We start from the raw sequence: 57,671 nt of genomic DNA on the forward strand, positions 1-57,671 counted from the left end.
AAGGAACCGATCCAGATAAACGTCGAGATGCTCCCTACTTATCCAGAAAAAGAACAACTTCTGTCCCTTCAGATAGAAACGCTCCTCTTGATTCCTATGTACGGAAAAAATGAAGAAATCGGGATTTTAACCTTCGGCAGGAAGAATAACACAGCATGGCTCAAAGAGGAGTTAGATTTTCTAAAGCAACTATCCAATCAGCTAGCGCTAACTTTCGAAAATGCTCTGCTCTATATGGAAGTACTTCATTCTAAGCAGGAATGGGAGGATACCTTTAAGGCGGTAGAAGATATGATTGTCGTCTTTGACCGGGAGGGTGGGGTCTACAAATCCAATGATGCAGCCAAGGATTTTTTTGAATTAGAACCTTTGAAAAAGGCATCTCAAGCTCTCATTCAAGAAACCTTCTCACTTGATAAGCCAGGGTTTCAGGAACTCCTTCTTCAGCAAGGAGCCATAATGGAAATGCACGCCTACCCCATTCAAAACAAGGAACAGCAAGTATACGGGGTTATCGCTTATTATAAAAATGTTACCGAAAGAAGAAAAATGGAAGCTCAATTACTTCATGCCGACAAGCTAGGGGCCATCGGTGAAATGGCAGCGGGAATAGCCCATGAATTGAATAGTCCATTAACCGCCATCATTGGTAACTCTCAGCTTTTATTGAGAAGCACACTTCCGGAACACCATGATTACAACCTGCTAACCGATATCCAAAATTGCGGCGACCGATGCAGGCAAATCGTAAAAAGCCTGCTTACCTTTTCACGGCAGGATGAATACAAGTTCCACTATTATTCTATGAACGAAGCCATCCACCAAGTTTTGAACTTGCTGAAGTTCCAACTCGAGAAGAAACAAATATTCATTCACCTTTCCCTACAGGAAGACCTGCCGTACATCAAGGGCAGCCAACAGCAGATTGAACAGATTATCATCAACTTGTTATTGAATGCCAAGGATGCCTTGAGTGATCTTGATGAATCAGCCCCAAGAACAATCACCATCCAGACCTTTTTAGAAGAGGAATATATGATCGTCCAGGTGGCTGATAATGGGACAGGAATTGAAGCCGAGCGCCTCCCTCTTATTTTCCACCCTTTTCATACGACAAAAGACCGCGACAAGGGGACTGGACTGGGGTTGTCTGTTAGTCTTGGCATCGCGAAAGATCATGGCGGCAAAATTGACGTATGGAGTACGCCAGGCCAAGGAAGTATATTTTCACTGAAGATCCCCCTACCGACAGAAGATGAGAGGAGTGAATAACATGATTCATTTACTTGTAGTGGACGATGAAAAAGAGGTGGGTACCTTTTTATCCCGGCTTTTTACGATGAAAGGATACAACGTACACGTCATACATAGTGGAAAGGACTTTTATGCAATCGATTTTAATCAGGAGCATTATGATGCTGCGATGATTGATTTGAAGCTTCCCGATTGTGACGGCCTTTCCCTTTTACAACATCTCAAACAAAAACAACCTCGTTGCAAGGCACTCATCATGACTGGTTACAGCACAGTCAAGACCGCCGTCCGCGCAATGAAACTTGGCGCAAGTGATTATATGGAAAAACCCTTTGCCGATATTGAGATATTAGAAAAGCAGATTGAAAACCTCCTGAATGAAAACACGGATGTGAATCAGCATTTCTTTCAGAAACTGGCCAGGGACTCCGGTCTCATCGTCGGTGAAAGTGTCATAATGAAAGAACTGACAGAAATGGCGTTCAAAGTCGCTCAAAAATCGGTTAATGTCTTAATAGAAGGGGAAACGGGAACGGGTAAAGAGGTGCTCTCCCGCTTCATTCACTCAGCAAGCCCGCGTAACCACGAGCCCTTTATCGCGATTAATTGTGGAGCCATTTCAGAATCCCTGCTTGAAAGTGAATTATTCGGCCATGAAAAAGGCGCATTCACCGGTGCAACCCAACAACGAAAAGGCTTTTTTGAAATAGCCGGAAATGGAACCCTTTTCCTTGATGAAATTGCTGATGCCAGTCCAGCCATCCAAGTCAAGCTTCTGCGGGTCTTGGAAACTAGGGAATTTATGCGGGTCGGAAGCAGTGGGACATTACGGACCAACGCACGATTGGTAGCTGCCACTAATGAAAATCTTCAGCAAGCAGTAGAAAACAATAAGTTTCGGGAGGATCTATTTTACCGCCTGAATGTTGTCACTCTTGAAGTACCAGCATTACGTCATAGAAAAGAGGATATCCCTCTCCTTGTCGAGCATCTGGTCGAAAGGAATGGTCAGGCAGATGTATCCTTTTCACAAGAGGCTATCGAAAAATTACAGCTATACGACTGGCCCGGAAATATACGTGAGCTATCTAATACCGTGATGAGAACCTTAACCCTCGCAGATCATGGACAGGATATCACTGCGGACGATATCGTTCTCCCTACCCATCAGGTCATTTCACCCAAGAAACAAGCTACAATGGATCTTCACTCTCCTGAAAACCCTCTCGAAGAATGGCGGAAGAAACTTGTAGCCGATTTTAATGAAAAAGATGAGCTGACGCTTGAAAACATACTCTTGGAAATCAAACAGTTCGAATCTACCATCGAAAAAGAGCTCGTCCTGCAAACCCTTCAAAAAACGTATGGAAACCGGAATGAAGCCGCCAAGCGCCTACAGATTTCAATGAGGAAATTACGTTATATACTAAATGAAAAAAAACATACCTGACTCGTATATGAACAAGGGTGCCCCCATTAATAGGACACCCTTTCATTTGTTTCTATTCCAATGTTAAAACGATACGACCGTTAATTTCACCCTTTTCCATCATTTTAAACACATCATTGATTTCATCAAGCGGTCTTGTTTCAATATTCGTCCGTACTTTTCCATCTGCCGCAAATTGAAGAGATTCTTGTAAATCTTTTCTTGTACCAACGATTGAACCTCGCACCGTTACCCCATTTAATACCGTATCAAAAATAGGGATAGGAAGTTCATCATTCGGCAATCCGACCACGACGAGTGTTCCGCCTCTTTTGACTGAACTGTAAGCCTGTTCAAATGCTTTTTTCGTTACGGCAACAGAAATAGCTGCTTGTACGCCACCAACTTTATCCTTAATTGCTTGAACGGGATCATTCTTCAACCCATTCACTGTATAATCCGCTCCTAGTTCTTTTGCCAGCTCAAGCTTATCATCTTGAATATCGACGGCAATGACATTGAATCCCATCGCCTTCGCATATTGAAGCGCAACATGCCCAAGTCCGCCAATACCATAGATTGCGACCCAGTCCCCTGGTTTTGCTTCTGAAACCTTAAGCGCTTTATACGTCGTCACACCTGCACAGAAAATTGGGGAGACCTCGGCAAAATCTAGCCCTTCCGGAACCTTGACAACATATTTTGCCGGTGCCTTACAATATTCCGCATATCCTCCGTCCACCGAATATCCTGCATTCAGTTGATCCAAGCAGAGCGTTTCACGGCCCGTCAAACAGTATTCACAGTCGCCACATGCCGAATAAAGCCATGGAATCCCTACTCGGTCACCGACTTTCAATGTTGTGACGCCCTCTGCTACCCTCTCGATAATCCCTACTCCTTCATGTCCAGGAATAAGCGGGAGCTTTGGCTTCACCGGCCAGTCGCCATGTGCTGCATGTAAATCCGTGTGACATACGCCACATGCCTTAATTTTAACTAAAATCTCACCATACTCTAAATCCGGAATCGGTACATCCTTTATTTCAAGCTCTTGTTTAAATTCATTGACGACCGCTGCCTTCATTGTTTTAACATCCTTCAATGTTTTCGATTCCACCGTACTTGTCCCCTGATTTACATTCATGATTCTATTCCTCCCTTAGGTCCGTGTTTTTCTCACTTCCACTTATTTATAATGCAAGTGCCATGCCAAACAGAAAAGTGCAATCAAGTTAGGTTCAAACATAAATCCTAGCCGAAAATTCGGCCCATTATGACAGAAATCCGGCTCAATGATGACGAAAACCAGTTCGTATATTGCTGGAAAAATGGTTCACCCTATAAAGAGGAGGTGTACAATGGACACATTTGAAGAAGCCTATGAATCCTACAAACAACAAGGAACGCCACAAGCGAACCAACAAGGTGGGAACGACAAAGAAGAAATTGTCGCCGTACGGAAGAATGAAGAGGATAATATCATCGCCATCAAGACAAATACCGGAAGGGAACTGGACTATCCCACCGCTCTTTCAGAAGCCAAGGCTGGTGCACTCGCAAACGTAGATGTCTTTCATAAATATGGTCGGGACATTTTGCGAAGTGAGCCTGATGGCATTAAAGAAAATAATCTGGATGAACTGCCTGAATTTTAAAGACCGAGAAAAGCTGCCTTCCATTCAGGCAGCTTTTTTCCGCAACAAAAAAAGAACCGCATACTAACAGGTTCTCCTAACGACTTCCTCAAGGTTTTCCGGGATATTGAAAATGGAGCAACCAGCACTCTCCCTTTTTCTCCAATCCTTCTATCTGTTTACCATTCATAATGATAGGACTCAGATATTTCCAGCAAGCGGCCACAGATTTCGACCACTTCTATGATTTCAATCCAAGACATATCCATCCCAAGTTCATTAGCATGCGAAATCTTATCCCGTAACTTCCTGATGGCATTGGCATCTTTCTTCCCTTTACTTTTGGATGGGATTTGAAAAAATGTTCTCAACTCTTTATCTTTATGAATAATGTCGAATTTATCGCTAATTTGTAGACATTCAATTAAATTAATCTCCTCATTTTTCTCCATTCTCCTTTCATATAATTCACTTGCCTTATGTAGACGATCCTCACTAATCATCGGATACCAGCTTTCACCCCCGAATCGATGCATGATAATATCACTAAGTCTCATTTCCAATAAAGTGATATAGCCAAAAATCAGCATCCTGATTGGTGGTTTTTGGAGGTCGGCATGCGTGATTAACTTTTTGATTGAATTATTCTCTAACACGAATACCCTCGTTTTCTTCTTAAAAATGCCTAACAATTGGATCAAGGGCGTTGAATCCGATACAAGTTCCCTTGGGGAAAAGAGCTTCATATAATCCGAAATGTTCCCTTCGCCAAGTTCATGTCTATCGATATAACCAACGATTTCCCCCTGGTCTTTCACGGCCAATGTATCAAAGTGTTTTTCCTCCATTACATTTTTGATATCAATGGCCGATTCATCTTTTCCACAAAACTCAAACTCTTGGGCTATGCTTCTGACCGTGATATTTTCCTCATATAGATTTTTAAGACTGTGATAACTACTATTATTGTTTTTGTACTCTACATTGGACATCCATGACCCTCCATCATTAGCATTCTATCCTAATTCATTAGAACCTAATAACTCCCCACTATCAGAAATAAGTCCACATGAAGTGGACTTTATTCCTTCATTCAAATGATATGTTTCTGCATATCTTCATTCACTTCTTGTTCCCAGTCCTTGCAAACATCTACCCAGTCCTTTGCTTTTGAGAATTGAAATAAATCCCCGAGTGAAAGTTCAATGGCTGAGTTCGCGCTCCCGCAAGCCGGGAAAACTGTCTCAAACCGTTTCATCGAAACATCCAAGTAAACATCCAGTTCATTTGCCAATCCAAATGGGCAGACACCCCCGATTGCATGTCCGGTCTGTTCAAGAACTTCTTCTGGAGATAACATCCTTGCCTTGAACCCAAACATTTTCCGGAATTTCTTATTATCGACTTTCGCATCTCCAGCGGCCACGACCAAAATTGCTTGGTCTCCTTCTCCCCTAAATGACAACGTTTTGGCAATGCGCGCGGGTATAACCCCGATTGTCTCCGCAGCTTGGTTTACTGTGGCACTAGATGTTTTGAATTCCATCACATCATGTTCCCTGTTCCATTGTTTAAAGTGGGCCCTAACACTCTCGATTGACATTTACTTTCATCCCTTTCCTTTAACTCTTTTTATGAATCGTACCATTCTTCACTATAGTAAAGCAAAATCTCTTTCCTTTATTCTAAATATTCAATATTTCGCATAAAATCTTGAAATTGACGAAAGAGGCCAAAATACGATACTATTAAACTTCGGGCAAAAGCCTAACGTGGTTCGTAACCATCCCACGATAAAAAACTAGGGAGAGAAAAATATGAATATTCGTACGCTCGCGATAAATGGTCTATTGGCTGCCATCTATATCGCTGTCTCATTCGTGCTTCAGCCGATTATGTTTGGGGTGCTTCAATTCCGCATTCCCGAAATGTTGAATCATCTTATTGTATTTAATAAGAAATATATATCCGGCATAGTCGTCGGTGTGTTCATATCGAACCTTTTCTTTTCACAGTTAGGGGCATATGACTTGATTTTTGGGGTCGGGCAATCTCTGATAGCCTTATTGCTTGTCATCTTTTCTTCCCGTTTCATAACGGGCATTAAGGGTCGAATGGCCATGACCATCATCATATTCACGGTTACGATGTTCCTAATAGCCATAGAATTGAATCTAGTCTTAGGATTGCCATTCTTAATAAGTTGGGCAACAACAGCAGCCGGGGAATTCCTCGTCCTACTGATCGGGGCACCCATCATTTATATGATGAATAAAAGAATTCAATTTGGAAAGTTGCTTTGAACTCACTGTGCATAAAGTAAAAGAACATTCTATATTCAAAGAGCTGTCTGCTACATGCAGCGGCTCTTTTTTTCAACCATACTCAAAAAAATTGATAAATGGTGGTGACTTTTTGCAGAAAAAAATACTGATGTTACTCGTCCTTCTGATTGTAGTAACATTCATCGGGCTAAATTCAGAATTATTCACGATGATTTGGAATAGCGACTTGGAATCCGTGATAGCCATATTGACAGAAAATCTCCTTCTTACCTTTGTAGTGACGTTCGTTTTGATGATCATTCAGAACTCCTTTACTGTCATCCCCCTGATTTTACTTTTAACAATTAATGTAACGATCTTTGGCTTTGCATTCGGGTATCTATGGAGTTGGTTAACAAGCGTGGTCGCGTCAGGAACCATTTTCTATGCTGCCAGGCACTGGTTCCAGTCATTGATTTTAAGAAAGATGGGTACCGACTCGCAGGATTCCGTCAAGGATCATGGGTTTATGTATGTCTTTACCGGTAGAATTTTCCCTTTCATACCGACAAGTTTAATAAACCTTGCAGCTGGAGTTAGTTCCGTCACCTTCAAAGATTTCTTAATGGCAACAGCATTAGGCAATCTCATCTACTTCTTCTTTCTCTCTTTAATTCCATATGGAATTCTTTCCGTAGAGATGAATCAATATACATTGATTGTACTCGGTTTCCTGCTCTTAACCTTTTTCCTTATCTACAAGCGCTTCAAGAAAAAAAAGAACCTATCACTCTTTAAGAAAAACAGGTAACCTTGCTGCCTGTTTTTTTGTGTGGAATCGTATATTTTCAGCCAATAGTTTGTTAAAATGTGTATGTATTTCAGCTTTGAAATGTCGGAGAATTCAGGGAGACCCATATGCCGAGACGTATCATATTAGTAATCTACATTCTTTCTGGAATGACCACATTACTTGTTTTCAATTACTATTTAATGAATTCCTTGAATACTAAAGAGGCGTTCCTTCAACTCCAGCGAGCAGAAGGGTTCATCTTTGTCCTATTAATCGGTTTGATTTTATTTCTCTACTTATCTAAAAGAGAAGAGTTCAAACAACTAAAAGAAGAAGAACAACTTCGAAGTACCCTTATTAACTCAATGGTAGACTTTGTGAATTTTAAGGATGGAGAAGGTAGATGGCTAGAATCGAATACGTTTGGACTTCAGTTATTCCAATTGGAGAATGTGGACTATAAAGGAAAAAAAGATAGCGAGCTTGCCGAGTACTCCCAATTCTACAGAGATTCATTGATTTACTGTGAAGATTCCGATCAAGAAACATGGGCAATGAAGAAGATTACGCGTTGTGAGGAGAATATTCCACTGCCAAACGGTCATTTTAAGACCTTCGATACCATCAAAGTCCCATTATTTCATGAAGATGGTTCACGAAAAGGGTTAGTAGTCATAGGTAGGGATATTTCAGAAAGAATTGCCGCGGAAAGTCAATTGCTTGCTAGTGAACAGCGTTATAAGTCTTTGTTTGATCACAACCCTTCCCCCATGTTAATGCTTGATTTGAAAGGAACCATCACAAACGTCAATCCAAGATTTGAAACCGTCACTGGATTCCGTAAAGGTGAAGTTCAAGGGGACCCTTTTATTGATTTGGATTTTTCCGCAGAAGCTAAAGAGCTCATCCAATCATCCTGTCAATATGTCGTGGAAAATCAGAAGGGGATTAAAAAAGGAAAAGATATAGCGCTTGTTACCAAATACGGGAATTCCATTTTACTTTCTTGTACTTTTGTTCCCATGTTAGTGGGCAAAGAATTAGCCGGTATCATTACGTATGCAAAAGACGTAACACAAATTCGTGAAACAGAAAGACGCTTACGAAAATCCGAGAAACTTTCGATCATCGGTGAACTTGCAGCAAGTGTTGCTCATGAAGTGCGCAACCCTTTAACGTCCTTAAAAGGGTTCGTTCAACTCCTGAAAAAAAACGACCAACCCCATGATCAATATTACACCATCATGCTTAGCGAATTAGACCGAATCAACTTAATCGTTAGCGAATTGCTTGTCCTAGCAAAGCCTCAGGAAATCATGTTCAGTCAAAATCAGATCGTAGAATTGATCGATGAAGTCAGAGCCTTGCTTCTTGTAGAAGCCGATTCTTCTTCCGCTCAAATTTCTATCGAGGTAAAAAACGATATACCGCTTATTTTATGCGAAGCAAACCAGCTGAAACAAGTATTCATCAACATGGTCAAAAATGCTCTGGAAGCAACAGCATCCCATATTTCGATAGAAATTGAGCATATTAACCATTCCATTTCCGTTACAATCAAGGATAATGGCTGTGGAATCGAGAAAGATCGCATGAAACATCTCGGGGAGCCCTTTTTTTCATCTAAAGAAAAAGGGACTGGGCTTGGACTGACCGTAAGTTGCCGAATTATCGAAGCGCACCAAGGAAAAGTACACTTTAGTAGCAAACTAAACCATGGTACCGAAGTTAAAATTGAATTGCCGATATATAAATAGGATAAGTACTTGTTTACTTGTCCTATTTTGTTGTGTTCGGGATATAAGTAAACGTCCCCATACACACGATTGAACCGGCCAAAATCACCTTCTCGCCTTTTTTATCTTTTTCAACGTACTCCCCCCTACATTTCCTGTAATATGGTAAGGTCAGAGTACCATGGTAAGCTTAATTATTTCTTAATGATGCATAATAGGAAATAGAATAATTAGCTTATAGATCAAGAAAATGTAGAGAGATTCTCTTCATTTTTTCACTGTTATTTCACATTTTCATTTTATACTAGTTCATAGAAGTACTAAGAAAGGTTGCTGGCACAACAAAATGAAGAATTACATATGGCTGTTCGTCAGTCTACTTGCCTTGTTTATCTTACCGGTAACGGCCTTTGGCCATGCATCCATTTTGAGCTCGAATCCTAGCCCAAATGAGAGCTTGGATACTATACCTGAAAAGATCAGCATTCAATTCAGTGAAACTATACAATCTTCCTTTCACTCACTTGCCATGTACAGCAAAGAGGGGAAGGAGATCCCACTTCAAGATATCCAAGTTTCAGGGAATACTCTTGAAGCTACATGGTCAAGCTCTTTCGATGAAGGGGTTTATATCATTAAATGGAGAGTGGTTTCTAGTGATGGTCACCCCATCAAAGGTACAATTCCCTTTCAATATGGGGAATCCAACATCCCATCCGATCAACTGATCGGCGAAGAACATGCAGGCTTTCCAAGTACAACACAAATAGTCCTGCAAAGCCTTCAATATCTTTGTTTTGCCGCTCTTACTGGTGCACTCTTTTTTTATTTATCATTGGTGAAACGCCCTACTCCTGATCAAATCAGCAATAGGGCCCGACGCTATATCTGGCTATCTTATACCGGACTGGCGATTTCCATTCTATTGAGTCTACCTTTAAAAGTTACGATTGACGCTGATGTAGGTTGGTGGCATGCTTTCAATGGCATCTACCTAAAAGAAGTATTACAGTCCACCCAATTCAGAAATATTTGGATGATAGAAATAGTGTTGCTAATTGCCTTACTTGTGGCAATTTTGGCTATATGGAGAAATTACTTCAACAAGGTTTCTCTCCTAACATCCTTTATCCTTATATCTGCCTTGATGGTTTGCAAGGCCTTAATCGGACATACCATGGATACAACTCATCAATACCTGGCTGTATCTATGGATTTTCTCCATGTAATGTCCATGGCATTATGGCTAGGCGGTTTATTGGCTATACTGATAATTCTTCCAAAGTCCTATAATCCGAAGCTGACTGATGTTGATAAAAAAACGTTTTATTGGTCAATCATACAGAAGTTTTCCTCATGGGCCGTTCTTTTTGTGATTGTCCTGATCGTCAGCGGACTTTACAGTAGTTTTCAACATGTCCCAACTCTTCATTCATTGCTAAATACGACATATGGACAATTATTACTCGGGAAAATCGGACTTATGTCCATCATGTTAGGGTTTGGGGCATTTCATTTACTCCGTGGGAAAAGAAAAACGAAGAAGCTGGGCCTCAGTACTGGAATAGAATTCAGCCTGGGAATCATCATTCTCCTTATTGCTGCTCTTTTAACAAATGTTCAGACAGCCAAGTCTTCTCCAGGTCCTGTAGAGAAAACGGAAATGACTGAAAATAATGATCAAGTAACTTTATCGGTGACCCCCAATGAAATCGGTGAGAACCTCATTCAAGTGGAATTAATAAATAATGAGGGCATCCCTTATACAGATATCGAACAGCTTACAGTGGTCATGGAGCCTTTAGATGAAGACACAGGGGAAGTAAAATTGCACCTTCAGGAAGAAGCAAAGGGTATATTCAAAACCAAGTCGCTTATAACCATGTCAGGAAAATGGAAGATTCAAGTTCATGGTTTAACGAAGGAACTCCACTCTATTGATGCGGATTTTGTAATAGTAGTAGGAAACTCATAATGAGAAGGGAAGAAATAAACATGAAAAATGGTACAAAGCTAATTATCGGTGCATTGGCATCTCTATTCCTCTTTGCTGGATCTGCAAATGCCCATGTCACGGTCAACCCAAGCTCTTCAGCACCTGAAGCTTGGGAAACCTATACACTGAAAGTTCCGGTTGAAAAAGAATCATCTACCACGAAGGTTGCCTTAAAGGTTCCTGAAGGCATCACCTTTTCAAGTTACCAACCAGTCCCCGATTGGAAAGTGACAACGGAAAAGGATAAAAAAGGACATGTAAAAACAGTAACCTGGGAAGCGACTGGTGATGGCATTGCTGCAGGCCAGTTCCAACAATTCACGTTCGTTGCCCAAAATCCAAAGGATGAGGCCGATATCGCTTGGGATGCATTTCAATACTATGCCGATGGGGAGATTGTCGAATGGAGTGGAGAGGAAGGTTCTGACCTACCACACTCCATAACAGAAATTACGGCAGCTTCCAAGAGCAATGAAGATTCATCAGTCCATGAACATGCCGAAGAAGGTGATCACTCTCATTCCGATTCTGTAGACAAATCGAAGTCCACAGACAAAGAAGAGAATAACGATCAAACACTGATCATCATACTTGGCCTTTTATCTTTGATCATCTCGATTATTGCCCTTACGATAGCCGCACGTAAAAATAAGAAGTAATTATTTAAGAAGATGCCCCAAAATCACTTGGGGCATCTTTTACTTATTATTCTACAACCATGGACTTGCTTGCCTCAATGGTTCTTCTCATTTCATTCTGTGCACTATGCGTGACCATCGATAAATTCAACATTCCATTTCCTTGTGCCTTCTTGCTTATCCCCAAATCTTCCGTATTTTTTACCAGTTGGGCATATAGTTCCGCCTCTGTTAATTTACGACCGAATTCTTTTTCTGAGATGATTTTCAAGAGGGCTGCAGCTCCGCTCACATGTGGTGTAGCCATTGATGTCCCACTGAGCTTAGCATACTTGCTTCCTGGATATGTGGAGAGAATATCGACACCCGGTGCCACTAAGTCAATTTCATCATTCGTATTCGAAAAATCTGCCAAGTTCCGGCTTAAGTCCACCGCCCCCACTTCCACCACTTCTGAATAAGCTCCTGGATAATCTAACTCATCCGTATCATGGCGGCCATCTCCACCGTTCCCTGCTGCACAAACGACAAGAATATCATTCTGTATCGCTTTTTGTATGAGCTGATGTTCCTTATCATCCGGGGGCCCTCCCAGTGAAAGTGAAATGACAGAGACCTTTTCACCCTGCGGCCCTTTCCAATTGATTGCATACTCCAATGCCCCATTGATCCAGTTGATATCTCCCTGGCCCTTTCCATTTAAAGCCTTCAAAGCTAGAATACTCGCTTTCGGTGCCACACCTACTACACCTACATCATTCAGGGTCGCTAAAATCGTACCACTGACATGGGTTCCATGCCCATTATCATCATGGTAATCCCCGGTTTCAGTAAAATCCCTTCCGTCAATGATTCTCTCTTTTAAATCGGGATGTTCCTTATCTATACCAGTGTCAATGACCGCAATGACCACACCTTCACCATAATTGCCTTGTTCCCATATTTCCGGTGCCTTTATAAGCTCCACACCTTCAGGAACTTTCTCATTGGCCTTTTCCATTATTTCTAACACTTTGTAAGGAATTAATCTTTTTTCTTTCGACATTTGATTACCCCTTCCTTCGTCAATAATTTGACTATCCTCGGCGAGGGAGACCTATCCCATCTGGTTGTCGTTAACCATTAAAGAGATAAAAAAGAATCTCTTCAACTTATATATACCAGATTTTTGAAAATAAAAAATAGTTTTACATAAAATTCCAACTATTTAACTACCTTTATTTCTCACTGGCCATTTACTTACTTTTTCATTATAGAACATACGTTCTTTAAATACCACTTAAATTTCCCATTTTTTTCAATAAAAAAGGCAACTTCCATTGAAGTCACCTTTTCGATATAGTTAAGCCCTGCCACAGCACTTTTTGTATTTTTTCCCGCTACCACAAGGACAAGGATCATTCCGACCTATGACAGGTTCTGTATGGACATGAGGCATTTTCGCCGCTTTTGCACTCTCCATAATGATCTGGGTACCCTTTTGCTTCATTTTTTCGTAGCGTTGTTTAAACAGTTCCATTATATCTTTGCTATATTTCAATGTATCTTCGGCGATATCCATTGCCTTTTGTTTGGAAGTATTATAATCCTCTAGAACAAATTGATTATCATGGAAAGAAACACGTATTCCAAAATGTTGCCCCGCTTGCTTATTATCTTTCTTTTCCTCAACGAACTCTAGATAGACTTCCTGGCAATCGCAAGTCTGATGCATGCAATAGTAATCATAAATCCAATACGTTTTATCTTCATACTTACTTTTTAATGCAATGCCGTTTTCAACGCCAAAGACATCCAAATATTTAATCGCTTTTCCATCAATAATTTCAAATGGATCAATCGTTCTCATCTATTAGACACATCCTAATTCATCAAAATTTATTAACCTCATTTATTGTACAACCTAAATCCTAAACCGTCACTTGAAACGAAGCCGACAAAGGCGTATCCCTATTCTTCAACTACAAAAGCTATATATATAAAAGAGGAGCAGTACCTCCGTTTATGGCAAACGGAGATACTGCTCCATGAGTTATGCTGCTATAGCTTTTGTTTTTTCTTTTTTCTTGTAAAATAATAAATAACCCAGATACCCGATGTAGATAATAGATACAACCAATACAATGGCCCAAGCTTTGTAAATGGTTTGGTTATCAAAGACACCTGTAAGGGTCAATAATGATGGAATAGTCAGTGTAACCCATGATAGTACAAGCGAAATTTTCCCGACGAATTCGGAAATGGGCAACTTCTTACAGTTGGTCAAATAGAACATTCCCCAAAGGAACGACCATAATACCCAGTTCAACCCCTTCACCATGTCACCATATTGAGCAAACTCTACGGTTGCGTACACAACGGACAAAATGGACACCCATAGTGAAAAGTACCCGAGACCGCTTCCATCCATCCCTTTTAGAATGGTTATTCCCAAGTACAAGTAGGTAAAACCAAACAAGAATATCGATGCATGTCCTAAAGACATTGCATTGCTAGGTTCTGAAACAATAATTAAATAAAACGCACCGAGCACCTGAAACGAGCCAACAAATAAATTAAATACCGCAACATTTCTTGCATCGGCTTTTCCTAACGTCATTTTTCCATTTAGGAATAAAGTCGCTCCTGCAAGAAGTAATATAATATTTCCCATATTTAAAAGAATGAACGTGTGTTCACTCTCTATGTCCCTCCTCTTTATTAACTCTGCACAAACAAAAAAGCATCACTTCATTCAACATGCTATTTTACAAACTTTTAGTTTTCTAATATAGTAATTGACCACTACTTTGATAATACCATATGTTTGTGTTTTAAATCTAATTGAAAAAAAAAAAGAAGCGTTTCCGCTTCTTGTTCATACGATCCAAGTCGTCAATTGGTCGATTGGCGTTTTTTTTGCTGGTTTGGGCTCCATATCCGGATACCCCAGATAGATAAAAGCCAGGATTTCCCCTTTGGCCGATAAACCGAAAAATTCCCTCACCTTATCATGATAGGCAATTTTACCGGTTCTCCATACCGCACCCAGCCCCAGCGAATGTGCCGTTAATAGCATGTTCTGAACAGCACTGTTGACCGCACCATACTCTTCAGTTAGCATGACATTTTTCTTATCGCTAGGTTCCATGCCTACCGCAATGATGACAGGCGCCCTCAGTGGGTTTTTCTTTGCTTTTTCCATTTTGCTTATTAGGCTCTCTGGTGTGTCATCCACATTTTCAAGTTTAGTGATTTCCTCAAAAACCTGACCAAGCTTGTTTCTTCCTTCACCCATCAGCACGAAAAACCGCCAAGGCTCCGTTCTAAAGTGATTAGGTGCATAAGTTCCGGATTCGATAATTTGTTCGATGATTTCTTTGGGCACAGGATCTTGTTTGACCAGCCCAATACTTCTTCTCGTTTTAATGGCTTCAAAAGCATCCATCGTAGATTCCCCCTTATCCTTTTATCTCCAGAAGCTTCTGCTTCAATTCATTTTCCATCACGGCAAGTTCCTGCTCAGCATGACGTCGTTTATGTCTTCCTTCTTCTTGAATTCTAAGCGTTTCTTCAAGAGTGGAAATTAAATTGGCCTGTGTATTCTTAAGCGTTTCAATGTCTACCAGCCCCCGCTCATTTTCCTTGGCGGTTTCGATCGTATTGACTTTCAACATCTCCGAATTCTTCAATAACAGGTCATTCGTCGTTTTGGATACCTGTTTTTGTGCCTCCACGGCATGACGCTGTCTGATTAAAGTCAATGCAATGGCGACCTGGTTCTTCCAAAGTGGGATGGCCGTCATGATGGAGGATTGTATCTTCTCGACAAGTGCCTGATTCGTATTTTGAATCAACCTGATCTGCGGAGCGCTTTGAATTGTGATTTCGCGGCTCAATTTCAGATCATACAGCCTTTTATCGAGTCGTTCAGCAAATTGGCGCATATCGTTGACTTCCTGGAACTTCATCTGGTCATTGCTCATCTCAGCAGATTTCTTAAGCGCAGGAATGGTTTGCTCATATAACTCTTCAAGCTTGATTTCCCCTGCTGCGATATAGACATTCAACGCTTGGAAGTACTCCTTATTCGTTTCATAGAGCTTTTCCAAGATTACAATATCCGATAGGAGTACATTCTTGCTACGATCAAGCTTGACGCTGATTCGGTCGATTTGAGCGCCTGTTTTTTGGTACTTCGAAAGGGCTTCCTGTACCGAGCCTGACAGTTTGCCGAACATTCTAGCGAAGAACGAGGGTTTTTCGGCCTTCAGTTCATCCGGGCTCAATTCGTTTAATTTCTTCATTAGATCACTGATGATGTCGCCTACCTCACCAACATCCTTCTTTTGCACATGCTCAAGCATCGAATTGGAAAAGGACAGTAGCTTTGATTGGGCCGGTGTTCCATACGATATCATGGCCTGATGATTCGTCGGGTCGATCTGTTTCGCAAGCTGATAGGCCTTCTCCCGATTCTCCTCCGGAATCACATCGATGAGTTTGACCGGCTTTGCTTCCTGTTTGGACAATGTTTCTTGCTCCTTCACCTCAGCAAAAGGATTGGCTAAAAGGTCATCCATTAAATTAGAGCTACTGGCATTATTCAACAAATCAGAATCCTTATTATTCATTTTAGCCTCCTGCTTTCCTCTATTTGTGACTCTTTGCGTGTTTTAATGGTTTGTTTTGCAACATCCAATTCAAAATTGAGGGTATCAATATCATCGGAAAGGACTTTATATAAATCTTTTTCTATCGTTTTAGTAAGATCCTTCAACGTCTTTCTAGTTTCGGTCAATGACAGTTCAAGCTCCTTGTTCTTTCTCGGTTGCTGGGCCAGAAAAACATATTTCTCTGCCAATTCCGTTGCGGAATCCAAATGAGAATAATAAAACAATTCAGCTTTATAGAACCTTTTCGGCTCTTTTTTAGTCAGACTATATATTTTCCTGATCATTTTAATCATATCCTTCCTCTGTTTGAAGGAAGAAAGGTGACGCACTGAAATAAGTGCCTTTTGAACCCGCCAGATTTTTGGCTTTGCTTCATCTATATTTTTCTTTATATATTGATATTCTTTCCTTGTAAGTTGATGTTTTTTTAAAAATCGTGAAGTGAAATAAAGTGAACCCAACCAGTAAGTGAGCCCCCCTCCGACCAGTGAAAAGACCACCGAAATCATGAAGGATTGATCTAAGGCAAATACGCTGATCAATCCCACCAACAAAGCTATCGGGGCTGCAACCAGCATAGGAACAACATCAGCAAGAAATCGATTCATTAGTATTATCCTCCTGACTTACATTCTTTTCTATATATACGGATGATCGCTACTTTAGTTTCATAACGGAAGAAAGATTTCTTCCTTACCTAAACGATATAGGAACTGGCGGATTTCTGCAAATTTATTGAAATGATTTCTTTTCCTCAAATCAGAAACCTTTCATATGAACATTCCCTAGGCAGCCATCTTTGTCACTTTCTTAACTCCCACATAGACTATTGATATCTGTCTATCCAGATTTTAAAGGAGAGTGAAGTAATGAAGCATCACGGTTTCTATCCGTTGCCCCAACAAAACGGAAATCACCAGTTCCAAGAGCTGGATATCGAGGCCAAGCTCCCCCAAACGCAATCGATTGAAGGAAGAATTCTGGAACTTGAACGTCAAAATGAACGCCAACAGCTGAAGAGAATCAGTCAGGTTCATCACGATGTCTCACGCATAAACGCTGCCGTGGACCATGTAAACCAGATTGTGAATAGGCTAACTGAAAATAATCAGCAACGAAAAAACAATATCACTAAACATCCATGGGACGACGAAATTATCCCATTTAACTATACTGTTGGAGACTAATGCCTAAAAACAGCAGGGCTTTGCACCTGCTGTTTACATTTTTTCTAATTGCTCTTTCATTAAATTTATCGGATAACCTGATAGTTTTAGATGGATGAATCGATTATAGTAATGGTTAATTTCTTGAGTGTCCACTCCCACTATGTCCCTTCCCAACGGATAATCATACTGTATGTTTAGAATAACCTCTTTCAAGCAACCTAATGTACTACGATTATTAGTATTAGTTATGATCATTTCGTTGCCATTTTTCAAATAGGAATCAATTAACTCAGGGTTGATCTCTTCTGCGAGTAAACTTTCCCGTACATGTTGTACCAATAATTCCTTGAAGTTCAGAAAGTCTTTCTTCTTTACTCCCACGATGGTCACACTATAAAGGGTCAGATCATTTATCATCGTAAGACAAGTATATCTGCCAACCTTAAATGAATTGACATGCCATCTATAGAATCCCTCCTCCACGCCTTCCTTAAAATTGACTGCTTTTATATCTATATTTTTGAGAACCTTTTGGGTTGCTCCCACTAGGAACATGCTTCCCTCACCTACCTTAATTGATTTCCGAATCTATTAATCAAACGTTTGATTAATAGATGAAAAGCTGACTATTAGCGCAGGGTACAGCTTTTATGAAACCGTGTCAAACGTCTTCCTTAATAATCGATACACCACTTCTTCTATCCCTATATTGTAATACCCCATTTCCCGGAAGCTCTCGGCCGCTTGCTTCAGAGTCCCGGTAAATTTCATGACCCCTTTTTGCAACACACCAATACGGTCACATAACTTCACGATTTCACTCATATCATGGGTAATGTATACAATTGTCTTCCCTTGCTCTGCCAATCTCTTTACATATTGATTAATTTCAAGCTTGGATTGAAGGTCAATCCCGACAGTTGGTTCGTCCATCAAGAGAATATCCGGATCGTGAATCAGAGAAACGGCAATGTTCAGTTTCCTCTTCATTCCTCCAGAGAGGCTCGATACCCTTTCATCCCACTTATCCTCAAGCTGTACGGCATCACATAGCTCCAGTAGACGTTCTTCCGTTACTTTTCCATTTACAAACTTACTCCAAAAACGAAGATTTTCTTTGACGGTAAACTCATCCCATAATGCGATATCCTGTGGGACAAAACCAATGAGTTGACGAACTTGCTTCGTTTGCTTTTTTAAATCCAGCCCATTAATCCTGATGTTGCCACTAGAAGGCTGTAATACGGTTGCAAGGATGGAAATGAGTGTTGACTTCCCTGCCCCGTTGGATCCCAAAAGTCCAAAGATTTCTCCTTTTCCTATTTGCAATGACACATCATCAAGTAGCAAGTTATCTCCGTATCTCTTTACGATATTATTAATGATAATCATCTGACGTTCAGCCCCCAATTTGTCGTTCTCCAAAGCAACGCTATGCAAACTCCCGAAAATAATACGGTCCATCCAATCTCGCTAAATGACGTATACCACGGGTAGGCCGTTACCCATAGAATTTTCTGAGGAAGCCAAAGGGATATAAATTCAAACGTTGGGGAAATATCACCAATCGGAAAAAAACTCCCCCCCGCAATTGCCAGAATGAATGCCATTAATGAACCGGCCACATAATAGCTTCCGAGATGATGCATCCGACTCGCCGTCCACATGCTGATGGAAGTTGTATAAACGATGAACAGAACCATTCCAAGATATAGAAAAAGTGTAGTTTCCATAAGTTGAAAATACCTTAAAACCATTAAACTGCAAGCAGCTTGAAGAACATGAAAAAGAATATAGGCTCCCGACGTCTGTCTTAAATAAGAGGCGAGTCCTATATTCGTCGTCATTATTCTCGGAAATAAAACGGAGCGTTCCTTCACGACCCAATCCGATGTAATGAAACAAGACAGCATGGTGAAGAAACTCCAAACACCTAGGTAGGAAGTAAATAGAACATCTTTATTTTGTGTTCCCGCTATACTATTTTCACTGCTATAGTTTATGGTCATCAACGGTTTTGGCTCCAACTGATCTTTCGTATATTCGAATGCCTCATTCCACACATCCGCCTTTATGCCTTTTTCTTGTTGATAGAGCTTTTCCACTCGATTGGCAGCTTTGACGGAGCTTGTCACCTTCGTAACCTCACTCGCTACCACTTCACGAACAATACCCGAAGCTATGGAAGTTGGTGAAGTCCACAGCTCGATGCTCTCTTTTCTTTTGTCATCTAATATATGCGCCTGAAACCCTTTCTTTAAGACGAATATACTGTCTACCTCATTACGGGAAAGAAGGGTATCGGCCTCATCGAATGAGGTCTCTTTCACGACGATGCGTTGCTGTAGCTCCATTTGTTTGATGAGGTTTCCCGAAAAATCCGTTTGGTCTTCATCTACGATAGCAATCGGGATGACCAATTCCTTTTGTTGCTTCTCCAGTAACGAACCCACCCCAACAGCGGCCACGATCGGTAGCAGAAACAATAGGAGGGTAATAGGCTTGAACATATGCTTTAGTTTCTCTATCATGACTCCCATTACCTACTCCTCCTTATTTGTAAAATCCCCTTTATGATGAAGACACTGCACAGAGATGAAATGATGAGCCAAGAACCAATTTCGACAGGGGCATAGGCTGCTTCCTCCTGCACCATTGCGAACATGAACTTGAGGACCCATCCATTTAATGAAAATAAATTCAAGATTTGTAACCAATCCGGGAAATATACGACGGGTATGAAATGCTCACCAATGACAGCCCCTAAAAGAATAAGGCCGATACCGGCAAATTGATAAAATCTTTCATTCCGTATCATTGCCTCCATCCAGCTAAAAAAGGTTATAAATACGAAAGCAGCCACGAGTGTACTGCCGATCCATATACTTATCTCCGTCGGTTTAGAGATCCCATTCCATAATAAGTAGAAAAGGGCAATCAGGATGGAACTGACCGAAACCATGATATATGCCGCAAACATTCTAGATAGGGTGGATTGAAAATGAGAAAAACCCAATCCCAAAAGACGGTTTTCTATGGCTGCACTTTCATTTCTTTTCAGTAATAGAAGCCCTAAAAAGCTCCATATCATGATAAGCAGTATATAAAAAGAGATAGCATAATAATGTAATAGACTTTCCTGAAAAAGATTCTTCTGCTTTTTTTCATCAAAGATTTCCCCACGACTTAGTACATGGAGGGAGAAGGAAAGAACATCCCTTTTGAACTGTTTCTTCTGCATGCCCTCGGAAAACTCCGCCTCTTCCATGAAGTAATCGATTGTATTGATCCCGCCTTGTGCAGCTGAAGTAAAATCAGCCGCACTTTCCATCACATGACGGACAAGCTGGGATTGAAGCGGTCTTTGGCTGTTTCCCGTAACTTTGACGGGTGTATTGATGCCTCGTGCCACGTCACGGCTAAATCCCTTAGGAATGTAAATAACTGCCGCTACCTTATTATTATGGAGGAGTTCATATGCCTTTTGTTGACTGGTATCAACGGTGGTCATGACCCCATTCAAATGCGGGCTATCCGTAAGCTGCTGGATGACCATCTTCGTTTCTACCGTAGGGTCTTCATTTATTACAGCTACCTGAAATGCTTGAACTCGGCTCTCCTCTTTTAAAAAGTGATTCCCAATCACACCCGCACCCAATAAAAAGAAAATAGGAGTCAGCCACAATGCTGCGGCCGATTTCCTATTTTTCAACAGTACCTTTAGATAAAAGGAAGTAAACACAAACATGTTCCTCATATAAAACTCACCCTACTTAAAATGCATCATCAGAATCTTCATCTTCAAAATCATAATAACCATCATAACTCGCTTCATCGCCATAATCGTAATCGAACATATCTTCAGAAATGAGCCCGTATTTCATACCGAGCTCCATAAGATTCGTCCCTACTTCTTGCTGGATTTCATACATCTCATCAGGAGAAATGTCGACAACACTTAATCCCTGACCAGAATCAAGCTTAAAGTCCTGCATATCCACTTTATCTTTCAGCTTCGTCTTGGAATCCAGGTTGATTGTGACGCTTCCCGATTCCGAAGCATCCTCTAGTCCGACTGTCATCTTGAATTTTGAATTAGAATACTCATCCTTTATGTTCAGGTCATTCTTCTGTTCAACCGTTCCCTTCCATGCAGACGGCATATCCGAGAAATCCGCACCATCAAAGTCCAGGTTGAATGTCCTGGTGATATCCTGTTTCCCAGCTTTTTCTTCTTTGATGTCACTCTTCATCGTAAACTTGATTTCATTGGTATCACCAAACTCTTTAAACATAAAGGCTGCCTTGAGATCTTCAGTCCGCTTCTCTTTTTTTGCGGCAGCATCATTCGTGACACTGAACATTACCTCTGTATCCTGATCATGATCAGGTGCTAAATTGATACTGAATTCTTTGAATGCCTGATCATCCCCGTAAGGAATGTTTTTACCTTTCATGACCACATTAACTTGATCAGAGCTATCCCCTATTGATGTCGTTACTTTACGGTCGATGATTCGCTCTTTCTTGTCTATTAATAAAGTGGAGGTAAATCCTTCAGCAAAACGGATATCCTTCAATTCACCCTTAACGTCTTTCAAGCCGTCAACCAATTGGCGTTTCATTGCCTTTGTATCTTGCATCTCTTCATCTACCTGTTCGGTTAAGGCAGCAGCACCCGCCACCTTTTGAGCCCGTTTCACTAGAATATTATGAAGCTCTGTATCTTTAATCATTTCATCCATTAAGTCGTCTATGAATGTTTTAGTTTCAGAAGCGGAAAGTTTCAGAGTGACTTTCCTTACCTTCATGGCATCGCCTTCGTGCTTATATTCCACACCTTTTTCAACCTTGAATTGATCATCATCCAAATTATCCATCAGGAAAGATCCATAGCGTTTTTGTATATGTTTCTGTTCCTTCTCTGTCAGTTTCAAATCCTGCCATTCAAGGTCTGATATTTCCAATGTTTCCGGTCCATCATATAACGGATCCATCATCCGCATGAACTCCCCATATTCATCAAAGTTCAGGAAAAAGAACTTATCATATAACATGGGCACCTTTAGTCCGGCTTGGTCCTTGGATTGGACCATTTCCACATCCATTGCTTTTTCCTTATCAATATTTAATGCGACGGTGTAATGACCCTGATTCGTTTTGGGATCCTGATCCATTTTGGCGGAAATCGATGCCTGGCCCAATAGTTCCTTGACCATCTCGAAGTCTGGATCGCTCCCTAAGGAATCCATGTCGACATCCCCACTTAGTGTCATCTCCGAACGGGAAGGTTGCTGCATCGTTTTCTCTTGGAATTCCAATGAATCACCATGCTGATCCACCCATTGCTCTTTTGCATATTGATACGATTTATATTCAGAAAGTAGATATAATTCTTTTGGGGATTTATGAAGAATAATGGCTGCAGCTGCACTGGAAATAAGGATGATTGTTAAGATTGCCGCAATGATTAGCGTTCTTTTGTTAAATCGCTTCTTAGAGGGCTTTTCCTCAGCTTGCTCCTGCCTCATTTCTGCAGCGGCTATTTCTTTTTCCGTGAGCTGTTCTTCCCCCGGAAGTACCGCACCGCATGAAGGACAAAATTTTGCATCCGCATCCACCGGCTTACCACATGTTTTACAATTTTTCATTTTTCATTTCTCTCTCCCTTATCCTGCTTATGACTCCATAAACTACTAAAACGTTAGTCCTTTATCATCATAAACAACATATTTCTATAATTCTATGTTTTCGACAAAAAAAGACAAATCCTACAGGAATAATAGGCATGAGTACCCATTCGTTTTACGTATCACCCCTTACCTCAATTTTTTCTTATTCCTATTGCTCGGTGTAAATGACACATCGCCTTATCCTATGTACATCCAACCTGACATTATTACTGTAAATGCCGTTTTCGGGTAAACCACCCATATCAAGCCTAAAAAAACGGGAGCACCTTAGCGCTCCCGTTTCTCCTAACTCAGTTTATGAGTTGGGCTAATTTTTCATTTCTTACGTCTTGCTCTTCTTTGGAAGATAAATCATATTTCTTTAGCAGATGGAAAAGTTCATTAAGCATTTCTTGCGTCTGCTCTTTTTCCAGCAACTCCTTCAAAGCTTCGCCTAGCGTTTTTGGCAAGAAATCCTGTTGGCTATTAAGCTTCATCCTGACATCTTGCCTGGTATGGTTAAGATTGCATGCTCCCAATGATCATTCACTCCTTATTTCTTTCATGGCATCATGAAACCCAAGCATACTACCGTTCCCCCCCATTAATCAAACGATTGATTAAATTTTAAAAGGGACCATCCTCTTCTTCATCACAAAAAAAGCCAACATACTAACATGTTGACTTTAACGTCTTTGAAAGGATGACCTTCTACTTCTTTTTAGTTATGCCTTTCCAAAACTCTTTGGCCACGACCTTATACCCGGACTTACTCAGATGGATATCTTGTTTATTCGGAAGATACTCTTTATATTTTTTCCCTATTTGAGTCTCGGTCGATACGTAGGTATCCCCATTTTTCTTTGCTACCGCTTTGATTTGTTCATTTAGACTTTTCAATAGTGGCAAAAGAAGTTCCTGTTGCTCTTTCGGATAGTAGGGGAAGGGATTATAATAACCCATCACATATACCTTGGCCTTTGGGTTCAGTTTATCGATCGTACGGAGAATGCTTTGCAAATTTACACGGACCGTATCGATTGCTTCCTGCGCATTGTAAGGGTCCGTTTTAATTTTGCCTAGGAGATCATTGGCACCAATATCAATGGTGATATGGGTTGCTTCTTTAATTTCCTTTCTGACCTTACTACTTTTAACCAAATCATTCTTCAATTTTTCAGAGGTATACCCAGGTACACCAAAATTATCGAAATCGGCCAGCTTATATTTATTCTTCACAAAAGAATCCGCAATATAATCGGCATATCCATAATCGATGACCCCATCGGGTGTTTGCCCAGCGGCCAACGAATCCCCTAAAGCGACATACTCTACTTTCGCCTGTTTGGCCGTTGCACTGAATGGCGTGGCCACCAATGCCACCGCTAATAACATACTTGCCGCCTTCTTCTTATTATTCATTTCCTCTCCCCTTTTCCTAACCCTTTTTTGTCTCACTACAATAGTTCTTTTTTCCCTGGTAGATTCCTTCTTGTTCAGAAGATAACTTTCTGACAAAAAACCACAAAAAAAGCCCGGTTTCCCGGACATCTCTTGTTTGCTTAAATTTTGAAAGCAACGACCTTCTCTTTCAATTCCTCGGCCATCCTCGCCAGTGATGAAGCAGAGGCGGTGATTTCCTCCATGGAAGCCAGCTGTTCCTCTGAAGCCGAAGCAATTTCGGCCGTACTTGTTACCGATCCTTCCGCAATACGGGTTACTTGCTCAATGGCCGCGCTCACTTGATCTACACTCGCTGCCATTTCCTCCGATACAGCGGATGCCTCTTGTATTTCGGAACTTACCATTTCTATCGACTCTAGGATGGAATCGAATGTTTTCCCAGTCTCCTCGACAAGTTTCATTCCCTCTGTCACTTCCTGGGTGCCATAGTTCATCGTATTGACCACAAGTACCGTATCATCTTGAATATTCTGAATGAGGTCAGCAATCTGCTTAGCTGACTGGCGAGATTGTTCAGCCAATTTCTTGACTTCATCAGCCACGACTGCAAAACCTTTCCCATGTTCACCGGCTCTTGCCGATTCGATAGCCGCGTTCAAGGCTAAGAGATTCGTCTGGTCGGCTATGCCCGTGATCACTTCGATGATCTTGCCAATTTCATTGGATTGATCATTCAGTTTTTTCACCACTTCATTTGATTCGTTTGTGGACGTTGAAATGGATTTCATTTGTTCAATCACTTTGTTAAGATACTCGCTACCGATATTGGCTTGTTTTGCGGCCTCCATTGCCGATTCAGTAACAGCGGAAGTCGTTAAGGCAACTTTCTTGGTACCGATGGCCATGATTTGGACACCGTTTGAACTCTCTTCAACATAGTTATTTTGAGTTTCAGCACCACCGGCCACTTCTTGTATGGCCGTTACCACCTGTGTTGTCGCAGAATTGGTTTGTTCCGCGCTTGCCATCAGTTCCTCCGAAGAAGCAGCAACTTGATCCGTTGCAACATTCACAGTTTTAATCAAACTTCGTAAATTACCTTTCATCTCATTAAAAGAGCTGGCCAATTCACCGATTTCATCCCTATTCTTCACTTTCAGATCTTCTATCGTCAAATTTCCGGCTGCAATCTGTTTTGCTGCAGCTGAAACGAGCAGCACAGGTTTTGAGATACTCCGGTTTATGATTAAAGCAATCGCCACCCCAGTGATAATGGCTAGGACGCTGATAATCAGAATAATCCTTTTCACCCCGTTAACCTGAAGGGACAATTCATCACTTTTTTCTAAAAGGGCAGCCTGTTGATAATTAAATGCCTCTTCACTCACCTCATTTAATTTTATTGTAAGGGGAGCTCCTTGATTGTTCATTAAGTCGATGTATCCTTTTTTATCATCTAGATCCTTTAATTCAATTAGCTGTCCGGCCAGCGTTTCATATTCGGTAGCATAACCATTTAGCTCCTCCAAAATCTTCTTTGCCTCTGGATCTAGACTAAGCCCACTATATGTATCGAAAGCTTGTTTGAAGGAATCCTTCGATTGTTGGAACGCTGATAAATATTTATCCGTATCATTGACCAAGTACCCTCGGAGGGCGATTTGTTCCGTGCGAATCGCATCGACCATTTTTGTCGAAAGAGAAATCTTTTTGACACGGTCTTCTATAACACTTGAATAACTATCGTCTACACTGTTGAACTGATAAAATGTAATCCCCGTTATGATAGCTAAAAGAGACAATACTCCACAAAAGCTCCATAGTAATTTTTTCTTTACAGTCATCTTCATCTTTCCATCTCCTACTTAAGTTGCATTTTTCTATTACGCGAGTACGTGATAATGATTGTATCGGTGAGAATGCTGTTAGTTTTAGTTGGTAATTACTTACAGTTGTCTCTTATATATGTGCATCTCCATCTGTCTTCCTACGTCTCGACTCAACTAGAGAAAAAAATGACAGGAATATTAAAAATGATCCTTTACCATTATATAAAGGAAAGTAAATAACAGGAGGTATCATCCATGACAGTAATCAGTGATGTAAAAACAACCTTAGCCGGTCTAAAAAGTGCTCAAGCTAGCTTCGAAACTTTCGCCCTTTCAACAGACAACGAACAAGCGAAGCAACTCTATCAGCAAGCTGCTCAACAAGCACAGGAGATTGTTGACAACATTACTCCACGTATTAATGAAATTGAACAAGAAGAACCACAATATAAGCAATAAAAATATAAAGAGGTTGGTTGAGACAACCAACCTCTTTATATTTCTTGCTAAGACTTGTAATGACTGTCTTCTTTAATCTTATAAAAATCAATTCTCACACATTGGGGTGATTAATAATGCTGACGGGGCATCGCACATGGATCTTTGATCAAAAGCCTGTCATACTCTCCACCGGTACCATCGGTGGACCATTTGAAGCAAAAGGAATGTTAGCAGATGATTTCGATACTCTTCATTCCGACTTATGGTTGAATCAGGATTCCTATGAAAAAGCTCATAAAGTTCTTCTAGAAGAAGCAAATACAAAAGCGATTGAAAAGGCTGGCCTACAAAAAGAACAGATACAGTTCTTCCTTGGGGGTGACCTCATCAATCAAATAACACCGACAAGTTTTGCATGCCGGACGCTTGGTACACCATACCTTGGCTTATTCGGGGCATGCTCAACCTCAATGGAAGGACTCGCTCTTGGTGCCTACTTGATCAACACAAAAGGAGCGGATTATTTATTAACTGGCGCTTCTAGTCACAATGCCGCGGTTGAAAAGCAATTTCGTTACCCAACTGAATACGGCGGTCAAAAACCGCCCACTGCACAATGGACCGTGACAGGTGCAGGAGTCGCTTTATTAAGCAGTTCCGGTAACGGCCCTCAGGTCACATCGGCAACGATCGGGCGTGTCATTGATATGGGATTAATGGACCCTTTTAACATGGGGGGAGCTATGGCCCCAGCTGCTGTTGATACGATTGAAACTCATCTGAGAGAACGGAATCTCGATCCTTCTTATTATGATTTAATCGTGACGGGCGATCTCGGGAAAATCGGGCATGAGGTCTCACTTGAGATATTCAAAAAACACGGTACTCCAATCAAGGAAGAACAGTATGTTGATTGTGGGTTAATGATTTATCGAGATACCCAGCCAGTATTGGCAGGAGCCAGCGGACCCGGATGTTCGGCAACCGTTGTATACGGTCATCTATTAAACCGCATGAAAAAAGGAGAAATCAAGCGGATGCTTGTCGTCGCTACAGGTGCCTTATTATCTCCTCTATCCTTTCAACAAAATGAATCGATTCCATGTATTGCCCATGCCGTTTCGATTGAATATGACGCCCAGCAACAACCATAATTGTTTGGGTTCAGCAGTGAAATTGGAATGGTTAAGTATAAACCAAAAGAATAAGGAGTTTTCAGGATGACAATAGCATCTGATGTTAAACAATGCGCTGCCAGTCTTAGAAGCGTGGAAGCTGGACTATCTAGCCTCGCACTCCGAACTCAGGATGAAGAATCGAAGCGAATCTTACATGAAACGATGATGAAAGTAAATGAAGTGATGGTAGATATTCAAAAGAGGGTCGGAGAGTTAGAGAAAGAAGAACCACAATATAAGGGATTTTAAGACCCCTTATTTACAGGAGGTGCTAAATAATGCCTGATTGGTTACAGGTTGTTTTACGATCCCTATTTTTTTTAGTTGTCCTTTTTTTAATTACCAAATGGCTAGGAAAAAAACAAATATCCCAGCTTTCATTTTTTGAATACGTCACGGGTATAACAATCGGAAACATCGGAGCGGAATTAGCCACAAAGGTAGAAGGAAACATTGTTCACGGTGTCCTCTCCATTCTTGTTTTTGCATTGGCACCTTTCTTAGCTGGACTGATTTCGATGAAAAGTAAAATTTTCCGTGATTTGGTGGAAGGGAAAGCGACGGTGTTTATTAAAGACGGAAAAATCATGGAAGACAATTTAAAAAAAGAAAAGTATACAACTGATGAATTACTATGGTTACTCAGAAGTAAGGACGTCTTTGATATATCCACAGTTGAGTTTGCTTTATTAGAGGCAAATGGTGATTTTTCCGTACTGTTAAAGAAAGAAAATAAACCAATCACACCGAAAGATTTAAACATGAGAGTTGCTTCAGTTAAGGAATCACAGATGGTCATCATGGATGGGAAAATCATGGATGAACCTCTGTCCACCATTGGGCTAAATCGTAACTGGCTCAACACTGAATTAGATAAATTAGGAGTGCTCCTTGAAAATGTCTTTCTTGGAGCAGCAAATTCAAATGGCGAATTAACGGTTGACCTATATGACGATAAACTTAAGGTCCCTTCTCCTCAAGAAAGACCTCTAATGCTCGCGACTTTAAAAAAGTGCCAAGCAGACTTAGAGGTGTTTGCCCTCTCTACTGAATCAAAAGATGCCAAAGCGATGTATAGTAAAAATAGTGAGAAACTGCAAAAAGCCATCGATGAGGTAGCCTTCATTTTGAAAAATTAATTATATTTCTTTAGGCGTAAGAGCATTCATTTTCGTACTTCCATGATGGATGTAATCACACCGATAATGACAATAGTCAGACATGAAAACAGAAAAATCTCTATTCCTAAAATAAATAAACCGGCTGAGATGATGGCGGTATCTATGATGATAATGATTAATGCAATATCCATGGAGGAGGATTTGGCAATGAATTTTGCCAATAAATCCGTTCCTCCACTGCTTGTTTCATATCTGAGCATAAGCCCTATCCCCACCCCGATAATTACCCCACCAACCAATGAACTGGTGAAAATAGAAACCGCAAATTCCCTTTTTAATGGGCTTAACCAATCCATGAAAAGAGAAGTCAATAGTAACCCATGGATGCTGCTATAGAAAAGGGAACGCTCATAACACCAGGCATATATAAATAAAGGGATGCTAAGAACCAACATCGAAAGCCCTGTCTGAAAGTCAAAGAAGTAATGTAGAACGAGAGCGATCCCTATAATCCCACCATCTATCAAGTGATAAGGGACCAAGAATCCATTTATCCCAACACCAATCAAAAAGCTACCAACAATCACTGCCACTACTTTTTGAAAATTGATAAAACCACCTTGCTCCCTATTCGATATTCCTTAATATATGTCCAAATCTTAAGGACAAGAATATAAGTGGAAAATTTTTTAATGAAAAAAATGAAAAAGCAGGACCCCTATGGGATCCTGCTTCCGTATTTTCTAATAAAGGCAGTTGCTTATATCATTTTAGCTCCAATAACACAACATTTTCAACATGTGTAGTCATCGGGAACATATCAACAGGTTGGATATTAACAGCCTTATATCCGCCTTCTTCCAAAATGTGAAGGTCGCGGGCTAAGGTTCCTGGGTTGCAAGATACGTAAACGACTTTCTTCGGTTTCATCTCAATGATTGTATTTAGAAGAGTTTCTTCACAGCCTTTGCGCGGTGGGTCCATGACGATGACGTCTGCTGTATTACCTTTTTGATAGTATTCAGCAATCACGTTTCCTGCATCACCAACAACGAATTCGGCATTCGTAATCCCATTCAGTTCCGCATTGCGGCGTGCGTCTTCTATAGCTTCTTCCACCACTTCCACGCCAATGACCTTTTTCGCTTTTTGTGCCAGGAATAAAGAAATGGTACCAATGCCACAATAGGCATCAATCACGGTTTCTTCACCCGTTAATCCAGCATACTCCAGCGCCTTGTCATAAAGGACTTTCGTTTGGTCCGGGTTGATTTGGTAGAAGGATTTAGCCGAAATCGCAAATTTCACGTCGCCAATCATGTCATAGATTACTTCGTTACCCCAAAGCACAGACATTTTTTCTCCCAAAATGACATTCGTTTTCTTCGTATTCACGTTTTGAACGATTGATTTCACCTGTGGAAGTCGGTCAGTGATTTCCTTCACGATGGTTTCGATGAATGGGATACTGCTAGTCCGTGTAACAAGCACGATCATTAACTCACCCGTTTGCTTACCATAACGAGCCATGATGTGACGCAAAACACCTTTATGTGTTTGCTCATTGTAAGCGGGTATTCCCAGATGACTAAAGACTTCCTTCACAACCTGAACGGCTTCGCTAATCACTTCATTTTGAATGATGCTTTCTTTTGTTTCCACAATTTCATGTGTCCGTGGTTTAAAGAACCCTGCAATCAGTTTGCCATCTTTTTCCCCTACAGGCACTTGCGCTTTATTACGATAATGGGTAGGATCTTCCATCCCAATAACCGGATAAACCGTCGCATCCTCAAGTTTCCCAATACGGGTCATCACGTCACGCACTTGTTTTTCCTTAAACTCCAATTGACCTTCATAACTCATATGTTGCAGTTGACAGCCACCATACTTGTTATAGTCTTCAGCAGGGATTTCCACGCGATACGGACTATTTTCGATGATTTCCATCAAACGTCCGAATCCATATCCTTTATTGGCCTTCAAGACTTTAATTTTTGCTTTTTCACCAGGTAGCGCGTTCTGAACGAAGATTGGATAGCCATCAACTTTAGCTACTCCAGCACCTTCGTGCGTTAAATCTTCGAATAAAACCTCTATAATATCATTCTTATTAACAGGTGTTGTTGTTTTCATATCATCTTCTCTTTTCTTTTTTAAGCTAACCTGTATTTTACCACAAACATAGCCTTGCCACAAAATGACTCACCAATTCACGCTATTCCTCATAAAAATATAGAAAAAGAATTCCTGATTTATTCATCGTTTTGTGCATAAAACGGCGCAGGATCGAGAAAAGTAAGGAAAAGTGAATGAGGTGAAGAAATGGGTTTATTCAGCTCCATATCTGACTGGAACTCAAACAGGCTAGAAAAACATCGAGCAAGCATGGAAGAAAAAGGCCTTTGTCCAGATTGTTACGGTCGGGGATACAGCTCTTTTGTACCGACGGAGTATCATTTTTCAGATATCCACGACTGTCCCGGCTGCAATGGTTCCGGCGCATATGCCGACTGGGCTGCCATGAATGGACAGCAAACATAGAAGGGTCAATCCTTACATCTGCAAGCCTGATCCCCAGTTTATACTGGGGTTTTTTCTAGTTCCTTGACCATATAGGCAAATTCCCCGTCACTAACTCTAATCATCTTCGTCTTTTTGTATCCTAATCGTTTATAAAGACGCCCTGCATCGGGATTAACATCTTCAACAATTAATGAAATACTTGGATATCCCTTCTCTACTCCGAACGCTTCCATTTGATGAATTAAAGATGTCCCAATACCTTTGCCGCGAAAATCGGGATCCACACTTATTGTATCCAAATAGAAGTCTTCCATCTCCGCTTCTTTGTCGATGTTAATGCTTGGGTCATTCTTTTTCCTTCTTAATCGTTCCGCTATCGGTTCATCCAAGGCCACGGCATCTTTTCCATGATAGGCGATGATCAATCCAGCCACTTGCCCATCCTGTTCATACACCAACGTATTTTCATAACTCATTCTGTTTCCACTGCTTCTGAAAAAATCCCCAAGAACAGCAAGTATTTTTTCTTCCTTCGTTTCACCGGTAAGTGTTTCGGCTATTTCCTTGATGGCAAAACGTATTAATATTGCTGCCTTTTCTGCGTCTTCTTTAGTTGCTCTTCTGATAGTCACGTTCCTCAATCTCCTTACTAGAATAAAATGAAAAGGCCACTCAATGTGAAGTGACCTTTATTGATTATTTATTTTCCGGGTCATCCGCCAAAATGCCTTGTGGGATGAAAACATCGAAATGACGATACTGGTTAACGAATTCAGCTGGTGCCATACCACCGAATTCCCCATCTAGATTGAGCATCATTTCTTTTTTTGATGTAATTTTGATTCTATTGGCTTTTACATAGATGACATTTCTATCATGGATATGTTCTCCGCGCATGGCCAACGTAACAATGCGGACGATATCTGCAAGATTTGCTTTTTTCAATATTAGCAGCGTGAACATCCCATCATTGAGCGATGCATCTGGTGCCAATTTTTCAAAACCGCCGACAGAGTTCGTGTTAGCTACTAAAAACAACATGATTTCGCCTTCAAAAAGCTTTCCATCATATTCTATCGACACTTCCGTCGGTTTGATGGAAGGCAACATCTCGATTCCTTTAATATAGTAGGCCAGCTGTCCCAGCATTGTTTTGAGCTTGATTGGTACATCGTAAGTTAATTCGGTCAATCGTCCTCCGCCTGCAATATTGATGAAGTACTTCTCATTCATCTTTCCAATATCAATCGGCATCGTATGCCCATTGGCAATGATATCGGCTGCGCCCTCAATGGATTTCGGTAAATGCAATGCCCGTGCAAAATCATTCGTTGTTCCCGTCGGAATGATTCCTAATTTCGGGCGTTTTTCTGCATCGGCAAGTCCGTTTACAACCTCATAGATTGTACCATCTCCGCCCGCTGCGATAACGATATCATATCCGCGTTCGATGGCAATTTTGGCAGCGTTCGTTGCATCACCAGCACCGGTAGTTGCATGTGTCGAAGCCTCGTATCCAGCTGCCTCTAGCTTGGCAAGCACCGCTGGTAAACTTTTCTTGATGGCTTCCCGTCCTGATGTCGGGTTATAAATTAACCTCGCTCTTTTCATTTCCCATCATCCTTATACGTATTGATTCCATAAGTTACATAATAATCCTTCACTTCACGAAAAGCAATTTCCCTCAAAAAAAAGGACCGTAAGCTGGCCCATCCTTATTTATTCATATCTGCTATCTTATCAGAGAAATTATATAGCTTTTTATGAATTTATTCTAGTATCTAGTCTTAATTAATGATACCGAACGTTCACGTTATAAGAATCTGAAATCGTCAAGGTATGACGTCCTTTGCCAAATTTCAACGTACCATTCTTTACGTCGCTATCTTCATCATCTTCCGTCTTCACGCTGACAGATTTCCAGCTATCTTTTGGCCCTTCCAGCTCTTCGACTCCAAATGCCTGTATCGTTATATCGCTTTTTTCCTGTAGATAGACAGTAAGAGAACCTGCATCATCTACATTCCAATCGTTAACTAGTTCTCTCGGCTTTAAAGTGAGGTCTGTGTCTTTTCCCTCGACTTCCAAAGCCAGGTCGGCAGGTATGATGAGCGTTGCTTCAAGGTTCATCCTATCTCCACCCAGCAGTCCATTTTGAACGGGGAGATCTTTCAAACTGATATAAAGTGTATCGCCTTTCCTTTCCACCATTAGATAGTCTTCAGCCTCTTTTAATAGTGACTCACTATCTTCCATTACACGTTCATCGTACGTGCCAAAAATGGAAACATTCTCATTGCTCCCTCCTTCAACCGTTAGAGGGTAGTATCCCGGATCCAATACGACCCGCTGAATTTCTTTCCCGGCTTTTTCATTGAAGCCAGGCAAATCGACGGTTTTTTCCTCGCTTTTCACCGCTGCCGTCACCTGTTCCATCACGCCGCTTGATGTTAGCAAAAGTAAAGCAATGCCCATCATTCCAAGCAGTCCTACAAAAATGATACTAATAAAATCATATTTTACGAAAGAACTCTCTTTCCTTGAATAATAGATATAAAAGAGGATCTCGCCTCCTAAAATGATGAAAAGAAGCGGCCACCAGGATAAAAGGATCGTCGTCAAACTCATATCTGAAATCTGTGAAAGCAACAAAAGTACGCCTAACCCGATTAGGGCCACACCCATTGACACCGTCCCAACTCTCCATGTTCTCATTTTGTTTCCCCCCTAACTTTCTCTTTCTTACTTCCAGACAGCAATTTGATTCCGCCGCCTATTAATAGGACACATACAATCCCTTTTTGAAAATAATCCCTAAACCAATACTCAAAGTTATCCCCTAGCCATTGCTGTAAATAGGGAGCTGCTGCGGGTACTATGATATTGCTCGCGAAGAAATAAACTCCTATAGCCACCAACCCATATCCGAACCACTTTTGTTGATGGGCAATGCCTGTAATGATTGGCGTGTCCACCAGTGGTCCTTCATCCATTTTGGATGCTTTTTGCAAGCCATCAAAAAAGCTATAAAACCAAATGATAGGAATCAGAAAGAAGAAAAAACCCAATCGAAGTAAATCCAGGATATAGATGGCGAATAAGAATCCCGCCATTAATTGGATTCCACGTTTTTGTAAGCCCAAATATAAGTGGCCTGCACCTGGGAATACAGAGAACAATGTGGCAACCGATTTACTCTTCTTGCCAGATTCCCTTCTCTCTTCCAAATCTTCTAAAACCGAACGATCAACCAGCTCTTCCCCTTTTTGCTTTTTGTTCAGCTGTTGGATGCCATCAAAAAAGCTGTACACCCAAATCACCGGTAAAAGGGCCATGAATATCAACAAGCCATCTATATGGGTCATTGCCGTTATGAATATCACCATAACGCCGAGCCCCAGGAACCCAATCAAAAACGTGAGCCCGCGATTCATGAGACCGAGCTGAAAATGGCCCAGGCCCGGTACGAATGACAGGACGATCACATAGAACCTTTCGGCCTCAGGCTGAACCATGCTACTGCCTTCCGAGCCTGATTTAATGTTTGCCCCTCTTAAAGAAGTGATCACCAAATCAAAAATGCTGATGAGGTACACGAAGACTCCCAAAATCGAAATAGCAAGGAAACCATCATCTTGACTGACCACGGCTAGTAGGATCCCGATAGCCCCCAATCCTACCGTAGCCAAAAAATAAAATAGCCCTTTGAAGATCCTGCCCAAGTAGAAATGGCCGGCCCCGGGGAAAAACGACAATATAAAGGCTAACACCGGACTTTTATTCATTTTTAAACCCCTCCTTATTTTTCTTTTCGATATCATCCATCCAGTTAAATGTTTTATCAATCAGTCCGTCTGTTACCGGCGGCGTTTCTTTTATAGCCCCAGACTCCACATTATCGACGTATTTAGTCAAAGAGTGAAACGCTCCACTCGCCATCAGTAACACAGTAAAGCCTGCGGCAATCAAATAGTGTTTTGTAATGGTCCTCATTGAACGGGTGTTCTTTGTTTCATCCTCTGCGGATGGCACGGTTTTGAGTGCTGCAATCGTGTTCATCACGCTATCCGCGATATCCAGTTCCTCGTTAGGCCGAACACTTTCCTCTCTTTCTAGCGCTTCCATATAATGCGTTAAACAATCGTCACAGGAGTACAGATGATTTTCATATTCTACTTTTAGAGCATCCGGGATTTCATCTGCGATATACGCAGTCCACTCTGTTACAGAAACATGTTTCATGAAAAATCCTCCTCTTTCCAATGTTTTTTCATCCAATTTCTTGCCCGGTACAGCTTTACTTCAACCGATTTCACTTGGATTTGCTGTTCCTCGGCAATTTGTTGATAGGTTTTTTCCTTTATGTAAAAGTCGTGCACCACTTCACGGTATCCAGCTGGAAGGTCATCAAGTTTTTGTAGCACCAGTTTTCTTCTTTCATTCTGGAAGAATAGTGCCTCAACATCTTCGGATAAACCTAGATGCCCCTCTGATGGCTGTTCCTCATGCGATACTTCCTTTTTCCGGTCTCGTTTCCTCTTCAAGTCTATCGCATGATTGACGGCTATTCGCGTCAACCACGTTTTGAACCCTTGATTTTGATATTGGGGAAGAGAAGTGTAGATTTTGATGAAGACTTCCTGTGTGGCATCTTCAGCATCCTTTTGATTGTGCAGGACGGAATAAACCGTCCTGAAAACCGATTCTTTATACATTTCAATCAAAATGCGGAAAGCATGATCATTCCCACTTCTTACCTTCTCCACTAACGCATCTGTCACTTCTCTCCCCCCTTTCATTTAAGCTTTCATGTTATAGACGAGACAAAAAGGAGTTATCCCTACAGATAACTCCTAAATAAATTTTTTTCTGCATGTACTATTCTCCATGAGAAAACCGTACCACCCGGAAGTGATACGGCCATCGATTAGCGTTTATTGATTTCTTCAATCAAGATTTTATTTACAAGTTGTGGATTGGCTTGTCCTTTTGTCGCTTTCATGATTTGTCCGACAAGGAATCCAATAGCTTTTTGTTTACCCGCTTTAAAGTCTTCAATCGATTGAGGGTTATTATTCAAGGCTTCCTCAACAGCTGTCTTTAACGCACCTTCGTCAGAAATCTGGACAAGTCCTTTTTCCTTAACGATAGCTTCAGCGTCACCGCCGTTTTCAATCAATTCCTTGAATACCTTTTTCGCGATTTTAGAAGAAATTGTGCCATCTTTGATAAGTTTGATCATGCCTGCCAATGACTCGGCAGTCAATGCCACATCGTGAAGTTCTTTTCCTTCAGCATTCAAGAATGCAGAAACTTCACCCATGATCCAGTTTGACGCCAGTTTTGCATCCGCACCTGCTGCAACCGATGCTTCAAAGAAATCAGCCATTTCTTTTGTTACGGTAAGAACAGCTGCATCATACTCCGGTAAGCCAAACTCTTCAGCATAACGCTTTTTCCGTGCATCCGGCAGTTCAGGAATTTCCGCAGCAATGCGCGCTTTCCATTCCTCATCGATATGGATCGTCAATAAGTCCGGTTCCGGGAAGTAACGATAATCATCAGAGCCCTCTTTGACACGCATCAGAACCGTTCTGCCAGTAGCCTCATCGAAACGGCGTGTTTCTTGTTCAATGACGCCACCTTCATTCAATATTTCGGCTTGGCGGATTTCCTCATGCTCAAGTCCTTTACGAACGAAGTTGAACGAGTTCAAGTTCTTCAGTTCGGTTTTCGTACCGAATTCCTTTTGACCAACCGGTTTCAAGGAAATGTTCGCGTCACAACGAAGTGAGCCTTCTTCCATTTTACAATCACTGACACCCGTGTATTGTATGATGGATTTCAACTTTTCAAGATAAGCATAGGCCTCTTCTGGAGACGTGATATCCGGCTCGGATACGATTTCAACAAGTGGTGTACCTTGGCGGTTATAGTCACATAGAGAATGGTTGCCTTTATGCGTAAGTTTCCCTGCATCTTCTTCCATATGGATACGGGTAATGCCGATTTTCTTTTTCTTTCCGCCGACTTCGATTTCAATCCATCCATGTTCCCCGATTGGTTGATCAAATTGTGAAATTTGATAGGCTTTCGGATTATCTGGATAAAAATAATTTTTACGGTCGAATTTCGTAATCTCTGCGATTTCACAATTCAGCGCGATGGCTGCCTTCATTGCAAAATCAACAGCCTTTTTATTGACGACTGGCAGCACCCCAGGATAACCAAGATCAATGACAGTCGTATTGCTATTTGGAGAAGCACCGAAATGATTCGGGCTGCTTGAGAAAATTTTTGAATCTGTCTTTAATTCTACGTGTACTTCTAGACCAATTACCGTTTCAAAGTCCATTTATTTCACCCCTTACAGCTTAGGAAATTGTTTATGAAAATCTGTTGCTTGCTCAAAAGCGTGAGCTGCGCGATAAATCGTGCTTTCATCAAAATGTTTCCCGATCATTTGTAGACCAAGTGGTAGACCGTTAGCCGCGAATCCGCATGGTACCGAAATGCCTGGTACACCCGCAAGGTTGACTGGAATCGTCAAAATATCATTCGCATACATCGTTAATGGATCATCGACTTTCTCACCGATTTTGAATGCTGGTGTAGGCGTGGTTGGTCCCACGATGACATCATATTTTTCGAATACATCTTCAAAGTCTTTTTTGATTAATGTACGGACTTTTTGAGCTTTTTTATAATAAGCATCATAATAGCCGGAGCTTAAGGAGAACGTTCCAAGCATGATACGGCGTTTAACTTCATCACCGAAACCTTCCGCACGTGTTTGCTTGTACATTTCGATTAGCGTTTCGGCATTATCCGTACGGTGGCCATAACGAACCCCGTCAAAACGAGAAAGGTTGGCAGACGCTTCAGATGAAGAAAGCAGGTAGTAGGCCGCTAGAGCGTATTTGGAATGCGGCAATGAAACCTCTTCCCATTCTGCTCCAAGTCCTTCTAATACTTTTAAGGCTTCAAGCACGGAGTTGCGTGCCTCTTCCCCAACGCCTTCGCCAAGATATTCCTTTGGCACAGCAATTTTCAATCCTTTAACATCGCCTGTTAATGAATTCACAAAACTTGGCACATCCACGTTAGCCGATGTGGAATCCATTGGATCGACACCAGAAATCGCTTCAAGTAAATATGCATTATCTTCAACCGTTCTTGTAATCGGACCAATTTGGTCTAATGAAGAAGCAAATGCCACAAGCCCAAAACGGGATACCCGTCCATATGTAGGTTTTAAGCCAACGACTCCGCAATAAGCAGCTGGTTGGCGAATCGAACCACCTGTATCCGAACCTAATGAGAACAGGACTTCACCAGCAGCGACAGAGGCAGCTGAACCGCCTGAAGACCCACCTGGTACATAATCCGTATTCCATGGATTGCGAGTCGCCTTATAAGCTGAATTCTCATTTGAAGATCCCATCGCGAATTCATCCATGTTCAACTTACCAATCGTCACTGTTTCAGCACTTTGTAATTTTTGAACGGCAGTCGCATCATATATTGGGTTGAAGTCCTCCAATATTTTACTTGCACATGTAGTCCGTAAATTTTTTGTGACAATATTATCTTTTACACCAATCGGCATACCGAACAAGACGCCTTGACTCTCGCCTTTAGCTAATTGGTCATCCATTTTTTTTGCTTGGTTGCGGGCGTTTTCTTCATCTAATGTTAAAAATGCCTGTACCTTGTCTTCTACCTGTCCGATCCGTTCATACGATTCGTTAACAAGATCAGTAACACTGATTTCTTTATTATGTAAACGTTCATGAAGCTCGGAAACCTTTTGTTCGAACAACGACATCATTGTCCCTCCTTATTCCATTATAGATGGTACGCGGATATAACCATCTTTGCTATCTGGTGCATTCTTGACTACTTCTTCCACCGGTAGTCCTGGTTTCGCTACATCTTCACGCATTACATTTTTCATATCCAAAACGTGAGAAGTCGGTTTTACCTGGTCTGTATCAAGTTCATTCAACTGTTCAGCAAATGAAATCATTTGATCAAGCTGATGTTGGAATTTTTCTGCTTCTTCTTCCGTAATTGCCAAACGTGCCAAATGGGCAACGTGCTTAACTTGGTCCATAGTTATACGTGACATTCTCTTCACCTCCAAAATATCCAAAGCCACTGAATCTAGTCGCTTTTCTCCAGAAAATCATCGTTTAAATCATATCAAACTATTACACAGTAAAGCAACAAGAGTTGCAATGTCGAATTTCAAAATTTTCAAAGGAAAAAGAAGTATTTTCCGGGAAATATGAGAATGCTGTCGGAAATTCCCTGGCGGAATTCCAAGATACCTCGTATCTCTCCAGAACCCCTTACTAATCATGAAAGAAGATGGGGCCATATCAGGCTCCATCTCCTCCTTTTCCTTTATTCGTATATATGCACAGTCGGTTCGTCTTGATTTGCCTGACGGACGATGAGTGCTTCTGGTCCGTTGACCGAAGTAATTGATACTTGCACGGAAATATACTTTGGAAAACGTTCCATCACGAGACCCGCTACATATTGAGTGAAGCCGATAGCTTCGGAATTCCCATAGAATTGAATGGGTATGTCGATGTTCAACTTCTGTAATTGGTTGTCCATATAAAAGGCCCGGCCTATTACGCCATTGAAGTTAGGGAAATACTCTTCGACATCCTCTTTGAAATTGGTGAAGGTGTTGACGTCGTCCCTATATTTTTTTTCTGCTTTTGTCGAAGGGAATAGGTAGTATTTTTCATCTACACTGTTCCATTTCTTGATTTCATTAGAGCTTTTTTCGATATTCGTATAGGATATGAAATTCCCAGGGACGACGGAAGATTTCTCGTTCTGTTCGAAAAGGGCAATCGTAATCGGCACATTCTTTAATTTTTCCGTTTTACGTAATCGTTTCAGGACTTCTTCCGCGATTTGTTCTCCTTCTCTTTTCAGTTCCTTACTATCTATTTTGGTTTCATACGTGGCACCGTATGCTTCTTTTTGATAATAATGAACCGAATTCAAGGCAAGGCCGATGACGACACCGCCAAGGCTGACTTTATTATCTTCCGTTTTCGTCAAGTAATTATGTTCCAGAATATGAGCTAGATAGATTGGGTTTTCTTCATTCCGTTTATCAATGTCGCCCTTACCTGTATCTACAGGGTTCAAGCCTAGATTCTCACTGGCTTTCAAGTCTTTTTCTTTCAACTGGCTTTTTGTGTATTTTCTGTTCAGCCAAGATGAAATCGTCGAACTGTCAAGCATTTGTCCTTCTTGGAACAAATAATCGTCTGGATTAAACTGATTTTGCGCCAATCGCATAAGTCCGTTTTCAAATTCTTCTATATCGTATCGAGTGTTTAAATTCGATACAACCAAACCGCGGGCCTTTGATGGCTCAAATGGAAGAATCGTTTGATAATATTCATCCGAAATTTTGTATTTCGGAATGATTGCTGTCTCCTCTTTGTCCTTGGAATCTTTCACTACCTCTTGCTCATCATCGAAACTTGGTGCACAACCAGCAAGCAGTAGGATAAGAAGCATTCCCAAAATGGAGTGTTTCCTCATAGCCTACACCTCTTATTTAGTAAATTCCTCGATTAGTCTCTCTTCATCCCACACTAGGACACCTAAGCTCTCTGCCTTTTCAAGCTTTGATCCAGCATCTTCGCCTGCCACAACCAAATCAGTCTTCTTGCTGACACTTCCAGCGACATTGGCACCCAGTGCTTCTAATTTCTCTTTTGCTTCATTGCGTGTAAGCTGATGTAGTTTCCCGGTCAAAACAACCGTTTTCCCTGCAAATATAGAATCGATTTCTTCCACTGGAATGGCTCTAACCCCTTTATAGGCCAGATTCACACCCGCTGATTTCAACTCCTCTAGCAACGCATGAACTTCTTCTTGCTCAAAATACGCAACGACTGAATCGGCCATTTTTTCACCAATTTCGTTGATTCCCGTTAACTGTTCGCGGCTTGCCTTGCTCAGGGCATCCATGGTGCCGAACTCCCGTGCTAGCGTCTTCGCGGCTTTCGAACCGACATGTCGGATACCAAGACCGAATAACAACTTTTCAAGTGAATTGCTTTTAGATGCCTCTATCGCTTGAAGCAACTTATTGACGGATTTTTCCCCCATCCGTTCCAATTCAATGACTTGATCATACGTAAGTTTATATATATCGGCTACATCGTGTATCAGTTCTTCCTTGAAAAGCTGGCTGATGACCTTTTCACCCATACTGTCGATATTCATGGCAGTGCGTGATACAAAGTGAATTAACCCTTCACGAATCTGAGCGGGACATTTAGGGTTGATGCAACGCAGGGCCACTTCCCCTTCAAGTCTCACAAGCTCACTTTCACATTCAGGGCATTCAGTCGGCATCTGGAATTCTACTTCTTCACCTGTACGGCGTTCCACTAGTACATTGACGACCTCTGGTATAATATCGCCTGCCTTTTTTACGACCACTTGGTCTCCAATCCGAATATCTTTCTCCCGGATTAAATCTTCATTATGTAGTGAAGCCCGTTGAACGGTAGAGCCCGCGACTCTGACAGGATCCAATACAGCCGTTGGCGTCAAAACACCCGTACGACCAACATTCAGTTCAATGGATCGTAGCGTCGTGACCACTTCTTCTGCCGGGAACTTGTAGGCGATTGCCCATCTTGGGCTTTTGGCCGTGAATCCCAATTCATCCTGTTGTTCAAGTGAATCGACTTTTACGACAATCCCATCGATATCATACGCCAAGTTTGGACGCTGTTCTGTCCAATTTTCGATATAGGCGAGTACCTCATCTATATTCGAACAGGTCTTTCGTTCTTTATTCGTCTTAAAACCTAGTTCGTCCAGTAAATCGAGCGCTTCACCATGGGAACCAACCCCAGTTTCTCCTAAATCGGCAATGGCGTAAAGAAAAATGTCCAGATTCCGCTTTGCCGCAAGCTTCGGATCAAGCTGCCTTAAAGAACCCGCTGCTGCATTACGAGGATTCGCAAACGGTTCTTCCCCACGTTCTTCTTTCGCCGCATTCAACCCTTCAAAGGATCTCTTCGGCATGAATGCCTCTCCACGGACTTCGATTCCGATTGGTTTCCTGATCTTCAATGGAATGGATTTGATTGTTTTCAGGTTCTCGGTGATATCTTCACCAATCGTTCCATCCCCCCGGGTCGCCCCTTTTATGAAGTAACCATTTTCATATTGAAGAGTGACGGCCAATCCATCGATTTTCAACTCACATACATAGGAATAATTCTCCCCAACGGCCTGACGGACCTTTCTATCAAAATCACGTAGATCATCTTCATTGAAGGCATTGCCCAAGCTAAGCATGGGTGTTGTGTGCTCCACTTTTTCAAACATATCCAGGATGGCCCCGCCGACACGCTGCGTTGGAGAATCAGGAGTCTTCAACTCGGGGAATTTTTCCTCAAGCTCGATGAGATCGCGTAAAAGTCGGTCATATTCGGCATCCGGCACAGAAGGTTGATCCAGCACATAGTATTCATAACTGTATTGATTTAATAGTGTTTGTAATTCAAGGACACTTTTCTTTGCAGCTTGTATATCCATACATTCAATCCTTTCTAAAGAAACCCGGTCGCCTTCTAAATGAGAAGGCGACGTACATGCAGGTAACTTTATCCTTTGCCAGTAGGCGTATATTCATAGCTTAAACTTTTTCGATTGGTGCAAACTTCGCCAACAAACGCTTGATTCCGGTCGGACTAGGAAATGCGATATCCAATTCTTTTCCTTCGCCTTCCCCTTTTACACTGACTACCGTTCCGACACCCCATTTTTTATGGGAAGCCTTATCACCGACAGCCCAGCCTATTTCTTCACCGCCTGTTGCAGATGGGGAAGAAACAGCACGTCCGAAGCTAGGTGTTTTTCTAGCATGGGTAGGTGCAGTAGAACCTGTCCTCGCCGAAGAACTGAATGAAGTTTGCTTAGACTTGGGAGCGGGTTTCGGTTTTAAATCTTCCAGAAGTTCTGCCGGGATTTCCGAAATGAAACGGGACACTGGATTCATGTTCGTGCGTCCGTAAAGTGTCCGCATTTGGGCATTGCTTAAAAACAATTCGTTTTCAGCCCTTGTAATGCCCACGTAGGCAAGACGGCGTTCTTCTTCCATCTCTTCCTCATCCATGAGGGAGCGGCTATGTGGGAATACCCCTTCTTCAAGCCCAAGTAAAAAGACGACCGGATATTCGAGGCCCTTCGCAGAATGGAGCGTCATCAGCGTTACCGCATCGTTAGCGTCTTCAGGGTTTTCATCTAGTTTATCGATATCGGCCACCAACGCCAAATCCGTTAAAAAGCCCACTAATGATTTATCTTCACTATTACTTTCAAATGCTTTCGTCACGGATAGAAACTCATCAATATTTTCTAGGCGGCTTTGTGATTCAATCGTTTTTTCAGCCCTTAACATTTCACGGTATCCCGTTTTTTCGATGACTTCTTCTACCAATTCCGTAACGGACAAAAATTCCTGCTGATTCGTATAATTCGTAATCAATGTATGGAATTCACGGGCTGCTTTCGTCGCCTTCCCGCTAATCCCGATCATTTCTATCGACTCGAGCGCTTTATAAATGGAAATATCATATTGATTGGCGTAATCCGCCACCTTATCCATCGATGTTGCGCCAATGCCGCGTTTTGGAACATTGATTACACGGCGCAGGCTAATATCATCGTCAGGATTGGCGATGAGCCGCAGATAAGCAAGCAGGTCCTTGATCTCTTTACGATCATAGAACTTGGTGCCGCCGACAATGGCATAGTTGATGTTTGACTTAAGCAACACTTCCTCCATTACCCGGGACTGTGCGTTTGTCCGATACAGGATAGCTATATCAGAATACTTTCTTTCGCCTTTTAGCGTTAATTCATTTATTTTCCCTGCTACGAATTGTGCTTCACCTTGCTCATTGTCTGCCCTGAAATAAGATAACTTATTACCCGCTACGTTCTCTGTCCATAAATTCTTCGGCTTACGGTTTTGGTTATTATCAATGACCTTATTGGCCGCTTCAAGGATCTTTTTCGTTGAACGGTAATTCTGTTCAAGGAAAATCATCGTCGCATTCGGGTAATCCTTTTCAAAAGAAAGGATATTGGCTATATCCGCACCGCGCCACCGATAGATCGACTGATCCGAATCCCCTACAACGCATAGATTACGAAAACGTGAGGCAAGTAGTTTAACAAGCATATATTGGGCACGGTTGGTATCTTGATACTCATCGACATGGATATATTGAAACTTGCGTTGATAGTATTCCAAAACTTCCGGAACAATCTGGAATAATTGGATCGTCATCATGATCAAATCATCAAAATCAAGTGCTGAGTTTTTCCGTAACCTTTTTTGATATTCCGTATAGACATCCGCCGTGATTTTCGTGAAAAAGTCCGATGCGGTTTTTTGGTATTCTTCCGGACCGACCAATTCATTTTTCGCCGAGCTGATACTTCCAAGGATAGCCCGATAATCATATTTCTTTGGATCCAAATTGCGGTCTTTCAGGATTTGCTTAACGACTGATTGCTGATCTGTCGTGTCTAAAATGGAGAAGTTCCGGTTGAAACCCATCCGGTCGATATCTCTTCGTAAAATCCGGACACACATGGAGTGAAACGTCGAAATCCAAATGTCCTCGGATGCTCCACCTAGAATCGCCCGGATTCTTTCTTTCATTTCTCGGGCCGCTTTGTTGGTAAACGTAATGGCGAGGATATTCCAAGGAGCGATTTCTTTCTCCACCATCAAGTATGCGATCCTATGTGTTAAAACACGGGTCTTTCCACTACCTGCACCAGCCATGATCAATAGTGGGCCATCCGTTGCTTTTACTGCTTTTTGTTGTTGTTCATTCAAACCCGTTAGTAATTTTTCCGCTAAATATTGCATCATTACACCGCCTGTACGAACATTTGTTCTTTTATTATACTACACTTCATTAATTCCATGAACGTTTTATTTAACAGCGGCAACCGTTGCAAGTGCCGCCTTCAAGTCTTCATAAATTACATTTCCAACCACGATTACATCCGCAAACTTGGCCATTTCTTTAGCCTGTTCGACTGATTTAATGCCGCCTCCATAGAATAGCACGCTATTCTCCATGCTCTCTTTAGCGGCCTCCAGCATCCGGACATCTCCATATATACCGCTATACTCCAGATAAAAAATAGGGAGATTGAACATCTTTTCGGCCATCATCGCATAGGCACCCACATCATCCATATCCAATTCAGTGTTGGCATTCGTCAATTGAGCCACCTTGCAATCAGGGTTGAGGATACAATATCCCTCGACAAAAATCTCGTCCCAATTCATTAAATATCCGTATTCCTTGACCGCCTGCTGATGCAATTTCATCATCCAATCAGGATCGGTGCTATTCAACACACTTGGGATAAAATACAAATCGAACCCAGGCGTCACCGTTTCCACTGACGAAATCTCCATCACGCACGGAACGGTATAGCGCCTGACCCTTGCCATTAAATGAAGCACATTCTCAAGCGTGACTCCGTCCGTGCCGCCGACCATAATGGCATCTGTTCCAGATTCACAAACCTTTTCCAATGCTTCATCGCTTATTTCTTTATTTGGATCGAGTTTGAAAACATGTTTCCACTCGCGAAAATCGTACATAATAATCCTCCATTCACACTTCCCATTAAACCATTATAGCATTAAGATTTTTCATAAAAAAAGAGAAGTGCTGATAAAAAATTTTCCAAAAAAAACCTACGAATCGAAAACCCACTCTATCGTGGCAACTCCTCTAAAAAAGCTGCCGACCACCTGGATAAACTCAAAATAAAAAACCAAGAAAACGAGTTCCTCGGTTTTTTTCGATTCATCCATTATAAGAAACGTCCCATTACGTTTCAGTTGGTTCCTCTACATCTTCTTTAATGCGATTGATGGCCATGGAATAAGCGTCGTTCCCGTAGTTCAAGCAACGTTTGACCCTGGATATCGTAGCCGTGCTGGCTCCGGTTTCCGTTTCAATCTTATGATAAGTTTTACCTTCCTCAAGCATGCGGGCCACTTCAAGACGTTGTGCCAAAGATGATATTTCATTGACGGTGCATAAATCATCAAAAAAGCGATAGCACTCGTCTAAATCGCGCAAAGAAAGAATCGACTTAAACAATTGATCTGTCGCTTTCCCTCTTAACTTATCAATTTGCATACATACTCCCCCTTAATTTTCTTGGGCATCAAATGACACGTTCTTATCTATACCTGGTTGGTTCGGAATTACGTTGACCCAGGTCTTGCCTGTCACCAACCCTACTTCTTTCCCATTAATCACGGGTATAATCCGGTCATCTTTATTCACCCATTCTACTTCATTGATTTTCCCCTTTTGAAGTAGGTAACCTTTTCCGCCGCTTTTCAAATCAATCTTTCGGCGTCCTTTATCGTCAACCACCTGATGAGCAGCCTCAATGATGAATATATTATCTAACAGGACAGGTTTCTTAGATTGATACTCAACCGTTTGCTCACCATTCGAATAACGTGTGTATTTTTCTTCTGCTTTTTCATACTCATAATGAACATTGGATGTTGCATCTCCATAGACGACATCGATGTTCAAAGCTGCATCTCCTTGCAGACCTTTTGCCTCTTCCTCCGTCAAGAATGCAAACGGTTCGGGGGCACCAGTCAACTCATAGCCTTTTTCCTTTGCACCTTTTTCAATATTTTCAAAAGAGGTGTAGGAGTTATGTGGGGCTTTTCGGTCTGTAGTCCGCTGAAATAGAGTACCATCATAATATAAGCCATTCAAGTTATCAACATAACCTTTGTCAAGCATCGTCTTTGCCTCCGGGCTATTACCGTGGCATACATAGAGACAGTCCAAGCCTTTGGCAAGTTCGATATAATAATCTCTCGCACTTCTAATCGGACCGATTTGATCTGGGGTCTCACTCTGGAAAACGGCTAACAACCTTGTAATGTCACCCTCCGCCAGCAATTCATAAACGATGTCCGCTTCAGAAAGACCCGATTGGGGACGCGCCTGTGGGTGATTATTGATCATCACCGCTACGGCCCTACGCTTCTTCTCTCCATCTGTGCTTATTCCCGTTAGCGGAAAAACACCTGAAGAACCATCTGTATCTTTCATGACAGATTCGTCTTGCTGGTCTTCCTCTGTCTTATCCTTCGCTGAACAGCCTACTAAAAGTAACATCGCTATCATGATGAAAAGAAACTTTTTCATACACTTTTCACGCTCCTGATTACTCAACCGTGTCGTTTGCTGCGTTCTTTTATATTTTAACGCATTATAGTAGGGAAGAGTATATTTTTATTCATTACATCATATACCCCACGCTGGGTAACCCTGATATACGGTAAATGGGTCGTAGAAAAAAAGGATAGGGTATATACGGGATCAGCGAAGCGATAACCCCGTTCACGCAACAATCTTTTCAATTCATTTTCTTCTATAATTAATTCAGGAACTTCCTTATTGGACATTATCCCTTTTAATGTTAATGGCACCTCATGAATCACTTCTCCTTGCTCTGTCAAAACAATACCGCCGCCGATTTCCTTCAGCCGGTTGAAGGCCAGGTGCATATCCTTCTTACGTTTCCCAATCAAAATGATATCCCCGGTATTCGTATAGGTGGCTGCAAAACCGCATAACTTATCGGCAAACCCCTTCAGTATCGTATTGATCCGCCATTTCCCTTCCTTATCGATGAGCATGAAGAAACACTCATCATCTTGAAAGGTAAGCTCTTCATATCCCACATCGTTTGAAAGGGAATATGGTTTGGTGATCACGTTATTGACCAGCTCTATTCCGAACGGCATCGAGAATTCGAAATCTTCCTTCAAACTAAGGTCCCAGTCCATTTCCAACGGTTTAAAGTCAAAATCGCTCCAGTTGATTTCTTGTGAATCCGGAATGATTTTCCCATCCCGCTTCACCCATTTCCCTTTAGCCATGACAGAAACCGGGGCGGGCTCCTCAATATCAGACAGAAAATTGATATTGGCGACTCTGCCCGTAGCAATATTGCCATGGAGATATTCAATATTATAATAGCGTGCGATATTGATAGTGGCCATATTATAGGCGTCAATGACTGGTACACCCTGTTCGATTGCTATTTTAATCAAGCAATCTATGAATCCCTTTTCATAAAAAGACGGTGGTGAACCATCCGTTGTATAAAAGAACTTATCATATTGATCGATACCCAGTTCATGAATTTCCTGCAATATGTTTGGGAGATCCGGACGGATGGATGAATGCCTTAATGAAACGAAATAGCCTTGAAGTAAGCGCTCCATCACCTCATCACCTGTCATGGCCTCATGGTCACAATCGGCTCCAAATAGTGTCATCTTGGCAAGTGTTTTCTCAGAAGCACCAGGAAAGTGACCCTCTATCTTCTTCCTCATCCGCTTGGCCTCCTGAATCCAATGCAGCATCATGTCATCGCCATCAAGAAGCTTAGGCCACCCCGTCAGTTCACCGCCCTGTAAAACGGCATCATGCTCAAGCCAGGATTTAACCGCTCCATGAGAAAATACGGTATCTTCATCGATCAACTCCGTTTGTCCATCAAAACGGCTCCACCAATACATCGTAACAGGGATGTTACGTAGCTCCTTCAAAAGAGAAAACGCTTTCTTTTTTCCTAATTGCAAAAGGAATGGCAGGTTATCATTGATAAGTGTCGTTGTCCCAAAATGGGATGCATAGCGTGAGAAAGACAGGGGATTATATAATTGAGAAGGGTGTGAATGCGGCTCAATATATCCCGGGACCAGGTACTGATCTGAACAATCAACCATTTCACAGCGGTCTATATTTTCAGGAAGGTTTGTACCGACATAGATAATGCGATCGTCATAAATCCATATATTTGCTTTCACCCATTTTCGTAAAGCCTGGTTTAAATATGTAGCATTTTTCAAAAGAATGTGTGGTGACCTCTTTCCATCCAGCACATCTATATGTTCCCGTAGATGTTTATTTTTCCATCTATAACGTTGTTCCAGCATAAACATCCCTCCATGAATTGTAAGACAAAGGAATTGAAATCCCAATTCAATCCAATTTTATCTTATAGTAACATATTTATTTCATTAACACAGTAAAGTTAACCAGAATACTGTGAAATTTTTGTGAAAGGATGAACTTATCATGAAATTCAAACAAAATATCAGCATAGTCAATGCGCTTATGCGGATTACCTGTGGCTTTACCTTTCTTACCTGGGCCACAGCGAAAATGGTTAAAAAACCATGGAAAAATCAATCTTACTTAATGGTGGTCATCCTTGCTGCCATGAAAATAGGCGAAGGCATATTGCGCTATTGCCCCGTTGTCGATGTAATGGAAAATGGCCAAGCCATGATGAAGGATAAGCAGAACAGGGATGACCAATCTGATTCGTATTGATTTCATTTTAAAAGAAGCTGACTCGATATTTGAGCCAGCTTCTTTTTATGGTCAAGGAACCTATTCTATGGCTCGATATCCAATATCCGTACGCCAAAACAGGCCTTCTTTTTCAATATGTTCTACTTCTTTATAGACTTGTCTTTGGGCAGACGCAAGGTCGTTTCCTTTAGCCGCAACAAGCAATACCCTGCCTCCATTGGAAACAAGATCTCCCTGGTCGTTTTTGGCCGTCCCGGCATGGTAAATATGGGTGTCCGGCTGAATCCTATCCAACCCTTTGATGACCGACCCCTTCGTGTATGCTCCAGGATAGCCTTCTGCAGCCACGACTACACCAAGAACCGCTTCATCATGCCATTCAAGATCTAAATCTTCCCCTGCAAGGACCGCTTCAAGAGTATCGACGAAATCCGTCTTTAAGCGGGGCAATACTACTTGAGTTTCCGGATCCCCAAAACGGGCATTGAATTCAATCACTTTTGTACCCTTTTCCGTTGCAATTAACCCGGCATATAATATGCCTGAAAATCGGCGTTTTTCTGAAATCATCGCATGAACCGTCGGTTGCAGAATGGCATCTACCGCTGCTTGCACCATACTATCGGATATTTGAGGGACGGGGGAGTACGCACCCATTCCACCAGTATTCGGTCCTTTATCACCATTGTAGGCACGTTTATGATCCTGTGCGATAACCATTGGATATACTTTATCCCCGTTCACGAAGGCCATCAATGAAAACTCCTCGCCATCCAGGTATTCCTCGATGACAACCTTTGCTGAAGCTTCCCCGAACTTTGCACCGACTAGCATATCATGAATGGCTTCCATTGCCTCCTGCATCGTCATGGCGACTACTACGCCTTTGCCCGCAGCCAGACCATCAGCCTTGATGACGATGGGAGCGCCCACTTTTTCGATATATGCCTTTGCCTGCTCATAATCAGAAAACGTCTCATATTCTGCTGTTGGAATATGATAATCCCTCATTAAATTCTTAGCAAATGATTTACTTCCTTCAATGACCGCAGCCCGACTATTTGGTCCGAACACCTGCAAGTTTTCTTTCTCAAAGTCATCAGCCAACCCATTAAGTAAAGGCGTTTCCGGTCCAATCACCGTCAAGGCAATCGCATTTTCTTTTGCGAAAGCGACCAATTCTTGATGCTTGGTTTCCTCGATTGATACAAGTTCGGCAACATCTGCCATGCCGGGATTCCCTGGCGCCACGAAGACTTTCTTAACCCGTTCGCTTTCAAACAGTTTACGGGCGATAGCGTGCTCCCTGCCTCCACGGCCAATCACTAGTACATTCATTACCGCACCTCATCTTCGATTAATGTTTAAAGTGGCGAACTCCTGTGAATACCATTGCTATTCCATATTCATCGGCTTTATCAATTGAATCTTGGTCTTTCTTCGATCCACCTGGCTGGATGATTGCCGTTACGCCTGCTTTTGCCGCTGCCTCCACTGTATCATCCATAGGGAAGAAAGCATCCGATGCCAAAGCACTTCCCGCTACTCTTTCACCAGCTTGTTCTAGAGCTATTTTTGCCGCGCCGACACGGTTCATTTGTCCTGCACCCACGCCCAATGTCATCTGATCATCACAAATAACGATGGCATTCGATTTGACATGTTTCACGATTTTCCAACCAAGTTCAAGAGCTTTCCACTCTTCTGCCGTCGGTTCGCGTTTTGTTGCCACTTTTACTTCTGCATCCTTCAAACCGAAAGCATCACGTTCTTGCACGAGTAAACCACCTTCAATTGAAGTCAATTTACGTTCCGGTTTTTTAGCAGCCTGGAAATCAACCGTTAATAGACGAAGGTTCTTCTTACTTGTCAATACAGCCAATGCTTCCTTAGAGAATCCAGGAGCGATGATGATTTCAAGGAAAATTTCGTGAAGTTTCTCCGCAGTCTCTTTATCCACTTCACGGTTCAAGGCGATGATGCCACCAAAAATCGAAGTGGAATCTGCTTCATATGCCTTATCGAATGCTTCCAGGATCGTATCACCAACACCGACTCCACAAGGATTCATATGCTTGACGGCCACGGCTGCCGGTTCTTTGAATTCCTTAACGATTTGAAGGGCTGCGTCTGCATCATTGATGTTATTGTATGAAAGCTCTTTTCCGTGCAGTTGTTTTGCTTCCGCAATCGAGAAGGTAGATCCAAGCGGTTTTTTATAGAACGCTGCTTTTTGATGAGGATTTTCCCCATAACGAAGCGACTGTTTCAATTCATAAGTAACAGTTAGTGATTCTGGATTCTCTTCTTCGGCAAGCTCTGTCATGTATTCCGAAATCACGGCATCGTATGCCGCTGTATGACGGAAGACTTTAGCTGCCAGACGACGATTCGTCGTTTTTGAGACATCTCCGTTTTCTTTCAGCTCAGCCAATACTGTTGCATAATCCTCGCTATCGACGATAACCGTCACATACTCGTGGTTTTTCGCAGATGAACGTAGCATGGTCGGTCCTCCGATATCGATGTTCTCAATCGCATCTTCCACCGTCACATCCGGTTTCGATATCGTCGATTGGAAAGGATAAAGGTTCACACAGACCAACTGAATCGGTTCAATATGATGCTCTGCTAGTTGAGCTTTATGCCCTTCATCCCCATGCTTGGCTAAGACTGCTGCATGGACATTCGGGTGTAGCGTTTTAACGCGGCCGTCCAAAATTTCCGGGAAACCAGTGATTTCACTGATACCGATAACATCCACGCCATTATCCAGTAATGTTTTACTCGTACCGCCCGTTGAAATGATTTCAAACCCGGCCTCTTTCAGCCCTTTTGCAAATTCTACGATACCTGTTTTATCCGATACACTAATTAACGCACGTTTCTTCATGGTATATTGTTCCCTCCATTATGTATGTTGTTTCTCTTGGCATAGCTGGTGCAAAATCTTTGGATACAGTTCATGTTCCAATTCCTGAATTCTTTTTTGGAGGATGTCTTTTGTGTCTCCGTTAAGAATGGGTACTGCCTCTTGAGCAATGATCGGTCCTGTATCCATTCCCTCATCGACATAATGAATCGTGACCCCGGTTTCCTTAACTTCAGCCTTAAAAGCCTGGCCAATAGCATCCTTACCTGGAAAGCAAGGCAAAAGAGAAGGATGAATATTCACAATCCTGTGTGAATACTCCCCTAATAACGTCGATCCTATTAACCGCATATAACCAGCAAGAATAATGAATTCGACGCCATGGATATGAAGTTCATCCAGTATCTCCCGTTCATATCCCGCCTTATTTTCGTACTGTTTTGCCGAGAATGAGAATACCGGAATGTTCTCCATTCTAGCTCTCTCCATTACGTAAGCATCCTCGCGGTCACAAACAACAAGGCATATATCTGCTTCTAGATTTCCCTCTTTTATTGCATCAGCGATGGCTTGAAAGTTGCTTCCATTACCCGATGCAAAGACAGCAAGGCGCCTCATCGTTTAAAAGACACTCCTTCTCCCTCAACAATCGTTCCTATGACAGAAGCCTGTTCACCACAAGACTGTAGATGCGCAATGATCGCAGGAGCATCCGATTTTTTCACGACGGCCGTCATTCCGATGCCCATATTGAATATATTGAACATTTCCTCCTGAACAAGATTTCCTTTTTTCTCGAGGTACGAGAATACTGGGGGGATCGTCCAGCTGCCCAACTCAATTTCAACGCCGCAGTTTTCGGGAAGGATACGCGGAATATTTTCGATGAACCCGCCACCTGTAATATGTGCCAGTCCCTTCACTTCAAACTTTTCAAGTGTCGACAATATCGACTGGACATAGATCCTTGTCGGTTTCAACAATTCTTCACCCAATTTGCAACCGAACTCCGGCACGAGTTCCTGTAAATCCATTCCTGCATCTTCAAGAAGGATTTTACGGACAAGTGAATAGCCATTGCTATGGATCCCGCTTGAAGCAAGACCAATGACAACATCACCATTGCATATGCCCTCACCCGTAATTAAGCGTGATTTTTCAACCGCGCCAACCGTGAACCCAGCTACGTCATATTCTTCGGTTTCGTACATCCCTGGCATTTCAGCTGTTTCCCCACCGATTAAAGCACAGCCCGCTTGCTCACATCCGTCCGCAATCCCTTTAACGATCATTTCAATTCTCTCGGGATCAGCTTTGCCGCAAGCTATGTAATCTAAAAAGTACAACGGCGCAGCCCCCTGTACGACCACATCATTGACGCACATCGCTACACAATCTATTCCAATTGTATCATGTTTATCCATCATGAACGCGAGTAAAAGCTTCGTCCCGACTCCATCCGTTCCTGAGATAAGGACAGGCTCTTTAAGGTGTAACGAAGACAAATCGAACATGCCTCCGAAACCACCCAATCCGTTCATTACTTCAGGACGAAATGTCCGCTTTACATGTTTCTTCATCCGATTTACCGCTTCGTAGCCCGCTTCAATATCGACGCCAGCCTGCTTATATGCATTAGCCATTTGAAATCCCCCTCCGAAAACCACTCGTTCTTATCGATGCCTTTTTAGCATTTAATTTTTTCCCGTTCATAATCGAAAATTTCCGTTGGATAATTTCCCGTGAAGCATGCTAGACATGAACCTCGTGTTTCTCCAGCAAACGGACGTCCAATCGCTTCGACCATGCCTTCCACACTTAAGAAGGTTAATGAATCGGCTTCAATGATTTCCCGTATTTCCTCTACTGATTTAGAGCTGGCAATCAGTTCATCTTTTTTCGATGTATCAATGCCGTAAAAGCATGGATTTTTAATTGGAGGCGAACTGATCACAACATGGACCTCTTTCGCCCCTGCATCTTTCAGCATGCGGACAATCCTTCTGCTGGTCGTACCACGTACGATCGAATCGTCCACCATGATCACGCGTTTCCCTTCAACGACGCCTCGTACCGGTGATAGCTTCATCTTCACACCCTGTTCGCGAAGGCTCTGTGACGGTTGAATAAATGTCCGTCCGACATAACGGTTCTTAATTAAGCCCATTTCATAAGGGATGCCCGCAGCTTCGGCATAACCAATGGCCGCCGAAATGCTTGAATCCGGAACACCCGTGACAACATCCGCTTCGATTTTCGCTTCCTGAGCCATTTGCTTACCAAGGTTTTTCCTGGCTGTATGTACATTGATCCCATCAATATTGCTATCCGGGCGGGAAAAATACACATATTCCATCGTACACATGGCTTGTTGACTGGAAAGGGAAAAGTATTCTGAATAGATTCCTTCATCATTGATGACGACAAGCTCGCCTGGTTCGATATCACGGATGAATTCCGCCCCAACGATATCAAGAGCACATGTTTCAGAAGCGGCGTAATACGCATCTCCTATCTTTCCGAGGGAAAGTGGACGGAAACCATGTGGATCACGCGCTAAAATCATTTGGTTTTCTGTCATGATAACAAATGCGTATGCACCCTTCAGCATACTTAAGCTATTTTTCACAGAATCCCTTATATCAGAATAACCGGAGCGTTTAATCAAATGTGCAAGGACTTCCGTATCCGACGTCGTTTGAAAAATGCTCCCTTGTCCCTCTAACTGTGCTTTTAACTGGCTGGCATTGACGATATTCCCATTATGGGCAAGTGCCAGCCCCCCTGTATGTGAATTGAACAAGAAAGGCTGGACGTTTTGATATCCACCGCCTCCTGCTGTCGTATAACGGACATGACCTATCGCTGACTTCCCTGTACCGGAAAGTGCCTGCATTTTTTCTGCCGTGAAGATTTCCGTTACAAGACCTTCCCCTTTCGTGATGGACATTTGATTACCGTCCGTCACGACAATGCCTGCTCCCTCTTGGCCCCGATGCTGTAAGCTATGCAGTCCGTAATAGGCAAGCTGTGCTGCATCTTGATGTCCCCAGACTCCTACTACGCCACATTCCTCATTAAGACTTCTTATTTCAGCAAGCATGGAATGGCCCCTTTCCAAGCTGATTGTAATTCTTCAACATTCACTTCAAATACCAGATTATCGCCATCATCCGTCACGATTATTTTTGGATTATTCGTTACTTCCCCTATAAGGATCGCATCTTCAACAATGGATTCAAATGCCACTTGGTTTTCTGGACTAACGGATAGTAAGAATCGGGATTGCGTTTCACTGAACAACCCGGATACCAATTCGCCGGAAACCTGAACGTTGGCGCCGAGTGTAGTCGGACCGAATAGAGATTCACTTAAGGCAACAGCCAAACCACCCTCTGAAAGATCATGTGCGGAGGCGATATGCCCTGCTCGAATGGCTTCAAGAATTTGTGCTTGCCGTTTTTGTTCAACATGTAAGTCCAATTCCGGTGCAGGTCCAAAGATTTTTCCTTCTACCATTTTTTGAAGTTCACTGCCACCAAATTCAGCTTTCGCTTCCCCGACCACATATATCAAGTCGGATTCATGTTTGAACGTTTGGGTCGTGATATGTTGAAGGTCATGTACAAGACCAACCATCCCAACTACTGGAGTTGGATAAATGGCCTCGCCATTCGTTTCATTATAAAGCGATACATTTCCACCAATGACAGGCGTACTTAAGCTACGACATGCTTCGCTCATGCCGTCAGCGGCTTTTTCCAGTTGCCAAAATATCTCTGGTTTTTCTGGGTTTCCAAAATTCAAGCAATCTGTAATCGCCAAAGGTTCTCCACCCGAACAGACAATGTTACGGGCCGCCTCAGCTACAGCAATCTTACCGCCTGTCTCGGGGTCGAGGTAAATATAGCGGGAGTTACAATCCGTTGTCATTGCAAGAGCTTTATTCGTTCCTCGCACACGTACCACTGCAGCGTCGGAACCAGGTGATACCACTGTATTCGTACGGACCATATAATCATATTGGTCGTAAACCCATTCCTTGCTTGAAATGGTAGGCTGTTGTAATAATGCTATAAGAGTACCCTTATAATCCTTGATAACCGGCACTTTTGCCGTCATGCTTTGGAAGTCGCGGAAATACTGTGGTTCAGCAGATGGCTTGTGATAGATTGGTGCTTCTTCAGCCAATGCATCAACCGGAACTTCCGCAACGATTTCACCTTGATGGGAAAGTGTTAAGTTTTTATCATCCGTTACTTCACCAACAGCAACTGCTTCCAGGTCATACTTCGTAAACAAATCAACGATTTCCTGTTCCCGTCCTTTAGTAACGACGATTAACATCCGTTCTTGTGACTCAGACAGCATCATTTCATACGCAGTCATGCCTGTTTCACGTTGAGGCACTAAATCAAGGTTCATTTTAATCCCTGATCCAGCTTTACTCGCCATCTCAGCCGAAGAGCTAGTAAGCCCCGCTGCGCCCATATCCTGAATGCCGACAAGCGCATCATTATGGATGAGTTCAAGGCAAGCTTCTAACAGTAATTTTTCCATGAATGGATCGCCAACTTGCACGGCTGG

The 57,671-nt window shown here is 42.1% G+C and carries 55 protein-coding genes and 1 riboswitch (2 of these 56 only partly in view); of the genes, 14 read left to right on the forward strand and 41 right to left on the reverse strand.

From position 1 onward, the window contains the following. Both ACIQXU_RS11305 and ACIQXU_RS11310 read left to right on the forward strand, forming a co-directional pair. Positions 1-1,272: the 3' portion of a sensor histidine kinase gene (locus ACIQXU_RS11305; protein WP_402989295.1), read on the forward strand. The gene continues 324 nt to the left of window position 1, outside the view; only the last 1,272 of its 1,596 coding nucleotides appear in the window; its start codon lies off the left edge, out of view; its stop codon occupies positions 1,270-1,272. A gap of 1 nt (position 1,273) precedes the next feature. After that, a complete protein-coding gene (locus ACIQXU_RS11310) occupies positions 1,274-2,704 on the forward strand; it encodes a sigma-54-dependent transcriptional regulator (protein WP_402989298.1) in 1,431 nt (476 codons plus the stop codon). A 52-nt stretch (positions 2,705-2,756) separates the two neighbouring features. Here the strand turns inward: ACIQXU_RS11310 and adhP are convergent, their stop codons facing one another. Beyond that, positions 2,757-3,770 carry an alcohol dehydrogenase AdhP gene (adhP, locus tag ACIQXU_RS11315; protein ID WP_402989412.1) on the reverse strand — a complete coding sequence of 338 codons (1,014 nt, stop codon included), beginning with the start codon at positions 3,768-3,770 and terminating at the stop codon, positions 2,757-2,759. A 274-nt stretch (positions 3,771-4,044) separates the two neighbouring features. On the opposite strand from adhP, the gene ACIQXU_RS11320 reads away from it, so the two are divergent. After that, positions 4,045-4,341 carry a DUF3892 domain-containing protein gene (locus tag ACIQXU_RS11320; protein ID WP_402872134.1) on the forward strand — a complete coding sequence of 99 codons (297 nt, stop codon included), beginning with the start codon at positions 4,045-4,047 and terminating at the stop codon, positions 4,339-4,341. Positions 4,342-4,499: 158 nt separating this feature from the next. Here the strand turns inward: ACIQXU_RS11320 and ACIQXU_RS11325 are convergent, their stop codons facing one another. Continuing rightward, the gene (locus ACIQXU_RS11325) at positions 4,500-5,312 is read right to left on the reverse strand and encodes a hypothetical protein (RefSeq protein WP_402989301.1); all 813 of its coding nucleotides are present in this window, start codon (positions 5,310-5,312) and stop codon (positions 4,500-4,502) included. A gap of 101 nt (positions 5,313-5,413) precedes the next feature. Beyond that, the gene (locus ACIQXU_RS11330) at positions 5,414-5,923 is read right to left on the reverse strand and encodes a YbaK/EbsC family protein (protein ID WP_402958553.1); all 510 of its coding nucleotides are present in this window, start codon (positions 5,921-5,923) and stop codon (positions 5,414-5,416) included. A 163-nt stretch (positions 5,924-6,086) separates the two neighbouring features. Then, positions 6,087-6,131: riboswitch (PreQ1 riboswitch) on the forward strand. 6 nt (positions 6,132-6,137) lie between these two features. On the opposite strand from ACIQXU_RS11330, the gene ACIQXU_RS11335 reads away from it, so the two are divergent. The 5 genes from ACIQXU_RS11335 (at position 6,138) to ACIQXU_RS11355 (ending at position 11,768) form a co-directional block, all read left to right on the forward strand. After that, positions 6,138-6,623 (forward strand): QueT transporter family protein, encoded by a 486-nt coding sequence (locus ACIQXU_RS11335; RefSeq protein WP_402872143.1) that lies wholly within the window; start codon positions 6,138-6,140, stop codon positions 6,621-6,623. Positions 6,624-6,735: 112 nt separating this feature from the next. Next, entirely contained in the window at positions 6,736-7,395 is a 660-nt protein-coding gene (locus ACIQXU_RS11340; protein WP_402989304.1) for a TVP38/TMEM64 family protein, read from the forward strand. A 107-nt stretch (positions 7,396-7,502) separates the two neighbouring features. Next, positions 7,503-9,134, forward strand: a complete 1,632-nt coding sequence (locus tag ACIQXU_RS11345; RefSeq protein WP_402989307.1) for an ATP-binding protein — start codon at positions 7,503-7,505, stop codon at positions 9,132-9,134. Positions 9,135-9,459: 325 nt separating this feature from the next. Next, positions 9,460-11,088 (forward strand): copper resistance protein CopC, encoded by a 1,629-nt coding sequence (locus tag ACIQXU_RS11350; RefSeq protein WP_402989310.1) that lies wholly within the window; start codon positions 9,460-9,462, stop codon positions 11,086-11,088. Between the two features lie 20 nt (positions 11,089-11,108). Next, positions 11,109-11,768: a YcnI family copper-binding membrane protein gene (locus ACIQXU_RS11355; protein WP_402989313.1), complete on the forward strand. Its 660-nt coding sequence runs from the start codon at positions 11,109-11,111 to the stop codon at positions 11,766-11,768. A 46-nt stretch (positions 11,769-11,814) separates the two neighbouring features. Here the strand turns inward: ACIQXU_RS11355 and ACIQXU_RS11360 are convergent, their stop codons facing one another. The 6 genes from ACIQXU_RS11360 to ACIQXU_RS11385 form a co-directional block, all read right to left on the reverse strand. Further along, on the reverse strand, positions 11,815-12,792 hold the full coding sequence (locus tag ACIQXU_RS11360) for a S8 family peptidase (RefSeq protein WP_402989316.1): 978 nt from the start codon (positions 12,790-12,792) through the stop codon (positions 11,815-11,817). Between the two features lie 297 nt (positions 12,793-13,089). After that, positions 13,090-13,596 carry an SEC-C metal-binding domain-containing protein gene (locus tag ACIQXU_RS11365; protein ID WP_402872160.1) on the reverse strand — a complete coding sequence of 169 codons (507 nt, stop codon included), beginning with the start codon at positions 13,594-13,596 and terminating at the stop codon, positions 13,090-13,092. 183 nt (positions 13,597-13,779) lie between these two features. Then, entirely contained in the window at positions 13,780-14,400 is a 621-nt protein-coding gene (locus ACIQXU_RS11370) for an AmiS/UreI family transporter (protein ID WP_402872163.1), read from the reverse strand. Between the two features lie 204 nt (positions 14,401-14,604). Next, a complete protein-coding gene (locus ACIQXU_RS11375) occupies positions 14,605-15,174 on the reverse strand; it encodes a nitroreductase family protein (protein ID WP_402958575.1) in 570 nt (189 codons plus the stop codon). 13 nt (positions 15,175-15,187) lie between these two features. Next, a complete protein-coding gene (locus tag ACIQXU_RS11380) occupies positions 15,188-16,360 on the reverse strand; it encodes a toxic anion resistance protein (protein ID WP_402872169.1) in 1,173 nt (390 codons plus the stop codon). Further along, positions 16,357-17,010, reverse strand: a complete 654-nt coding sequence (locus ACIQXU_RS11385) for a 5-bromo-4-chloroindolyl phosphate hydrolysis family protein (RefSeq protein ID WP_402989319.1) — start codon at positions 17,008-17,010, stop codon at positions 16,357-16,359. Before ACIQXU_RS11385 ends, ACIQXU_RS11380 begins: the two co-directional genes overlap by 4 nt. Before the next feature lie 261 nt (positions 17,011-17,271). On the opposite strand from ACIQXU_RS11385, the gene ACIQXU_RS11390 reads away from it, so the two are divergent. Beyond that, positions 17,272-17,589, forward strand: a complete 318-nt coding sequence (locus ACIQXU_RS11390) for a hypothetical protein (protein ID WP_402989322.1) — start codon at positions 17,272-17,274, stop codon at positions 17,587-17,589. A 33-nt stretch (positions 17,590-17,622) separates the two neighbouring features. Here ACIQXU_RS11390 and ACIQXU_RS11395 read toward each other — a convergent pair whose 3' ends face one another. The 8 genes from ACIQXU_RS11395 to ACIQXU_RS11430 form a co-directional block, all read right to left on the reverse strand. Continuing rightward, complete coding sequence (locus tag ACIQXU_RS11395) at positions 17,623-18,126, reverse strand: DUF6933 domain-containing protein (protein ID WP_402989324.1); 504 nt, start codon at positions 18,124-18,126, stop codon at positions 17,623-17,625. Positions 18,127-18,219: 93 nt separating this feature from the next. Further along, positions 18,220-18,963, reverse strand: coding sequence for an ABC transporter ATP-binding protein (locus ACIQXU_RS11400; RefSeq protein ID WP_402989327.1), 744 nt, complete (start codon positions 18,961-18,963; stop codon positions 18,220-18,222). Continuing rightward, on the reverse strand, positions 18,960-20,111 hold the full coding sequence (locus ACIQXU_RS11405) for an ABC transporter permease (protein ID WP_402989330.1): 1,152 nt from the start codon (positions 20,109-20,111) through the stop codon (positions 18,960-18,962). Before ACIQXU_RS11405 ends, ACIQXU_RS11400 begins: the two co-directional genes overlap by 4 nt. Beyond that, a complete protein-coding gene (locus ACIQXU_RS11410) occupies positions 20,111-21,328 on the reverse strand; it encodes an ABC transporter permease (protein ID WP_402989333.1) in 1,218 nt (405 codons plus the stop codon). Before ACIQXU_RS11410 ends, ACIQXU_RS11405 begins: the two co-directional genes overlap by 1 nt. 16 nt (positions 21,329-21,344) lie before the next feature. After that, positions 21,345-23,222, reverse strand: coding sequence for a zinc-ribbon domain-containing protein (locus ACIQXU_RS11415; protein WP_402989335.1), 1,878 nt, complete (start codon positions 23,220-23,222; stop codon positions 21,345-21,347). 332 nt (positions 23,223-23,554) lie between these two features. Next, positions 23,555-23,782: a hypothetical protein gene (locus ACIQXU_RS11420; protein WP_402989338.1), complete on the reverse strand. Its 228-nt coding sequence runs from the start codon at positions 23,780-23,782 to the stop codon at positions 23,555-23,557. A 172-nt stretch (positions 23,783-23,954) separates the two neighbouring features. Further along, positions 23,955-24,665 carry a GDSL-type esterase/lipase family protein gene (locus tag ACIQXU_RS11425; RefSeq protein ID WP_402872192.1) on the reverse strand — a complete coding sequence of 237 codons (711 nt, stop codon included), beginning with the start codon at positions 24,663-24,665 and terminating at the stop codon, positions 23,955-23,957. Between the two features lie 140 nt (positions 24,666-24,805). Beyond that, positions 24,806-26,497 carry a methyl-accepting chemotaxis protein gene (locus ACIQXU_RS11430; RefSeq protein WP_402989340.1) on the reverse strand — a complete coding sequence of 564 codons (1,692 nt, stop codon included), beginning with the start codon at positions 26,495-26,497 and terminating at the stop codon, positions 24,806-24,808. 234 nt (positions 26,498-26,731) lie between these two features. Here ACIQXU_RS11430 and ACIQXU_RS11435 point away from each other — a divergent pair, with 234 nt between their 5' ends. The 4 genes from ACIQXU_RS11435 (at position 26,732) to ACIQXU_RS11450 (ending at position 29,234) form a co-directional block, all read left to right on the forward strand. Further along, on the forward strand, positions 26,732-26,935 hold the full coding sequence (locus ACIQXU_RS11435; RefSeq protein WP_402872198.1) for a DUF1657 domain-containing protein: 204 nt from the start codon (positions 26,732-26,734) through the stop codon (positions 26,933-26,935). Positions 26,936-27,051: 116 nt separating this feature from the next. After that, positions 27,052-28,071 (forward strand): stage V sporulation protein AD, encoded by a 1,020-nt coding sequence (gene spoVAD / locus ACIQXU_RS11440; protein ID WP_402872202.1) that lies wholly within the window; start codon positions 27,052-27,054, stop codon positions 28,069-28,071. A 66-nt stretch (positions 28,072-28,137) separates the two neighbouring features. After that, positions 28,138-28,344 (forward strand): DUF1657 domain-containing protein, encoded by a 207-nt coding sequence (locus tag ACIQXU_RS11445; RefSeq protein WP_402872205.1) that lies wholly within the window; start codon positions 28,138-28,140, stop codon positions 28,342-28,344. A gap of 29 nt (positions 28,345-28,373) precedes the next feature. Continuing rightward, on the forward strand, positions 28,374-29,234 hold the full coding sequence (locus ACIQXU_RS11450; protein ID WP_402872208.1) for a DUF421 domain-containing protein: 861 nt from the start codon (positions 28,374-28,376) through the stop codon (positions 29,232-29,234). Positions 29,235-29,260: 26 nt separating this feature from the next. Here the strand turns inward: ACIQXU_RS11450 and ACIQXU_RS11455 are convergent, their stop codons facing one another. The 18 genes from ACIQXU_RS11455 to ACIQXU_RS11540 all read right to left on the reverse strand — a co-directional run bounded on the left by ACIQXU_RS11455 (position 29,261) and on the right by ACIQXU_RS11540 (position 49,830). Beyond that, positions 29,261-29,803, reverse strand: coding sequence for a YitT family protein (locus tag ACIQXU_RS11455; protein ID WP_402989343.1), 543 nt, complete (start codon positions 29,801-29,803; stop codon positions 29,261-29,263). Positions 29,804-29,981: 178 nt separating this feature from the next. Continuing rightward, positions 29,982-31,352 carry a 23S rRNA (uracil(1939)-C(5))-methyltransferase RlmD gene (rlmD, locus tag ACIQXU_RS11460; protein WP_402989345.1) on the reverse strand — a complete coding sequence of 457 codons (1,371 nt, stop codon included), beginning with the start codon at positions 31,350-31,352 and terminating at the stop codon, positions 29,982-29,984. Between the two features lie 446 nt (positions 31,353-31,798). Then, positions 31,799-32,374 carry a GNAT family N-acetyltransferase gene (locus ACIQXU_RS11465; RefSeq protein WP_402872217.1) on the reverse strand — a complete coding sequence of 192 codons (576 nt, stop codon included), beginning with the start codon at positions 32,372-32,374 and terminating at the stop codon, positions 31,799-31,801. Positions 32,375-32,438: 64 nt separating this feature from the next. Next, entirely contained in the window at positions 32,439-33,353 is a 915-nt protein-coding gene (locus ACIQXU_RS11470) for a diacylglycerol kinase (protein WP_402872220.1), read from the reverse strand. Between the two features lie 180 nt (positions 33,354-33,533). Next, complete coding sequence (locus ACIQXU_RS11475; RefSeq protein ID WP_402872223.1) at positions 33,534-34,457, reverse strand: LiaI-LiaF-like domain-containing protein; 924 nt, start codon at positions 34,455-34,457, stop codon at positions 33,534-33,536. Then, positions 34,454-35,527: an NINE protein gene (locus ACIQXU_RS11480; RefSeq protein WP_402872225.1), complete on the reverse strand. Its 1,074-nt coding sequence runs from the start codon at positions 35,525-35,527 to the stop codon at positions 34,454-34,456. Before ACIQXU_RS11480 ends, ACIQXU_RS11475 begins: the two co-directional genes overlap by 4 nt. Continuing rightward, positions 35,520-35,984, reverse strand: coding sequence for an anti-sigma factor (locus ACIQXU_RS11485; RefSeq protein WP_402872228.1), 465 nt, complete (start codon positions 35,982-35,984; stop codon positions 35,520-35,522). Before ACIQXU_RS11485 ends, ACIQXU_RS11480 begins: the two co-directional genes overlap by 8 nt. Next, a complete protein-coding gene (locus tag ACIQXU_RS11490; RefSeq protein WP_402872231.1) occupies positions 35,981-36,523 on the reverse strand; it encodes a sigma-70 family RNA polymerase sigma factor in 543 nt (180 codons plus the stop codon). Before ACIQXU_RS11490 ends, ACIQXU_RS11485 begins: the two co-directional genes overlap by 4 nt. A gap of 146 nt (positions 36,524-36,669) precedes the next feature. Further along, on the reverse strand, positions 36,670-38,097 hold the full coding sequence (gene gatB, locus ACIQXU_RS11495) for an Asp-tRNA(Asn)/Glu-tRNA(Gln) amidotransferase subunit GatB (protein WP_402872234.1): 1,428 nt from the start codon (positions 38,095-38,097) through the stop codon (positions 36,670-36,672). Between the two features lie 12 nt (positions 38,098-38,109). Further along, positions 38,110-39,570: an Asp-tRNA(Asn)/Glu-tRNA(Gln) amidotransferase subunit GatA gene (gene gatA, locus ACIQXU_RS11500; protein ID WP_402872237.1), complete on the reverse strand. Its 1,461-nt coding sequence runs from the start codon at positions 39,568-39,570 to the stop codon at positions 38,110-38,112. A gap of 12 nt (positions 39,571-39,582) precedes the next feature. Continuing rightward, positions 39,583-39,873: an Asp-tRNA(Asn)/Glu-tRNA(Gln) amidotransferase subunit GatC gene (gene gatC / locus ACIQXU_RS11505; RefSeq protein WP_402872241.1), complete on the reverse strand. Its 291-nt coding sequence runs from the start codon at positions 39,871-39,873 to the stop codon at positions 39,583-39,585. Positions 39,874-40,151: 278 nt separating this feature from the next. Then, the gene (locus ACIQXU_RS11510; RefSeq protein WP_402872244.1) at positions 40,152-41,321 is read right to left on the reverse strand and encodes a CamS family sex pheromone protein; all 1,170 of its coding nucleotides are present in this window, start codon (positions 41,319-41,321) and stop codon (positions 40,152-40,154) included. Between the two features lie 12 nt (positions 41,322-41,333). Then, entirely contained in the window at positions 41,334-43,340 is a 2,007-nt protein-coding gene (gene ligA / locus ACIQXU_RS11515) for an NAD-dependent DNA ligase LigA (protein ID WP_402958614.1), read from the reverse strand. A gap of 100 nt (positions 43,341-43,440) precedes the next feature. After that, on the reverse strand, positions 43,441-45,690 hold the full coding sequence (gene pcrA / locus ACIQXU_RS11520; RefSeq protein ID WP_402989348.1) for a DNA helicase PcrA: 2,250 nt from the start codon (positions 45,688-45,690) through the stop codon (positions 43,441-43,443). A gap of 66 nt (positions 45,691-45,756) precedes the next feature. Then, the gene (gene pcrB, locus ACIQXU_RS11525; RefSeq protein ID WP_402872255.1) at positions 45,757-46,440 is read right to left on the reverse strand and encodes a heptaprenylglyceryl phosphate synthase; all 684 of its coding nucleotides are present in this window, start codon (positions 46,438-46,440) and stop codon (positions 45,757-45,759) included. 232 nt (positions 46,441-46,672) lie between these two features. After that, the gene (locus tag ACIQXU_RS11530) at positions 46,673-46,987 is read right to left on the reverse strand and encodes a YerC/YecD family TrpR-related protein (RefSeq protein WP_402958616.1); all 315 of its coding nucleotides are present in this window, start codon (positions 46,985-46,987) and stop codon (positions 46,673-46,675) included. Positions 46,988-46,999: 12 nt separating this feature from the next. After that, the gene (locus ACIQXU_RS11535; RefSeq protein ID WP_402958620.1) at positions 47,000-48,028 is read right to left on the reverse strand and encodes a DUF3048 domain-containing protein; all 1,029 of its coding nucleotides are present in this window, start codon (positions 48,026-48,028) and stop codon (positions 47,000-47,002) included. Positions 48,029-48,084: 56 nt separating this feature from the next. Then, on the reverse strand, positions 48,085-49,830 hold the full coding sequence (locus tag ACIQXU_RS11540; protein WP_402989351.1) for an adenine deaminase C-terminal domain-containing protein: 1,746 nt from the start codon (positions 49,828-49,830) through the stop codon (positions 48,085-48,087). A gap of 142 nt (positions 49,831-49,972) precedes the next feature. Between ACIQXU_RS11540 and ACIQXU_RS11545 the strand changes: the two genes are divergently transcribed. Further along, entirely contained in the window at positions 49,973-50,230 is a 258-nt protein-coding gene (locus ACIQXU_RS11545) for a YgaP-like transmembrane domain (protein WP_402872266.1), read from the forward strand. A gap of 60 nt (positions 50,231-50,290) precedes the next feature. Here the strand turns inward: ACIQXU_RS11545 and purD are convergent, their stop codons facing one another. The 6 genes in view from purD to purL are tightly spaced (at most 44 nt apart) and all read right to left on the reverse strand, a layout consistent with a single transcriptional unit that may run on beyond the window. After that, a complete protein-coding gene (gene purD / locus ACIQXU_RS11550; protein WP_402989354.1) occupies positions 50,291-51,550 on the reverse strand; it encodes a phosphoribosylamine--glycine ligase in 1,260 nt (419 codons plus the stop codon). A gap of 19 nt (positions 51,551-51,569) precedes the next feature. Continuing rightward, positions 51,570-53,105 (reverse strand): bifunctional phosphoribosylaminoimidazolecarboxamide formyltransferase/IMP cyclohydrolase, encoded by a 1,536-nt coding sequence (purH, locus tag ACIQXU_RS11555; protein ID WP_402989357.1) that lies wholly within the window; start codon positions 53,103-53,105, stop codon positions 51,570-51,572. An 18-nt stretch (positions 53,106-53,123) separates the two neighbouring features. Then, a complete protein-coding gene (purN, locus tag ACIQXU_RS11560) occupies positions 53,124-53,702 on the reverse strand; it encodes a phosphoribosylglycinamide formyltransferase (protein WP_402989360.1) in 579 nt (192 codons plus the stop codon). Then, entirely contained in the window at positions 53,699-54,727 is a 1,029-nt protein-coding gene (purM, locus tag ACIQXU_RS11565; protein WP_402989363.1) for a phosphoribosylformylglycinamidine cyclo-ligase, read from the reverse strand. Before purM ends, purN begins: the two co-directional genes overlap by 4 nt. A gap of 44 nt (positions 54,728-54,771) precedes the next feature. Then, positions 54,772-56,187 (reverse strand): amidophosphoribosyltransferase, encoded by a 1,416-nt coding sequence (purF, locus tag ACIQXU_RS11570; protein WP_402872278.1) that lies wholly within the window; start codon positions 56,185-56,187, stop codon positions 54,772-54,774. Further along, a protein-coding gene (gene purL / locus ACIQXU_RS11575) for a phosphoribosylformylglycinamidine synthase subunit PurL (RefSeq protein ID WP_402989366.1) crosses the window boundary here: on the reverse strand, positions 56,172-57,671 show its 3' portion. The gene runs 723 nt beyond the window's last position; only the last 1,500 of its 2,223 coding nucleotides appear in the window; its start codon lies beyond the right edge, outside the window — the gene reads right to left on this strand; it ends in the stop codon at positions 56,172-56,174. Before purL ends, purF begins: the two co-directional genes overlap by 16 nt.

Origin of the sequence: Peribacillus sp. NPDC097284 (genome assembly GCF_044761765.1) — a bacterium.
GTDB lineage: Bacteria > Bacillota > Bacilli > Bacillales > DSM-1321 > Peribacillus.

Excerpts from the sequence above, each read along its gene's own strand:
- ligA (WP_402958614.1), bottom strand. The coding sequence starts at position 43,340 with ATGGATATACAAGCTGCAAAGAAAAGTGTCCTTGAATTACAAACACTA.
- ACIQXU_RS11330 (WP_402958553.1), bottom strand. The coding sequence starts at position 5,923 with ATGTCAATCGAGAGTGTTAGGGCCCACTTTAAACAATGGAACAGGGAA.
- ACIQXU_RS11435 (WP_402872198.1), top strand. The coding sequence starts at position 26,732 with ATGACAGTAATCAGTGATGTAAAAACAACCTTAGCCGGTCTAAAAAGT.
- gatA (WP_402872237.1), bottom strand. The coding sequence starts at position 39,570 with ATGTCGTTGTTCGAACAAAAGGTTTCCGAGCTTCATGAACGTTTACAT.
- ACIQXU_RS11535 (WP_402958620.1), bottom strand. The coding sequence starts at position 48,028 with ATGAAAAAGTTTCTTTTCATCATGATAGCGATGTTACTTTTAGTAGGC.
- ACIQXU_RS11510 (WP_402872244.1), bottom strand. The coding sequence starts at position 41,321 with ATGAGGAAACACTCCATTTTGGGAATGCTTCTTATCCTACTGCTTGCT.
- ACIQXU_RS11370 (WP_402872163.1), bottom strand. The coding sequence starts at position 14,400 with ATGGGAAATATTATATTACTTCTTGCAGGAGCGACTTTATTCCTAAAT.
- ACIQXU_RS11335 (WP_402872143.1), top strand. The coding sequence starts at position 6,138 with ATGAATATTCGTACGCTCGCGATAAATGGTCTATTGGCTGCCATCTAT.
- ACIQXU_RS11425 (WP_402872192.1), bottom strand. The coding sequence starts at position 24,665 with ATGAATAATAAGAAGAAGGCGGCAAGTATGTTATTAGCGGTGGCATTG.
- adhP (WP_402989412.1), bottom strand. The coding sequence starts at position 3,770 with ATGAAGGCAGCGGTCGTCAATGAATTTAAACAAGAGCTTGAAATAAAG.
- ACIQXU_RS11325 (WP_402989301.1), bottom strand. The coding sequence starts at position 5,312 with ATGTCCAATGTAGAGTACAAAAACAATAATAGTAGTTATCACAGTCTT.
- ACIQXU_RS11445 (WP_402872205.1), top strand. The coding sequence starts at position 28,138 with ATGACAATAGCATCTGATGTTAAACAATGCGCTGCCAGTCTTAGAAGC.
- ACIQXU_RS11365 (WP_402872160.1), bottom strand. The coding sequence starts at position 13,596 with ATGAGAACGATTGATCCATTTGAAATTATTGATGGAAAAGCGATTAAA.
- ACIQXU_RS11450 (WP_402872208.1), top strand. The coding sequence starts at position 28,374 with ATGCCTGATTGGTTACAGGTTGTTTTACGATCCCTATTTTTTTTAGTT.
- ACIQXU_RS11345 (WP_402989307.1), top strand. The coding sequence starts at position 7,503 with ATGCCGAGACGTATCATATTAGTAATCTACATTCTTTCTGGAATGACC.
- spoVAD (WP_402872202.1), top strand. The coding sequence starts at position 27,052 with ATGCTGACGGGGCATCGCACATGGATCTTTGATCAAAAGCCTGTCATA.
- gatC (WP_402872241.1), bottom strand. The coding sequence starts at position 39,873 with ATGTCACGTATAACTATGGACCAAGTTAAGCACGTTGCCCATTTGGCA.
- ACIQXU_RS11375 (WP_402958575.1), bottom strand. The coding sequence starts at position 15,174 with ATGGATGCTTTTGAAGCCATTAAAACGAGAAGAAGTATTGGGCTGGTC.
- purN (WP_402989360.1), bottom strand. The coding sequence starts at position 53,702 with ATGAGGCGCCTTGCTGTCTTTGCATCGGGTAATGGAAGCAACTTTCAA.
- gatB (WP_402872234.1), bottom strand. The coding sequence starts at position 38,097 with ATGGACTTTGAAACGGTAATTGGTCTAGAAGTACACGTAGAATTAAAG.
- ACIQXU_RS11410 (WP_402989333.1), bottom strand. The coding sequence starts at position 21,328 with ATGAGGAACATGTTTGTGTTTACTTCCTTTTATCTAAAGGTACTGTTG.
- ACIQXU_RS11385 (WP_402989319.1), bottom strand. The coding sequence starts at position 17,010 with ATGAATCGATTTCTTGCTGATGTTGTTCCTATGCTGGTTGCAGCCCCG.
- ACIQXU_RS11380 (WP_402872169.1), bottom strand. The coding sequence starts at position 16,360 with ATGAATAATAAGGATTCTGATTTGTTGAATAATGCCAGTAGCTCTAAT.
- ACIQXU_RS11350 (WP_402989310.1), top strand. The coding sequence starts at position 9,460 with ATGAAGAATTACATATGGCTGTTCGTCAGTCTACTTGCCTTGTTTATC.
- ACIQXU_RS11545 (WP_402872266.1), top strand. The coding sequence starts at position 49,973 with ATGAAATTCAAACAAAATATCAGCATAGTCAATGCGCTTATGCGGATT.
- ACIQXU_RS11395 (WP_402989324.1), bottom strand. The coding sequence starts at position 18,126 with ATGTTCCTAGTGGGAGCAACCCAAAAGGTTCTCAAAAATATAGATATA.
- purD (WP_402989354.1), bottom strand. The coding sequence starts at position 51,550 with ATGAATGTACTAGTGATTGGCCGTGGAGGCAGGGAGCACGCTATCGCC.
- ACIQXU_RS11405 (WP_402989330.1), bottom strand. The coding sequence starts at position 20,111 with ATGGGAGTCATGATAGAGAAACTAAAGCATATGTTCAAGCCTATTACC.
- ACIQXU_RS11540 (WP_402989351.1), bottom strand. The coding sequence starts at position 49,830 with ATGCTGGAACAACGTTATAGATGGAAAAATAAACATCTACGGGAACAT.
- ACIQXU_RS11400 (WP_402989327.1), bottom strand. The coding sequence starts at position 18,963 with ATGATTATCATTAATAATATCGTAAAGAGATACGGAGATAACTTGCTA.
- purH (WP_402989357.1), bottom strand. The coding sequence starts at position 53,105 with ATGAAGAAACGTGCGTTAATTAGTGTATCGGATAAAACAGGTATCGTA.
- ACIQXU_RS11475 (WP_402872223.1), bottom strand. The coding sequence starts at position 34,457 with ATGAGAACATGGAGAGTTGGGACGGTGTCAATGGGTGTGGCCCTAATC.
- rlmD (WP_402989345.1), bottom strand. The coding sequence starts at position 31,352 with ATGAAAACAACAACACCTGTTAATAAGAATGATATTATAGAGGTTTTA.
- pcrB (WP_402872255.1), bottom strand. The coding sequence starts at position 46,440 with ATGTACGATTTTCGCGAGTGGAAACATGTTTTCAAACTCGATCCAAAT.
- ACIQXU_RS11530 (WP_402958616.1), bottom strand. The coding sequence starts at position 46,987 with ATGCAAATTGATAAGTTAAGAGGGAAAGCGACAGATCAATTGTTTAAG.
- ACIQXU_RS11355 (WP_402989313.1), top strand. The coding sequence starts at position 11,109 with ATGAAAAATGGTACAAAGCTAATTATCGGTGCATTGGCATCTCTATTC.
- ACIQXU_RS11485 (WP_402872228.1), bottom strand. The coding sequence starts at position 35,984 with ATGAAACATGTTTCTGTAACAGAGTGGACTGCGTATATCGCAGATGAA.
- ACIQXU_RS11470 (WP_402872220.1), bottom strand. The coding sequence starts at position 33,353 with ATGAAAAGAGCGAGGTTAATTTATAACCCGACATCAGGACGGGAAGCC.
- ACIQXU_RS11430 (WP_402989340.1), bottom strand. The coding sequence starts at position 26,497 with ATGAAGATGACTGTAAAGAAAAAATTACTATGGAGCTTTTGTGGAGTA.
- purF (WP_402872278.1), bottom strand. The coding sequence starts at position 56,187 with ATGCTTGCTGAAATAAGAAGTCTTAATGAGGAATGTGGCGTAGTAGGA.
- purM (WP_402989363.1), bottom strand. The coding sequence starts at position 54,727 with ATGGCTAATGCATATAAGCAGGCTGGCGTCGATATTGAAGCGGGCTAC.
- pcrA (WP_402989348.1), bottom strand. The coding sequence starts at position 45,690 with ATGCAATATTTAGCGGAAAAATTACTAACGGGTTTGAATGAACAACAA.
- ACIQXU_RS11390 (WP_402989322.1), top strand. The coding sequence starts at position 17,272 with ATGAAGCATCACGGTTTCTATCCGTTGCCCCAACAAAACGGAAATCAC.
- ACIQXU_RS11320 (WP_402872134.1), top strand. The coding sequence starts at position 4,045 with ATGGACACATTTGAAGAAGCCTATGAATCCTACAAACAACAAGGAACG.
- ACIQXU_RS11415 (WP_402989335.1), bottom strand. The coding sequence starts at position 23,222 with ATGAAAAATTGTAAAACATGTGGTAAGCCGGTGGATGCGGATGCAAAA.
- ACIQXU_RS11310 (WP_402989298.1), top strand. The coding sequence starts at position 1,274 with ATGATTCATTTACTTGTAGTGGACGATGAAAAAGAGGTGGGTACCTTT.
- ACIQXU_RS11360 (WP_402989316.1), bottom strand. The coding sequence starts at position 12,792 with ATGTCGAAAGAAAAAAGATTAATTCCTTACAAAGTGTTAGAAATAATG.
- ACIQXU_RS11480 (WP_402872225.1), bottom strand. The coding sequence starts at position 35,527 with ATGAATAAAAGTCCGGTGTTAGCCTTTATATTGTCGTTTTTCCCCGGG.